At 37.4% G+C, this 57,671-nt stretch carries 50 protein-coding genes and 4 tRNA genes (2 of these 54 only partly in view); 29 read left to right on the top strand and 25 right to left on the bottom strand.

Features of this window, described 5'->3' with window-relative positions; all coding sequences use genetic code 11:
* The 3 genes from AC59HC_RS01880 to AC59HC_RS01870 form a co-directional block, all read left to right on the top strand.
* Positions 1–389: the end of a tetratricopeptide repeat-containing sensor histidine kinase gene (locus tag AC59HC_RS01880; protein ID WP_496557903.1), read on the top strand. Its footprint begins 1,297 nt before the window's first position; the window shows 389 of its 1,686 coding nt (coding positions 1,298–1,686); its start codon lies beyond the left edge, outside the window; it ends in the stop codon at positions 387–389.
* A gap of 12 nt (positions 390–401) precedes the next feature.
* A complete protein-coding gene (locus tag AC59HC_RS01875; protein WP_110011280.1) occupies positions 402–1,067 on the top strand; it encodes a response regulator in 666 nt (221 codons plus the stop codon).
* A 123-nt stretch (positions 1,068–1,190) separates the two neighbouring features.
* Entirely contained in the window at positions 1,191–2,258 is a 1,068-nt protein-coding gene (locus tag AC59HC_RS01870; protein ID WP_496557902.1) for a type I restriction endonuclease, read from the top strand.
* 220 nt (positions 2,259–2,478) lie between these two features.
* Here the strand turns inward: AC59HC_RS01870 and AC59HC_RS01865 are convergent, their stop codons facing one another.
* From AC59HC_RS01865 to AC59HC_RS01855, 3 genes are all read right to left on the bottom strand, one after another.
* Positions 2,479–2,928 (bottom strand): GNAT family N-acetyltransferase, encoded by a 450-nt coding sequence (locus AC59HC_RS01865; RefSeq protein WP_496557901.1) that lies wholly within the window; start codon positions 2,926–2,928, stop codon positions 2,479–2,481.
* Positions 2,921–3,544, bottom strand: a complete 624-nt coding sequence (gene yihA / locus AC59HC_RS01860) for a ribosome biogenesis GTP-binding protein YihA/YsxC (RefSeq protein ID WP_202842310.1) — start codon at positions 3,542–3,544, stop codon at positions 2,921–2,923. The genes AC59HC_RS01865 and yihA overlap by 8 nt, the downstream gene beginning before the upstream one ends.
* Before the next feature lie 61 nt (positions 3,545–3,605).
* Entirely contained in the window at positions 3,606–4,367 is a 762-nt protein-coding gene (locus tag AC59HC_RS01855) for an alpha/beta fold hydrolase (protein WP_047426276.1), read from the bottom strand.
* Positions 4,368–4,639: 272 nt separating this feature from the next.
* On the opposite strand from AC59HC_RS01855, the gene mraZ reads away from it, so the two are divergent.
* The 17 genes from mraZ to AC59HC_RS01770 all read left to right on the top strand — a co-directional run bounded on the left by mraZ (position 4,640) and on the right by AC59HC_RS01770 (position 24,533).
* Entirely contained in the window at positions 4,640–5,098 is a 459-nt protein-coding gene (mraZ, locus tag AC59HC_RS01850) for a division/cell wall cluster transcriptional repressor MraZ (RefSeq protein WP_110011282.1), read from the top strand.
* Between the two features lie 50 nt (positions 5,099–5,148).
* Positions 5,149–6,042, top strand: coding sequence for a 16S rRNA (cytosine(1402)-N(4))-methyltransferase RsmH (rsmH, locus tag AC59HC_RS01845; RefSeq protein ID WP_202842308.1), 894 nt, complete (start codon positions 5,149–5,151; stop codon positions 6,040–6,042).
* Between the two features lie 91 nt (positions 6,043–6,133).
* Positions 6,134–6,499, top strand: coding sequence for an FtsL-like putative cell division protein (locus tag AC59HC_RS01840; RefSeq protein WP_002981890.1), 366 nt, complete (start codon positions 6,134–6,136; stop codon positions 6,497–6,499).
* Entirely contained in the window at positions 6,483–8,474 is a 1,992-nt protein-coding gene (locus tag AC59HC_RS01835; RefSeq protein ID WP_496557900.1) for a penicillin-binding transpeptidase domain-containing protein, read from the top strand. The genes AC59HC_RS01840 and AC59HC_RS01835 overlap by 17 nt, the downstream gene beginning before the upstream one ends.
* Before the next feature lie 58 nt (positions 8,475–8,532).
* Positions 8,533–9,993, top strand: a complete 1,461-nt coding sequence (locus AC59HC_RS01830) for a UDP-N-acetylmuramoyl-L-alanyl-D-glutamate--2,6-diaminopimelate ligase (protein ID WP_496557899.1) — start codon at positions 8,533–8,535, stop codon at positions 9,991–9,993.
* 77 nt (positions 9,994–10,070) lie between these two features.
* Complete coding sequence (mraY, locus tag AC59HC_RS01825; RefSeq protein ID WP_114819545.1) at positions 10,071–11,312, top strand: phospho-N-acetylmuramoyl-pentapeptide-transferase; 1,242 nt, start codon at positions 10,071–10,073, stop codon at positions 11,310–11,312.
* Between the two features lie 62 nt (positions 11,313–11,374).
* A complete protein-coding gene (gene murD, locus AC59HC_RS01820; protein WP_496557898.1) occupies positions 11,375–12,712 on the top strand; it encodes a UDP-N-acetylmuramoyl-L-alanine--D-glutamate ligase in 1,338 nt (445 codons plus the stop codon).
* A 22-nt stretch (positions 12,713–12,734) separates the two neighbouring features.
* The gene (locus AC59HC_RS01815) at positions 12,735–13,973 is read left to right on the top strand and encodes an FtsW/RodA/SpoVE family cell cycle protein (RefSeq protein WP_202842300.1); all 1,239 of its coding nucleotides are present in this window, start codon (positions 12,735–12,737) and stop codon (positions 13,971–13,973) included.
* Between the two features lies 1 nt (position 13,974).
* Complete coding sequence (murG, locus tag AC59HC_RS01810) at positions 13,975–15,069, top strand: undecaprenyldiphospho-muramoylpentapeptide beta-N-acetylglucosaminyltransferase (protein WP_496557897.1); 1,095 nt, start codon at positions 13,975–13,977, stop codon at positions 15,067–15,069.
* Between the two features lie 106 nt (positions 15,070–15,175).
* Positions 15,176–15,469 (top strand): GIY-YIG nuclease family protein, encoded by a 294-nt coding sequence (locus tag AC59HC_RS01805; RefSeq protein ID WP_482384854.1) that lies wholly within the window; start codon positions 15,176–15,178, stop codon positions 15,467–15,469.
* Positions 15,470–15,613: 144 nt separating this feature from the next.
* Positions 15,614–16,972, top strand: coding sequence for a UDP-N-acetylmuramate--L-alanine ligase (gene murC, locus AC59HC_RS01800; RefSeq protein ID WP_496557896.1), 1,359 nt, complete (start codon positions 15,614–15,616; stop codon positions 16,970–16,972).
* 65 nt (positions 16,973–17,037) lie between these two features.
* The gene (locus AC59HC_RS01795) at positions 17,038–18,006 is read left to right on the top strand and encodes a cell division protein FtsQ/DivIB (protein ID WP_429811953.1); all 969 of its coding nucleotides are present in this window, start codon (positions 17,038–17,040) and stop codon (positions 18,004–18,006) included.
* 79 nt (positions 18,007–18,085) lie between these two features.
* Positions 18,086–19,471 carry a cell division protein FtsA gene (gene ftsA / locus AC59HC_RS01790; RefSeq protein ID WP_120232264.1) on the top strand — a complete coding sequence of 462 codons (1,386 nt, stop codon included), beginning with the start codon at positions 18,086–18,088 and terminating at the stop codon, positions 19,469–19,471.
* 125 nt (positions 19,472–19,596) lie between these two features.
* Complete coding sequence (gene ftsZ, locus AC59HC_RS01785; protein WP_429811950.1) at positions 19,597–21,510, top strand: cell division protein FtsZ; 1,914 nt, start codon at positions 19,597–19,599, stop codon at positions 21,508–21,510.
* A 90-nt stretch (positions 21,511–21,600) separates the two neighbouring features.
* Complete coding sequence (locus AC59HC_RS01780; protein ID WP_062672649.1) at positions 21,601–22,047, top strand: GatB/YqeY domain-containing protein; 447 nt, start codon at positions 21,601–21,603, stop codon at positions 22,045–22,047.
* Positions 22,048–22,502: 455 nt separating this feature from the next.
* Positions 22,503–22,913: a BrxA/BrxB family bacilliredoxin gene (locus tag AC59HC_RS01775; protein ID WP_047099553.1), complete on the top strand. Its 411-nt coding sequence runs from the start codon at positions 22,503–22,505 to the stop codon at positions 22,911–22,913.
* 105 nt (positions 22,914–23,018) lie between these two features.
* On the top strand, positions 23,019–24,533 hold the full coding sequence (locus AC59HC_RS01770; protein WP_202842288.1) for a GH3 auxin-responsive promoter family protein: 1,515 nt from the start codon (positions 23,019–23,021) through the stop codon (positions 24,531–24,533).
* Between the two features lie 71 nt (positions 24,534–24,604).
* On the opposite strand, the gene AC59HC_RS01765 is transcribed toward AC59HC_RS01770, so the two are convergent.
* The 10 genes from AC59HC_RS01765 to AC59HC_RS01720 all read right to left on the bottom strand — a co-directional run bounded on the left by AC59HC_RS01765 (position 24,605) and on the right by AC59HC_RS01720 (position 34,017).
* The gene (locus AC59HC_RS01765) at positions 24,605–25,015 is read right to left on the bottom strand and encodes a hypothetical protein (protein ID WP_343641284.1); all 411 of its coding nucleotides are present in this window, start codon (positions 25,013–25,015) and stop codon (positions 24,605–24,607) included.
* A 28-nt stretch (positions 25,016–25,043) separates the two neighbouring features.
* On the bottom strand, positions 25,044–25,406 hold the full coding sequence (locus AC59HC_RS01760) for a hypothetical protein (protein WP_202842284.1): 363 nt from the start codon (positions 25,404–25,406) through the stop codon (positions 25,044–25,046).
* Between the two features lie 4 nt (positions 25,407–25,410).
* Complete coding sequence (locus tag AC59HC_RS01755) at positions 25,411–26,382, bottom strand: endonuclease/exonuclease/phosphatase family protein (RefSeq protein WP_202842283.1); 972 nt, start codon at positions 26,380–26,382, stop codon at positions 25,411–25,413.
* 73 nt (positions 26,383–26,455) lie between these two features.
* Complete coding sequence (locus AC59HC_RS01750; RefSeq protein WP_343641287.1) at positions 26,456–27,445, bottom strand: endonuclease/exonuclease/phosphatase family protein; 990 nt, start codon at positions 27,443–27,445, stop codon at positions 26,456–26,458.
* 9 nt (positions 27,446–27,454) lie between these two features.
* Positions 27,455–28,210, bottom strand: coding sequence for a rhomboid family intramembrane serine protease (locus AC59HC_RS01745; RefSeq protein ID WP_496557895.1), 756 nt, complete (start codon positions 28,208–28,210; stop codon positions 27,455–27,457).
* Positions 28,211–28,215: 5 nt separating this feature from the next.
* A complete protein-coding gene (gene mutL, locus AC59HC_RS01740) occupies positions 28,216–30,012 on the bottom strand; it encodes a DNA mismatch repair endonuclease MutL (protein ID WP_343641292.1) in 1,797 nt (598 codons plus the stop codon).
* Positions 30,013–30,327: 315 nt separating this feature from the next.
* The gene (locus tag AC59HC_RS01735; RefSeq protein ID WP_496557894.1) at positions 30,328–31,155 is read right to left on the bottom strand and encodes a YoaK family protein; all 828 of its coding nucleotides are present in this window, start codon (positions 31,153–31,155) and stop codon (positions 30,328–30,330) included.
* A 29-nt stretch (positions 31,156–31,184) separates the two neighbouring features.
* Positions 31,185–31,679, bottom strand: a complete 495-nt coding sequence (locus AC59HC_RS01730; protein WP_202842277.1) for a hypothetical protein — start codon at positions 31,677–31,679, stop codon at positions 31,185–31,187.
* Positions 31,680–31,893: 214 nt separating this feature from the next.
* On the bottom strand, positions 31,894–33,306 hold the full coding sequence (locus AC59HC_RS01725) for a sensor histidine kinase (RefSeq protein ID WP_110011304.1): 1,413 nt from the start codon (positions 33,304–33,306) through the stop codon (positions 31,894–31,896).
* Positions 33,307–33,309: 3 nt separating this feature from the next.
* Positions 33,310–34,017 (bottom strand): response regulator transcription factor, encoded by a 708-nt coding sequence (locus tag AC59HC_RS01720; RefSeq protein WP_047377977.1) that lies wholly within the window; start codon positions 34,015–34,017, stop codon positions 33,310–33,312.
* A 177-nt stretch (positions 34,018–34,194) separates the two neighbouring features.
* Here AC59HC_RS01720 and AC59HC_RS01715 point away from each other — a divergent pair, with 177 nt between their 5' ends.
* The 6 genes from AC59HC_RS01715 (at position 34,195) to AC59HC_RS01690 (ending at position 43,593) form a co-directional block, all read left to right on the top strand.
* Positions 34,195–34,764, top strand: a complete 570-nt coding sequence (locus tag AC59HC_RS01715; protein WP_202842276.1) for a helix-turn-helix domain-containing protein — start codon at positions 34,195–34,197, stop codon at positions 34,762–34,764.
* Positions 34,765–35,364: 600 nt separating this feature from the next.
* A complete protein-coding gene (locus tag AC59HC_RS01710) occupies positions 35,365–38,190 on the top strand; it encodes a TonB-dependent receptor (protein ID WP_496557893.1) in 2,826 nt (941 codons plus the stop codon).
* A 9-nt stretch (positions 38,191–38,199) separates the two neighbouring features.
* Positions 38,200–39,498: a DUF5690 family protein gene (locus AC59HC_RS01705; protein WP_496557892.1), complete on the top strand. Its 1,299-nt coding sequence runs from the start codon at positions 38,200–38,202 to the stop codon at positions 39,496–39,498.
* Positions 39,499–39,509: 11 nt separating this feature from the next.
* On the top strand, positions 39,510–40,664 hold the full coding sequence (locus AC59HC_RS01700) for a TIGR03364 family FAD-dependent oxidoreductase (protein WP_496557891.1): 1,155 nt from the start codon (positions 39,510–39,512) through the stop codon (positions 40,662–40,664).
* Positions 40,665–40,671: 7 nt separating this feature from the next.
* Positions 40,672–41,340 carry an HAD-IA family hydrolase gene (locus AC59HC_RS01695; protein ID WP_496557890.1) on the top strand — a complete coding sequence of 223 codons (669 nt, stop codon included), beginning with the start codon at positions 40,672–40,674 and terminating at the stop codon, positions 41,338–41,340.
* Positions 41,341–41,739: 399 nt separating this feature from the next.
* On the top strand, positions 41,740–43,593 hold the full coding sequence (locus tag AC59HC_RS01690) for an alkaline phosphatase family protein (RefSeq protein ID WP_496557889.1): 1,854 nt from the start codon (positions 41,740–41,742) through the stop codon (positions 43,591–43,593).
* Positions 43,594–43,669: 76 nt separating this feature from the next.
* Here the strand turns inward: AC59HC_RS01690 and AC59HC_RS01685 are convergent, their stop codons facing one another.
* From AC59HC_RS01685 to AC59HC_RS01650, 8 genes are all read right to left on the bottom strand, one after another.
* A complete protein-coding gene (locus AC59HC_RS01685) occupies positions 43,670–44,155 on the bottom strand; it encodes a GNAT family N-acetyltransferase (protein WP_496557888.1) in 486 nt (161 codons plus the stop codon).
* A gap of 11 nt (positions 44,156–44,166) precedes the next feature.
* Complete coding sequence (locus AC59HC_RS01680; protein ID WP_496557887.1) at positions 44,167–45,585, bottom strand: aminotransferase-like domain-containing protein; 1,419 nt, start codon at positions 45,583–45,585, stop codon at positions 44,167–44,169.
* Between the two features lie 41 nt (positions 45,586–45,626).
* A complete protein-coding gene (locus AC59HC_RS01675) occupies positions 45,627–45,995 on the bottom strand; it encodes a hypothetical protein (RefSeq protein ID WP_483495835.1) in 369 nt (122 codons plus the stop codon).
* Between the two features lie 228 nt (positions 45,996–46,223).
* Positions 46,224–51,026: a DNA repair ATPase gene (locus AC59HC_RS01670; protein ID WP_496557886.1), complete on the bottom strand. Its 4,803-nt coding sequence runs from the start codon at positions 51,024–51,026 to the stop codon at positions 46,224–46,226.
* A 154-nt stretch (positions 51,027–51,180) separates the two neighbouring features.
* Entirely contained in the window at positions 51,181–53,202 is a 2,022-nt protein-coding gene (locus AC59HC_RS01665) for a flotillin family protein (protein WP_496557885.1), read from the bottom strand.
* Positions 53,203–53,326: 124 nt separating this feature from the next.
* Entirely contained in the window at positions 53,327–53,983 is a 657-nt protein-coding gene (locus tag AC59HC_RS01660; protein ID WP_496557884.1) for a hypothetical protein, read from the bottom strand.
* 1 nt (position 53,984) lies between these two features.
* A complete protein-coding gene (locus AC59HC_RS01655) occupies positions 53,985–54,686 on the bottom strand; it encodes a PspA/IM30 family protein (RefSeq protein ID WP_496557883.1) in 702 nt (233 codons plus the stop codon).
* 19 nt (positions 54,687–54,705) lie between these two features.
* Positions 54,706–55,101, bottom strand: a complete 396-nt coding sequence (locus AC59HC_RS01650; protein ID WP_343642597.1) for a type III secretion system chaperone family protein — start codon at positions 55,099–55,101, stop codon at positions 54,706–54,708.
* A gap of 124 nt (positions 55,102–55,225) precedes the next feature.
* Between AC59HC_RS01650 and AC59HC_RS01645 the strand changes: the two genes are divergently transcribed.
* Positions 55,226–55,864 carry a helix-turn-helix domain-containing protein gene (locus AC59HC_RS01645; protein WP_496557882.1) on the top strand — a complete coding sequence of 213 codons (639 nt, stop codon included), beginning with the start codon at positions 55,226–55,228 and terminating at the stop codon, positions 55,862–55,864.
* 47 nt (positions 55,865–55,911) lie between these two features.
* Here AC59HC_RS01645 and AC59HC_RS01640 read toward each other — a convergent pair.
* The 4 genes from AC59HC_RS01640 to AC59HC_RS01625 form a co-directional block, all read right to left on the bottom strand.
* Positions 55,912–55,995, bottom strand: a tRNA-Leu gene (locus AC59HC_RS01640).
* Between the two features lie 77 nt (positions 55,996–56,072).
* Positions 56,073–56,154: transfer RNA gene (locus tag AC59HC_RS01635), tRNA-Leu, on the bottom strand.
* 119 nt (positions 56,155–56,273) lie between these two features.
* Positions 56,274–56,357: transfer RNA gene (locus AC59HC_RS01630), tRNA-Leu, on the bottom strand.
* A gap of 77 nt (positions 56,358–56,434) precedes the next feature.
* Positions 56,435–56,516, bottom strand: a tRNA-Leu gene (locus AC59HC_RS01625).
* Positions 56,517–56,694: 178 nt separating this feature from the next.
* Here AC59HC_RS01625 and AC59HC_RS01620 point away from each other — a divergent pair.
* On the top strand, positions 56,695–57,072 hold the full coding sequence (locus tag AC59HC_RS01620; RefSeq protein WP_041461994.1) for a DUF3127 domain-containing protein: 378 nt from the start codon (positions 56,695–56,697) through the stop codon (positions 57,070–57,072).
* Between the two features lie 60 nt (positions 57,073–57,132).
* Positions 57,133–57,671 carry the 5' portion of a leucyl/phenylalanyl-tRNA--protein transferase gene (gene aat / locus AC59HC_RS01615; RefSeq protein ID WP_496557881.1) on the top strand. 115 nt of this gene lie beyond the right edge of the window, so the window shows 539 of its 654 coding nt (coding positions 1–539); it begins with the start codon at positions 57,133–57,135; its stop codon lies off the right edge, out of view.

Below are 57,671 nucleotides of genomic sequence, written 5' to 3'. Positions count from 1 at the left end.
ATAAGCCGGAATTCAGTAAAAGAATATCTACCCTTATTGCATCGTTTAATAATGAAAATGTAAAAACTTATCTTGCCGGAAACGACGAAACTATATGGAAGACCTTGAATGATTTTACCCGGGAAGAAATCTATCAGGTGATGCGGGAACTTCTTATCAACATGAAAAAACACAGTCATGCCACCCTTGTTGCCTTTAAATTTGAAAGAAAAAATAACATCATACAAATTCAGTATACAGACAATGGCATCGGTATCCCGGGAGGAATTATCTACAAAAATGGTTTAACAAATACGGATTCCCGTATTGAAACTATTCATGGAGAAATTATTTTTGACACTGAAACCGAAAAGGGATTGAAAATTTATATTTCATTTCCTGCTTCTTAAAAAAGAAAAAGAATGTTCAAAAAAATTTTAATAGCTGAAGATCACGAAAGCAGCAGTATTTCTGTACAGAAAACATTAGAAGACCTTCATATTTCCAACACAGATTATGTTTATTATTGTGATGATGCATTAGCTAAAATTCAAAAATCCATTCGTGAAGATGATCTTTATGATTTGTTAATTACAGACCTTTCTTTTGAAGAAGACCATAATATACAGAATCTTAAAGATGGAAAAGAACTGATAAAAACCGTTAGAGAGCTTCATCCTTCGCTGAAAGTTATTGTATTTTCAGCTGAGCACAGATCCGGGATTATAGATAGCCTGTTTAATGAATACAAAATCAATGGTTTTGTCCGTAAGGCCAGAAATGATTCAAAAGAACTGAAAAAAGCAATCGCTTCTACCTACGTGAATGAAAATTATCTTTCCCTGGATCTTAAACAGGAAGTAAAGAAGCTCAACAATTATGAGTTTTCCAACTATGACATCACTTTGGTGTCTCTCTTATCGCAGGGAGTTTTACAGAAAAATATACCGGTTTATCTTCAGAATAACGATATTAAGCCCAACAGCTTAAGCAGCGTAGAGAAAAAACTCAACAGTATGAAAGAAGATCTTCAAATAACAAGTAATGAACAGCTTGTTGCTTTTTGTAAAGATCTGGGAATAATTTAAACGTTACCAGAGTCATTTTCGTATACAAACCTTTCATTTTTTGAAAGGTTTTTGCTTTACGGTTTTCCGTAAGGATTGAACTTTAAAGGGTTATATTTTTGAGTACAAATAAAAAATAACCGGATGGACCTTAAAATTAAACTTGAGCAGTTACAACAAAAAGTATCAGGATTAAAAGATCACATTTCAACTGAAGAGGCTACTAAAAATGCTTTTGTAATGCCTTTTATACAAATTTTAGGCTATGACATTTTCAATCCTACAGAAGTGGTACCTGAGCATATCTGCGATATAGGAACTAAGAAAGGAGAAAAAGTGGATTATGTAATTAAAAACAATGATGAGCCTATTTTTATTATTGAATGTAAACACTGGAGAGAAAGTGCTGATGCCCATAATTCTCAGCTCCACAGATATTATCATGTTTCTAAAACAAGATTTGGTGTTCTGACTAACGGAATTATTTATAATTTTTATACAGATCTTGAAAAGCCTAATATTATGGATGAAAAGCCATTTTTCACCATTAATATTGAAGACTTAAAAGACAGTTCAATCAAAATATTGGAAAGTTTTACTAAAAAGGATTATAACCTTGAGAGTATTCTCGACTCTGCTGAAGCATTGAAGTACATTAAGGCTATACGAAAAGAATTCGAAAAAGAAATAGAATCTCCATCTGATGAAATTGTAAAACTGTTGGTTGGAAGATTTTTTGAAAAACCAATGACCGCTAATAGAATGCTCTCTTTTAAAGAGTATACAAAAAAAGCATTAGCAACTTCTATTAATGAATCTATAAGTTTCAGACTTAAGTCTGCTTTAAATATCAACGAACAAATTGAGAAACAGGAAGAAGATATAAAAACATCTCAGCCTATTGACGAAAATAATGATTCTAAAATTGTGACTACTGAAGAAGAACTTGAAGGTTTTCAAATCGTAAAAGCTATTATGCGGGAAAAAATACCAGCAGCACGTATTGCCTATAGGGATACATTGTCTTATTTTGGAATTCTACTTGATGACAATAACAGAAAACCTCTTTGTAGATTACATTTCAATACGGCTAACAAATACATTGAAACCTTCCATAATGGCAAGGATGCAGGAGAAAAAGTTCTATTAAATAACCTGGATGAAATTTATAACTTTAGAGAAGAGCTTCATAAAACACTAGAAAATTATTAAAAATATATTCGAAAGCAATAAATCACCTAAAACAGCATGAAAGGTGAACAACCTGTTGCTTTTTGTAAAGATCTGGGAATAATTTAAGTCAATTACGGTTTTCCGTAAGGTTCTTTTTCACAATATACTTACTTTTGATGTAAGAAATGATGAAAAAAACTAATAACACCCAATATAATTTTATACAGTTCGAAAAAGGTATCTCGTCTGAGATACCTTTTTACTTTCTTATCATTTCCGTATGCGGAATATCATCTTCCAGATATTTTTTCCCTGTATCTACAAATCCGAACCCACTGTAAAATCTTAAAAGATAATCCTGTGCGGATATTTTGATTTCAGAAGTGTGAAAACGGTTTTCTATGGTTTCTACGGCATATTGTATCAACTGTTTACCCAGACTTTTACCTCTCGCCAGCTCTGTGGTCAGAACCCTTCCGATAGAAGTTTCATCATACTTTATCCCTTTATCAAAAACCCGGCAGTAGGCCAGTACCTGTCCTTCTTCTTCAGCCCAGATATGAACGGCTTTCTGGTCATAATTATCCAAATCAGGGTAAGGACAGTTCTGTTCAATAACAAAAACATCAATACGAGCTTTCAGTACCGCATATAATTCCGGAACAGTAAACTCATCAAATGTTTTGATTTTCCAGATCGTATTACTCATCGAAACTTATATTATTATTAGTTAAAAACTCATTGGTCTTTTGGATAAAGTCAAGAATTTTATCTCCTCCTTCTTTCTTTTCTGCTGAGGTGATATACAATTCGGGAAGATCTTCCCATGTTTTATGAAGTTCAGCTTTATAGTCTTCAACATTTTTGATAACAGCATTCGGTTTCAGTTTATCTGCCTTTGTGAAGACAATCGAAAACGGTATTCCGCTTTCACCACACCACTGGATAAATTCCAGATCAATTTTCTGCGGAGTATGCCTTACATCTACCAATACAAAAAGGTTGACCAGATTTCTTCTGTTCAGAATATAATTGGTGATCAGCTTTTCAAAATCCTTTCGCTGAACTTTTGAAACTTTTGCATAACCATATCCGGGTAAATCGGTAAGATACCAGTTTTCGTTCACTAAAAAATGATTGATCAGCTGGGTTTTCCCGGGAGTCTGCGATGTCTTGGCCAGATCTTTATGATTCATCATGGCATTGATCAGTGATGATTTTCCTACGTTCGACCTTCCGATAAAAGCATATTCGGGAATATTGGGTTCTGGGCATTCCTGCCATTTTCCACTGCTCTTTACAAACTCTGCTGTTTTGATAATCATTTTTGAATGTATTTTAGAAAAATAAACCATTAAGAAAAGCTCTTAATGGTCATTATATGTTTTAAACTTTATCTTTTATCCAGTTATACAGGATTTCATTGAACTCATCCGGCTTTTCCATCATGGCAGCATGGCCGCATTTGTCAATCCAGAATAAATCGGAATTCGGAATAAACTTGTGCATATCTTCTGCCACTTCCGGTGGAGTGACATTATCCTGTTTACCCCAGATCAGACAGGTAGGTGTCACAATCTTCGGAAGATCATTCAGCATGTTGTGTTTGATGGCACTTCTGGCCAGCATTACCGTCTTTATTCCCTTCATTCTGTCATTAACGACTGCAAAAACTTCATCTACAAGATCTTCTGTGGCCACCTTTGGATCATAGAAAACTTCTTCTGTTTTCTTTCTGATATAAGAACGGTCATTTTTTCTTGGAAAGCTGTCTCCGAAAGTTCTTTCATAAAGACCGGAGCTTCCAGTAAGAACAAGATTCTTAACCAGATCAGGTCTCGCCAAAGTCAATATAAGTCCTACATGCCCACCCATTGAGTTTCCTACAATAGTTACGGGACCGGAAATATGACTTTCTATAAACTTGATAATATATTTTGCAATCGTGGTAAGATTCGTATTGAGTACCGGCAGATCATAGATCGGCAGCTGAGGAACATATACTTTAAAGCCTCTATCCGAAAAAAAATCTACCATTTTATCGAAATTACTCAAACCACCCATTAACCCGTGCAACAGCACTAATGGATGTCCTTCTCCCGCTTCTACATAGGAATATTTCTTTTCTTTTTTTGTACTAAATATCATAAAACGCCTTAATAAAGCCCTGCAAAAATACAAATTAAACCTCAAAAAAATTTTGATAATCCTAATTTAAGATAAAAATAATATAATATTCTCCTTTTTAACTTTTTTTTTCAGAACCTCTTTATTATGGCTTAAATAACACTTTCAACAAGTCTCTTCATATCAGTATTTTACATTATTGAAATTCAATCTTTAATAAAACTTATTAACATTGAGTCAAAAAGTGGGAAAAAGTGGGAAATTTTGGAAATTATTATATAAATTTGTCCCAAATGAAAAATTTCATTGGGACATATGAGTGTAAAATTGACGACAAAGGCCGCTTAAAAGTTCCTTCATCTTTAATCAAACAGATGGAAAACTTCGACGATAAGGCGTTTGTAGTCAAAAGATCTGTGTTCCAACCTTGTCTGGAAGTTTATCCTATGAATGCATGGGACAAACTGATGGGTAAAATTAATAAACTGAACAGATTCATAAAAAAGAATGCTGATTTCATACGAATGTTTACGGCAGGAGTAAAAACAGTAGAGTTGGATAATGCAGGACGATTACAGATCTCGAAAGACCTTACGGTTTTCGCAAATCTTCAGAAGGATATTGTGATCACCAGCGCAGGAGAACTCTTTGAGATTTGGGATAAAGAAGCCTATGAAAAGGTAATTGCCACCAACGAAGCTGATTTTGCAAGCCTTGCCGAAGATGTGATGGGCTCTTTCGATGAAGAATAATAGCAGTAGGTTATTAATTGATTAGTAGTAAATAAAAAACACAATTAAGCATGTATCATAACCCCGTTTTGTTGAAGCAGAGTGTTGATGATTTGGTGACAAATCCTGACGGAATATATGTGGACTGCACCTTTGGAGGCGGAGGCCACTCAAGAGAAATCCTGAGCAGACTTTCCGACAAAGGGAGATTGTTCAGTTTTGATCAGGATCTGGATGCACTTAAAAATACAATTGATGACCCAAGGTTTACATTAGTGAATCAGAATTTCAGATTCCTGGAAAACTCCTTGCTGATGTATGGCATTTCACAGGTAGATGGTGTTTTGGCAGACTTAGGTGTGTCTTCCCATCAGTTTGATGAAGCAGACAGAGGATTCTCAACAAGAAGCAATGCTCCTTTGGATATGAGAATGAATGTGATGCAGAATCTTGATGCCAAAAGAGTGATTAATGAATATGAGGAAGAAGAACTTGCAGACATTTTTTACCACTATGGAGAATTGAGAGAAGCAAGGAAGCTGGCGAGAGAAATTGTTCATCACAGAAAAACAAAAAGTATAGAAACCACGGAAGATCTGAAAAAATTGTTCAGCTACATTCCGCCTCACAAAGTGAATAAGTTCTATGCCCAGCTCTTCCAGGCAGTAAGAATTGAAGTCAACCAGGAGCTTGAAGTATTGAAAGAAATGTTGGTTCAGGCTTTTAATGTGTTGAAACCGGAAGGAAGATTAGTCGTTATTTCTTACCACTCTCTGGAAGACCGTTTGGTAAAAAGATTCCTGAAAAACGGAATGTTTGAAGGAGAACCGGAAAGAGATATCTACGGAAATTATAAAAAGGCATTTGAACTGATTAAGAGTAAAGCAATCATTCCTGATGAAAAGGAGATTGAAGAAAACTCAAGAGCAAGAAGTGCCAAGATGAGAACGGGAATTAAAGTATAAATGTGAATGAGTGAATCGTGAATCATTTGGCAAAATAAAATTGACTATTGACACGAAGTAAATTCACTGCGAAGCAAATTGACATAATAAATTGGCAAAAAGAACAACAAATCGCCCTCAGAAAAGACTCACTTTTATAGACATTATAAAAGGAAACTTTCTGAATCGTGATGAGATCAAAATACATTACAAGTATTTTCTCCTCTTATTTGTTCTGATGATGGCCATGATTTATACCAACCATCTCGTCAATAAAAAAATAAAAATTGTAAACGCCTTAAAGGAAGAAACGGAAGAATACAAATCACGAAACGCTTACGCCCAAAGTAAGCTGATCAAAGTAAAAATGGAATCAGAGCTGGGGAAAGAGGTTGCACGGGATTCATTGATGACCCTGGAAAACCACCCTCACAAATTGCTAATAAAACTGGATAGTACAGATGCAAAAGCAAAATGAATACGACAATAAACGTAAGAAAACGTTACGATGGGGCTACCTCTTTGCAGTGGTAGCTTTGTGCGTGTTTGTCATGTTCTTGGCGAGGATTGTCATCCTTCAGAATACCAATGTCCAGGAAATAAAAGATGATTACATTAATAAAAACTATCGTGAAGCTACTTTAAAAGCGGCCCGCGGAAACCTTTTTGCCTCTGACGGCTCTATCCTTGCCACCACGGTAATGAGATATGACATCTATCTTGACTTCAAGACAATGAAAGATACGGTGTACTCCAACAACATCGGAGCGCTTACTGATTCTCTGAGCAAAATGTTCGGAAAACCAAGAAGTGAATTCAGAAAGAAGTTTGACGAGCAGAAAAAAAAGAAAAACCAGTACTACACTTTGGTGAAAGGACTTGATTTTGATCAATATGACAGAATCCGAAAGTTCCCGATCTTCAAAAAAGGTAAAAATAAAGGGGGATTTATCGTTGACAGAAACTATAAAAGAGAGTTAGCAACATCAGAAATCGGAGCCGGAACCATCGGTATGGACAACGGTGAACTTAAATCCGGACTGGAAGGTGCTTTCTCAAAATATTTAACCGGAACAGACGGCAAAAGACTTGAACAAAGAATCAATTCTTCCCAATGGAAACCTATCGACTTCTGGAAGGTTCAGGAACCGGTAGACGGTGAGGATGTTTATACGACTTTAGATCTTAGAATTCAGGACATTGCGCACTCCGCACTTGAGAAGCAACTGATTAATTTCGAAGCCAAACACGGAACCGTGATTGTGATGGAAGTGGAAACCGGAAAAGTACGTGCTCTTGTTAATTTAAGAAGAACAGAAGAAGGAGAATACGAAGACTCTTACAACTACGCGCTGAAAGATAATATCGAGCCCGGATCTACTTTTAAAACCATTTCGCTTCTGGCAGCAATGGACGATGGATTTATCGATGAAAACACAACGGTAAATGTAGGAAACGGAGTTTGGGTCTATGCAAAACAGAGAATCTCTGACGGCCACGGAGGAGGAACATACGATATCAGTGATGTGTTGGCGAAGTCCAGTAACGTAGGAACAGCCAAACTGATCACAAAGTATTATGCTGAAAAGCCACAGATTTTTCTTGATCACCTGAAACGTTGGAAATTATTCGATAAGATGGATATCGAGCTTCCGGGAATCACAAAACCGAAGATCGTGACACCGCAAAATAAAAGATGGAATGCCGCAACACTGGCTTCTATTTCTTACGGATATTCTTCCAACATCAACCTGCTGCAGCTGACAACCTTCTACAACGGAGTTGCCAACGGAGGAAAAATGCTTAAGCCCTTATTCATTGATAAAATCATGAAAGACGGAAAAGTGATGTACAGCGCAAAACCTGAAGTAATGGTAAACAAAATGGCTTCGGAGAAAGCTATTAAAATGATGACCAGTGCATTAACCAAAGCAGTAGAAAAAGGAACCGGACGAAGCATCTTTACTCCTAACCTGAAAATGGCAGGAAAAACAGGAACCGCAAGATTTGAGTACTGGCTGCCCGGCCCAATGAAGTACCGCGCATCGTTTGCAGGCTTCTATCCCGCTGATGCTCCAAAATATACGTGCTATGTGATGATCAGTGAACCTAATACCGCAAAAGGGTTTTATGGAGGTTCCGTTTCAGCACCGGTGTTTAAAGAAATTGCAGGAAAAACATTCCTGAAAACACCTCAGAATATTGAAAAAGAAATGCTTGTAGACAAAAAGGTAAACCTTAGCAAAATGGTGGAGCCTAATGTCAAAGTAGCGGTCAATGATAAACAAATGCCTAATGTGGTAGGATTAATCGGGAAAAATGTAATCCCGCAGTTGGAAAACTTAGGCTACCGTGTCGACTATAAAGGAGTGGGAAGAATTAAAGAACAATTCCCGCTGGAAGGCACAACGATAAGTAAGAACCAGAGAATTTATTTGTCTCTGCAAAATTAAGAACAAAGTTCCGCAAGGACCATTTAAAACAAAATAGGGCAAAGCCTTATTGATAAAGATGATTATAACAGAATTAGTAAACAGAATCCCAGTATTGGAAATTCACGGAGATAGCAACCGTGAGGTTACAGAATTGGTGATCGACAGCAGAAAAGTTACAGAAAACTCTCTTTACATTGCGATGAGGGGAACGGTTGTGAATGGCCACTCATTCATTGCATCTGCTATTGAAAAAGGTGCCGCAACAATCGTTTGCGAAGAATTTCCGGAAACTTTGGCTGAAAATGTAACCTATGTTCAGGTGAAAGATTCATCTAAAGCGCTGGGCCACCTTGCTTCCAACTTCTATGGAAACCCTTCTCAGAAATTAAAACTGATTGGAGTTACCGGAACTAATGGAAAAACATCTGTTTCTACCCTTCTTTTTGATGTTTTCAAAAACCTGGGCTATGAATCTGCTTTGCTTTCCACTGTTGAGATCAGAATCGGGGAAGAAATAATCCCCGCTACTCACACTACTCCTGATGTAATTATCATCAACAGGATTTTAGCGGAAGCGGTAGAAAAAGGATGTGAATTTGCTTTCATGGAAGTAAGCTCACACGGAATCGCTCAAAACAGAATTGAAGGATTACACTTCAAAATAGCAGGTTTCACCAACCTTACTCATGATCATTTAGATTATCATAAAACGTTTGAAGAATATTTAAAAACAAAGAAAAGATTCTTCGACCAGTTAGAAGATACAGCCATTGCCATCACCAATGTGGATGACAAAAATGGAAACGTCATGCTTCAGAACACCAAGGCTAAAAAGAAGTCTTACGCTTTGAAAACCATGGCAGACTATCACGGGAAATTATTGGAAGTGGATTTCAACGGAATGCTGTTGAACTTCAACGGAAAAGAATTCTGGACGACATTAACCGGAAAATTCAATGTATATAATTTACTGCTTGTCTTCGGAATTGCTGCTGAACTAGGTTTTGAGCAGGACGAAATTCTTCAGGCTATCAGCAAATTAAAAAGAGTTTCCGGAAGATTTGAAACCTTCAAATCCGATGGTGGAATTTTCTTTATCGTAGATTATGCACACACTCCGGATGCTTTGGAAAACATTCTGGACAGCATCAACGATATCAGAACCAAAAACGAAAGATTAATCACCGTATTCGGCTGCGGAGGAGACAGAGATCACTCCAAAAGACCTGAAATGGGAAATATTGCCACTAAAAAATCAACCCTGGCAATCATCACTTCAGACAATCCGAGAACAGAAGATCCTGCACAGATCATCAAAGAAATTGAAGCAGGCGTTGAACCACAGAACTTCAGCAAATACACTTCAATTCCGGACAGAAAAGAAGCCATAAAAATGGCCATCAAGTTTGCAGAACCTAAAGATATCGTTTTAGTTGCCGGAAAAGGCCACGAAAACTATCAGGAGATCAATGGTGTGAAACATCATTTTGACGACAAAGAAGTAATTAATGAGCTTTGGAAATTAATGAGCAAATAAATTACAAATGATAACTGAAAGAATAATTGTTCAATCATTCATCAATTATCAATGATCATTTATTAACAATTGAAACTATGCTATACTATCTATACGAATATCTAACCAACCATGGAATTCACGTTCCGGGATTAGGAATGTTAAAATACATTTCCTTCCGTGCCGGAATGGCTGTATTATTCTCGCTTATTATTGCTCTTGTCTACGGAAAAAGAGTAATCAATTACCTGAGAACAAAACAAATGGGAGAATTGGTGCGTGATCTGGGATTGGATGGGCAGAAACAAAAAGAAGGAACTCCTACCATGGGAGGGCTTATTATTATTTTGGCAACCATCATTCCGGTATTGCTGTTTACGAGAATTACCAATGTTTACATTGTGCTGTTGTTGGTTTCTATGTTCTGGATGGGTGCTATTGGTTTCCTTGATGATTACTTAAAGAAAATTAAAAAAAATAAAGACGGTTTAAGTGGTAAATTCAAAATTGTTGGTCAGGTCGGATTAGGGCTAATTGTCGGAATTACAATGTATTTCCACCCGGACATTACCGTTAAAAGAAAATATGCAGATGCTAAAGTAGTGAACAGGAACAATGTAGAGCAAAACTTTATGCCTACAGAAAAAATTACCGTTTCCACTGTTCCTTTTGCCAAAAATAATGAATTCGATTATAGTGGAATTTTATTTTGGATGAATGATAAAGATGCCCATGAGTGGGCATGGATTGTCTTTATTCCCATTGTAATCTTCATTGTAACAGCCGTTTCCAATGGAGCCAACATCACCGACGGAATTGATGGTCTTGCAGCAGGAACAAGTGCTATTATACTGCTCACGCTGGCTCTTTTCGCTTACCTTTCCGGGAACATCATCTTTGCAGACTATCTTAATATCATGTTCCTTCCCAACATGGGGGAAACCACCATTTTTGCAGTCGCAATGGTAGGTGCTGTAATTGGATTCTTCTGGTACAACACTTATCCTGCGCAGGTTTTCATGGGAGATACCGGAAGCTTAATGCTGGGAGGTGTAATTGCTGTTTTAGCCATTATTTTAAGAAAAGAATTGCTGATTCCTGTATTATGCGGAATCTTCTTAATTGAAAACCTGTCTGTAATGCTTCAGGTAGTTGTTTTCAAATACAGAAAAAGAAAATATGGGCTGGAATATGCTCAAAACAACAGACTATTCAAAATGTCACCATTACACCATCATTATCAGAAAGAAGGTTTCCACGAGAGTAAAATCGTGAACCGAATGATTATCATCGGAGTAATATTGGCCATTGTATGTCTGATCACATTAAAAATGAGATAAAAAATAAAAGCTGTAAGCAATAAGCATAAAGCTTAAAGCCTATAGCATAAAGCTTTTATAATATGAAAATAGTTGTTTTAGGAGGTGGAGAAAGCGGATGCGGAGCTGCTTATCTGGCTAAAAAGAAAGGTCTGGAAGTATTTCTTTCAGATAAAGGAGCCATTAAGGATAACTATAAGCAGTTTCTTACCGAAAATGAAATTGAATTTGAAGAAGGAAATCACGATGAAGATAGGATTTTAAATGCTGACTGGATCGTAAAAAGCCCGGGAATTCCGAAAAAGGCTGATATCATCAATAGAATTCATGAAAAAGGAATCAGACTTTCCTCTGAAATTGAATTTGCTTCTGAATTTACAGATGCAAAGATCATTGCCATTACCGGAAGCAACGGAAAAACAACCACAACTTCCCTGATTTACTATATCCTGAAAAATGACGGATTGAATGTAGGTTTAGGAGGAAATATCGGATACAGCTTTGCCAAGCAGGTGGCAGATGAAAACCATGAATATTATGTACTGGAGGTAAGCTCTTTCCAGCTGGATGATATTCAGAATTTCAGACCTTATATTTCTTTATTGTTGAATCTGTCTCAGGATCACCTGGATCAGTACAACTACAATTATGAAGAATATGCATTGGCCAAATTCCGAATCACAGAAAACCAGGAGAATGATAACTTCTTCATCTACAACAAGGATGATGAAATGAGTAAAAATCTTCTTGAAAAGCTTGAAATAAAGGCGAAAATGATTCCTTTCTCAACCAAAGAGAAATTAACGGAAGGAGGTTTTGTGAATGATGATGAAATTGTGGTTAAAATGAAAGACGAATTCGCAATGAAAGTTGATGAATTGTCTCTGCTGGGAAATCACAATGTAGCCAACAGCCTAGCAGCATCTATTGCCGGTAAGATATTAAAAATCAACAATGAAAGCATCAGACATTCATTGATGACTTTCCAGGCCGTAGAACACAGATTGGAGTTCGTTACTGAAATTGATAACGTAAAATACATCAACGACAGTAAAGCAACCAATGTTAACGCTACTTATTACGCCTTAGAAAGTATGAAAACACCAACTGTATGGATTGTTGGTGGATTAGATAAAGGAAATGACTATACAGAAATTGAAGATTTAGTCAAAAGAAAAGTAAAGGCAATTGTTTGTCTTGGAATAGATAACAAAAAGATCATCGATTTCTTTAAAGATAAAAAAGAGCTTATTTATGATACTTCGAGCATGGAAGAAGCCGTGAGAATTTCAAAATCACTGGCTAAAAAAGGCGACACGGTCTTATTATCTCCATGCTGCGCAAGCTTTGACTTGTTCAAAAGCTATGAAGACAGAGGACGCCAGTTTAAAGAACAGGTATTAAATGCCAATGGCCATTAGCCATTAGCCAATAGCATTAAATATGGACGAACAGAACACAGAAAACAGATTTGAATTTCTAAAGGGCGATAAAGTACTTTGGATGGTCATCCTTGTGATCTCCATTTTCTCTATTTTCCCGGTATACTCTGCAAGTTCAAATCTCGAATACATTGTCAATAACGGGACCACAACAGGCCACGTTATCAAACATATGTTCTTTGTAGTTCTGGGACTAGCCATTATGAGACTGGTAGGAACTATAAAATATGAATACATCGGAAAGCTCAGCAGTATCCTGCTCGGCCTGATGATTATTCTGTTGATTGTCACCATGTTTACCGGACAAACCATTGATGGAGCCAGTGCTTCCAGATGGCTGAAAATTCCGGGAACACCAATCTCTTTTCAGCCTTCATCATTTGCCTTTTTAATGCTGATCATCTATCTGTGCAGGTATCTGACCAAAAAGATCACCAGGGAAAGGCTTCCGATAGAGAATATCATGTATATTTTTGGGCCTATCCTGCTTGTTTTTGTATTGGTAGCCAAAGATAACGGTTCAACAGCATTGATGATTTTAATGGTTTCCGTGGTGGTTCTTATCATAGGACAGCTTCACTGGAAATACATTGCAGGATTTATCTCCGCTTCATTTGTAGCCATTGTGTTCTTTTTATTGATTGCTTTAAATACCAATATGATAGGTGGAAACCGTGTTCACACATGGATGAGCCGTATCGAAACCTTTACATCAAGCAAAGCCAAAACAGCAGATGTAGATGATGAAAGCGTAAAAGCAAAAAATTATCAGGTAATGCAGGCCAAAGCAGCCATTGTACACGGCGGAATTACCGGAATGGGGCCAGGAAAAAGTGCATTGAAACAAATGCTTCCTCAATCTGCCTCCGACTTTATTTTCGCAGTGATTGTAGAAGAATATGGAGTGATAGGAGCCGCCTTCCTGATCAGTTTATACCTGATCATGATGATAAGGATTGTAATGATCGCCAGTAAAATGCCGGCATTCTTTGGATCGTTGCTCGTGCTCAGCCTCGGGGTAATGATTTTTATTCAGCTTTCAGTAAATATTGCTGTAGCGGTGAATCTGATTCCGGTAACAGGACAGCCTCTGCCTTTGATCAGTTACGGAGGAACCTCAATGCTGGTGACTTATTTACAGTTAGGTATTATTTTAAATATAAGCTCAAGAATTCAGATTTATGACGAAGAAGGAATGGGCAAAAAACAAAGTATAGCAGAAATAAACGATATCGCTTAAAATGGACAAAAAATTAAAAATACTATTATCAGGCGGAGGAACCGGAGGACATATCTTCCCGGCCATTGCCATTGCAGATGAGATCAGAAAAAGATTTCCTGATGCAGAATTTTTGTTCATTGGTGCCAACGGGAAAATGGAAATGGAAAAAGTTCCTCAGGCAGGCTATAAAATCGAAGGAATTGATATCGCAGGAATTGACAGGGGGAATCTGCTTTCCAATCTGGGACTTCCTTTCAAGATTCTGAAAAGTTTATCAAAATCTAAAAAAATTATCAAAGACTTCGCTCCGGACTTTGCTGTAGGAACCGGAGGATTTGCCAGCGGCCCAGCTCTTTATGAAGCAAGCAAAATGGGAATTCCGATTTTCATACAGGAACAGAACGCTCACGCTGGGGTAACCAATAAAATTTTAAGCAAGAAAGCCAAAGCCGTTTTCACAGCCTACCCAAAAGTAGAAGGCTTTCCTACAGAGAAAATAAAGTTTCTGGGAAATCCGATTCGTGAGAATATTGTTTCAGGAATGCAGGAAACCGCTCAGGCAAAAGAGAAAATGGGATTGGATAAAGATAAACTTACGATTCTTTCTGTAGGAGGTTCTTTGGGATCCAGAACATTGAATAATGCCTGGAAAGAAAATATTGAGAATCTGAAAGAAAAAGGATATCAGTTAATTTGGCAAACAGGAAAGTTGGATTACAAAGAATTATCTTCCAGCCTCCAGCTTCCAGTTTCCATTCATTTGAAAGAATTCATCAAAGACATGGAACTTGCCTACTCTGCTGCTGATATCATTGTTTCCAGAGCCGGAGCTATTGCCATTTCAGAGTTGGCTGTAGCACAAAAGCCGGTGCTTTTGGTACCTTTCCCTTTTGCAGCGGAAGACCATCAAACCAAAAATGCCATGAACCTGGTTGAAAAAAATGCTGCCAGAATGGTAAAAGACACTGAAATGCAGGAAAAATTCTGGAATACATTATCAGAAATCTGCGAAAATGAAAGGATAAGAAAAGAAATGTCCGACAATCTGAAATATTTTGCCAAACCTAATGCCGCAAAAGAGATTGTAGACGAGATTTTTAACGTAATAAAATAGTTAGGAAAGGCTTCGACAAGCTCAGCCTGACATGAGTAAATAAAACAGTTAGTATTAGAGGTGTCACCCTGAGCTTGTCGAAGGGCCAGTAAGCAAACACTAATGAATGAAAATATATTATGTATACATTGTAAAATGTTCCGATAATTCTTACTATACAGGCTTTACCAATGATTTGGAAAGAAGAATTAACGAACATAATGACGGATTAAATTCTGAAAGTTACACGTATACAAGAAAACCTGTGGAACTTGTTTTCTACCATGAGTTTAATGATGTTAATCAAGCTATAAGATTTGAAAAACAAGTTAAAGGCTGGAGTAGGAAAAAGAAAGAAGCAATAATAAATGATAACTGGGATTTATTACCACTGTTATCAAAAAATAGGATGAAAGATTAGAAGGCTTCGACAAGCTCAGCCTGACACCGTTAAAATATAGTTTATTAAAGGGGCATGGATGTTAGTTGATGAAAGTCTTATAATATAAAATATTAGTAATAAAACTCTGAACTGGTTAAAGAGTTATTAAAGATTAAAATATAAATGAACATTTTACAAACATATCAGACTTTTTACTTCGTCGGAATCGGAGGTATCGGAATGAGTGCATTGGCACGCTATTTCAATGCGTCCGGAAAAAAAGTATTGGGTTACGACAAAACCAATACAAAACTTACTCAGAATCTGATGAATGAAGGCATTGATATTGTTTTTGAAGACCTTATTGATGAAAGGATCACATCCCTTCAGAAAGAAGACACGTTGGTAATTTATACTCCGGCGATCAAAACGCTTGGAATATTGGATTATTTCAATCAAAATCAGTTTGAAGTTTTAAAACGTGCTAAAGTTTTAGGATTAATTACTGAAAATACAGACTGTATTGCCATTGCAGGAACTCATGGGAAGACCACCACATCTACCCTTGTGGCCCACTTGTGTAAAGAAGCAGACCTTCCTTTCTCATGTTTTCTGGGAGGAATTTCTGAAAATTTTAAATCCAACTTCCTGTACAACGGTTCCACCTATTCCGTAGTAGAAGCAGATGAATATGACAGAAGCTTCCTGAACCTGTCTCCGGACTGGGCAGTAGTAACTTCTACAGATGCGGACCATCTTGATATTTACGGAGATAAGAGTCATATTGAAGAAGGTTTCAGACAGTTTGCTGCTTTAGTTCCTCAAGACAAACAACTTTTTGTAAGAAAAGGTCTGGAGATTGGCAGAGGGCATCAAACTTATGCGGTAAATGAGCCTGCAGATTATTATTCAGACAACCTGCGTATGGAGCATGATAAAATTTATTTTGACTTCCATACTCCAACGGAAACAATAAAAGATTTTGTCTGGGAAATTCCGGGAATTCATAATGTGGAAAATGCCACTGCAGCACTGGCTATCCTGCATAATTTAGGCGCAGATTTTGATACGCTGAAAAAAGCAATTGCCAATTTTAAGGGAATTAAAAGAAGATATACCAAACATATTTATCAAAACGGTAAAATTTACATTGATGATTATGCTCACCACCCTACAGAAATCAATGCTGTAATGAGCTCAATCAGAACATTTTATCCTGATAAAAAGCTATTGGTAGCTTTCCAGCCTCACCTTTTCAGCAGAACAAGAGATTTCGCAGATGGATTTGCGGAAAGCTTAAGTAAGGCAGATGAACTCATTCTTCTTGATATTTATCCTGCAAGAGAGCTACAGGAAAATTTTGAGGGAATTACTTCAAACTGGCTGCTGGAGAAAGTAACATTAGATAAAAAAGAGGTATCGGCTTTATCCGATGCTTTTGAAAAAATAAAAGAAAAAGATTTTGATATTCTCCTTACTGTAGGTGCAGGAAATATAGATACCCTGTATGACCCTATTTGTGAATGGATAAATAAATTGTAAAAAGTAATAATGTATTTACGTATTCATGAATACATTTTACATAAATACATGAATACAAAAAATGTATGAAAAATAAATACAGAATATTAAAAATTGTTGTCACCGTAATTATCCTGGGATTGTTACTGAGCTTCTCATTGAGGAGATTCAGCCGTGAGCAGATTACGGACAATAAGATTTCTGTAAAAATGAGTGAGAAAACTCCGGTATATTTTGTTGATGAAAAAGATATCAGGGAAATTGTAAAAAAAGAAAACCCATCGGGGAAAGTAGGCGATCTTAATATTCCTGCTTTAGAAAAAAAGATCAATTCCTTACCGGCAGTAGACAGCGCCAATGTTTATCTGAACCTGAACGGAAAGCTGAATCTGGATATCAAACAGAGAGTGCCAGTTTTCAGATTAAATAAAGACGGAAAAGACTTTTATGTGGATGAGAAAGGAATTGAATTTCCTATTTCAAGAACCTATTCACACCCTTGTATGCTGGTAACCGGAAACGTAAAGCCTGATGAATATGAGAAGCTGGCAGAACTGGTAGAAAAAATTGATAAAGATGATTTCAGTAAGAAGTACTTTATTGGAATCTCTAAAAGTAAAGACAGCTATAGCCTTCTGACAAGTGAAGGAAATTATAGAGTGGAAATTGGAGACCTTGATAATATTGATTTTAAAGTAAAAGGATTTAAAACGTTTGTGGAAAAATACCTTGTGTATCAGGATCCTCAGAAATACAGCATGGTTTCTGTAAAATATCAGAATCAGATTGTCACTACTTTAAACCCTTATTTTAAGGAAAATGACAGTATTTTAAAGGCAGGAAAGATGGAATTGGCAAAAGTTCCTTCCCCAACAGCCGCTAAAAAGACGGAAGCTAAACCCAAAATAGCAGAGGTAAAAAAGACCAGCTCCACCTCGGTAAAACCGAAAGAGATTACCAAACCGAAAGGACAAACAAAAGAAACCAAAAAAGCGGAGAAAAAGCCACCCGTCAAGGCGCAGTCCAAGCCTAAGGCAAAAGTAAAAATAGAATAAGTCCCTCAGGGCATTTAATACACAAATAGGAAACTATCCTTATAGATAAAAAAGTAGAAAAAAATCAAATCGATATAAAATGGAAAATCAAGAGTATTCAGTAGGTCTGGACATCGGGACAACGAAGATAGTCGCGATTGTCGGAAGAAGGAATGCACACGGGAAGATAGAAGTTCTCGGTGTTGGAAAAGCTAAGAGTCTTGGTGTTCATAAAGGTATTGTGAATAACATTTCACAAACCATTAATTCAATCAAGGCTGCAGTCTCCGAAGCACAATCCAGCGCCGGAGTTCCTATCCGCAAAGTTACGGTAGGTATTGCAGGAAAACACATCCGTTCTCTGCAGCACTCCGATTATATTATGCGTGAACATCCTGACAAATTTATTACAGACGACGACATCGAAGCATTAAAAGATCAGGTAAAAAAGCTGGTTATGCTTCCCGGAGAAGAAATTATCCACGTACTTCCTCAAGAATATAAAGTGGATTCCGAGGGGGAAATTCAGGAACCTGTCGGAATGCATGGAAAACGTTTAGAAGCCAACTTCCACGTCGTAGTAGGGCAAATGGGCAGCATCAGAAATATTGCAAGATGCGTTCGTGAAGCCGGATTAGAAATGGAAGCCCTTACTTTAGAACCATTGGCATCTTCTGAAGCTGTCCTTACAAAAGAAGAAAAAGAAGCCGGTGTAGCCATTGTTGACATTGGTGGTGGTACAACAGATATTGCAATCTTTAAAGATAATATCATCCGTCATACCTGTGTGATTCCGTACGGAGGCGGAATTATTACCGAAGATATCAAAGAAGGCTGTTCCATCATAGAAAAACATGCAGAACAACTGAAAGTAAAGTTTGGTTCGGCTGTTCCCGAATTAGAAAAAGACAGTACTTTTGTAACCATTCCCGGACTTCACGGAAGACCGGACAAAGAGATTTCTTTAAAAACTTTAGCGCAGATCATCAATGCAAGAGTAGAAGAAGTTTTGGAAATGGTGAATACAGAGCTGAAAGCTTACGGTGCTTTTGAACAAAAGAAAAAACTGATTGCCGGAATCGTTCTTACGGGTGGTGGTTCAAACCTGAAACACCTTCGTCAGCTGGCCAATTATACGACAGGTTTCGACAGCAGAATCGGTTTTGCGAATGAATATATCGCCAATGATAAAAATCAGTATCTGAAAGGCCCTGAATTTGCTACCTCTATCGGATTACTGATGGAAAGTTTAAAGATCAGAGACAAAAAACAGAATATTGACGAAGTTGTAGAAGTTGTTACAGAGCAGCCAAAACCGGAAGTTACTGCAGCACAGGCAGAAACAGCTCAACCTGTTCAGCAGGCAGCCCCGGTTCAGGAGCAGCAGTCTTTCGAAAATGAAAAGCAAGAGAACAGAAAAGCGAAATTGACCTTCGGGCAGTCGCTTATGGAAAAAGTAAAAAAATTCTTTGAAGAAGTAGAGTAAATAAATATAAATGATAAAAGATTAATGATCAATGATACCTGAAATAGATTAATATTTATTAAATTAAAGACGAATATCATTCATCAATTATCATCTATCACTTATCAATTATTAAAAGTATAGTTATGGAAAATATAGGTACACAAGGATTTTCATTTGATTTACCAAAAGGAAATTCATCCATTATAAAAGTAATCGGTGTAGGGGGCGGTGGAAATAACGCTCTGAAGCACATGTACGAGAAAGGAATCCACGGAGTAGATTTCGTGATTTGTAATACGGATGCTCAGACTTTAGATAATAACCCGGTAGCCAATAAAGTTCAGTTGGGAACTTCTATCACAGAAGGTCTTGGAGCTGGTGCCGATCCTGAAGTAGGAGAAAAATCAGCCATCGAAAGTATTGAAGATATCAAAGCTGCTATGGGTCAAAACACCAAAATGGTGTTCATCACTGCCGGAATGGGTGGTGGTACAGGTACCGGAGCCGCTCCTGTCATTGCTAAAGTAGCGAAAGACATGGGAATTCTTACCGTAGGTATTGTTACGGTTCCTTTCAGCTTTGAAGGGAAAAGAAGACTGGAACAGGCAGAAAACGGTCTTGATAAATTAAGAAACAATGTTGACTCACTTATTGTCATCAACAATGATAAACTAAGACAGCAATTCGGAAACCTTGGATTCAAGCAGGGATTCTCAAAAGCCGATGAAGTGTTAACCAATGCTGCGAAAGGTATGGCAGAGGTTATTACCGGTTACTTTGATGTAAACATTGACTTTAGAGATGCTAAATCTGTACTTCAGAATTCAGGTACTGCATTGATGTCTACAGGAACAGCTTCAGGTGAAAATAAAGCTGAAGAAGCGGTAAGAAAAGCCCTTGATTCTCCATTATTGAATGATAACAAGATTACAGGTGCTAAAAACGTATTATTATTGATCAGAAGTGGTGCTGAGGAAGTGACCATGGATGAGATCGGTATTATCATGGACCACATTCAGAAAGAAGCTGGAAACACAGCAGATATCATTTTCGGGGTAGGTGCAGATGAAGAATTAGGAGATGCGGTAAGCGTTCTTGTGATCGCCACTGGATTCTCTAATGACAATAAAAAATTTGCAGGGCCTACAGAGAAAATCAGAATCAGTCTTAATGATAGTTTTGAAGCACCTAAAAATTCTCCTTTCAAAACAAGAGAAGAAAGAGAATCAGCTCCTGAAGCAACGCATGATTTTGGTGGGAAAAACCTTTTCAGACTTGATGACGAAGAACACGACACTCCGTTCAATGTGACGTCTACTGAAAAAAAAATGATTATTGAAGAAGAACAGCCAAGAACTGAAATAAAATTCTTTGATAAAGAGGAAGGTACGGTAAATACTCCGGAACAGAACTGGAGAAATGAGGAGGAAGGAGAAGAAGAATACAGCTTATTCTCTATTGATGAGGAGAGTGAAGATCCTAATGATCTTGAGATCCAGTCTTTCTCATTTGATTTTGAAAATAAAAAAGAAGAACCACAATCCGGAACTCCTTTTAACAACTCGTTTTCAAATGAAAAGCCTGTTGAATTCAGTTTCTTTGTAAATGAGCCTATCAGAAATGAACCTAATACGGATTTCGGACAGCCAAAAGCAGAGTTTAATACACCTACAAATGCCGCTGTAGCTGAACCAGCTCAAAAGATTGAAACTTTCTATCAGAAACAGGAAGAGCCAAAAGTTGAAACAAGACCATCTTTTGAAAACAAAACAGAAATTGAAACTCCAAAAACTGAAGAATCAGAATTCACTTTCGTGAATAAAACGATTGATCAGGACAGAGTTATTGAAAGAAGAAATAAATTAAAAGAATTCAACTCGCGCTACCAGAATTTTGACAGCACAAGTGAATTCGAATCTATTCCGGCTTTTAAAAGAAAAAATATTTCGATCGACGGAAACAATGCTTCAGACCAGAATATCAATACTTACCTGTCTGATAACAATGGATCCATGCAGATCAGAGAAAACAGATTTTTAAATAAAGATGTAGACTAAATTGCTATTGGCAGTTGGCTACTAGCAAATGGCTTTCGAGACCATATAAAAGCTATCAGCCAACTGCCAGAAGCCAAAAGCAAACAAACCATGAGTTTAGAAAATACAATAAACGAAGCTATAAAAACAGCAATGAGAGCTAAAGACAAAGTGGCTTTGGATTCTCTGCGTGCTGTAAAATCTCAGATATTACTGCTTAAAACAGAGGCTATCGGTGCCGAAGTAACAGCAGAACAGGAAATTGCTATTCTTCAGAGAATGGTAAAACAACGTAAGGATTCTTACGACCAATTTACGGCACAGGGAAGAAATGACCTTGCAGAAGTCGAAGATGCTCAGATGAAAGTTATCGAGCAGTTTCTGCCAAAACAGCTTTCTGCTGAAGAATTGGAAACAGAAATTAAAAATATTATTTCTGAAACCGGAGCTGAATCCGTTAAAGATTTAGGGAAGGTAATGGGAGTTGCATCAAAAGCATTAGCCGGAAAATCAGACGGAAAAAGTATTTCCGAGATGGCTAAAAAGCTCCTTTCTTAATGCGATTAGTTTTGGGATTTTGAGTTGATCTCAATCCTGCAAAACTGTGTCTCATTCCATAACTTAGGATATACAACCTTTGCATATCGATTTGATTAAGAAGCCCGGAACTCTTCAGTTCCGGGCTTCACTTTCTTTGGATATTAAAGTTTGTTAATCAGTTTTTAATTCTAAACTGAAAAAGAATTAAGCTACTACCATATTTCAGAGAGTATTTAAGTGGTTGATTGCTTGAGGGAAAGCTTTAAATGTTTTTTTCACGGTCGTTTGTTTTTCAGAATCATTTCAAATTTAATAATAATATTTTAATATTCCTATAGTTAATTCACGTTTTTTAGAATATTATTGCAATATTAACAGTCGGTTAATTTTATATGACTAATCAATTGATAGTTTTTATATATTGAACAAACGCAAAGAATTGCTTAACTTTGTAGGGATAAAAAACAAAATATATGTATCCAACAGATTTAGTAATGCCTATGAAGGCAGAGCTTACAGATAAAGGTTTTCAGGATTTAACAACTCCGGCTCAGGTAGAAGAAGCTTTGAAACAGTCCGGAACCACATTATTGGTCATCAACTCTGTATGTGGTTGTGCGGCAGGTGCTGCAAGACCAGGAGTAGTATACTCTTTGACAGGAGACAAAAAACCAGATCATTTAACGACTGTATTTGCAGGATTTGATACTGAAGCAGTAGTAGAAGCAAGAAAACACCTTGCTCCATTCCCTCCAAGTTCTCCATGTGTAGCGCTTTTCAAAGATGGTGAATTGGTTCACATGCTGGAAAGACATCACATTGAAGGGAACCCTGCAGGAGCTATCGCAGCAAATCTTCAGGCCGCATACGATGAATATTGCTAACAAGCAATCAACTAAATACCAAACCGTTACAAAATTTGTAACGGTTTTTTTATTTAATGCCGTAAAAAATTTTCTGAAAATTCAAATATCATTATATTTGTTGAAATGGCAACCAAAGCACTTTTCAATACCGTAGTTAACTGGTTTATCCGTCAAAGGATTGATCAGATACAGAATTTTATAGACCATCCGATTGAAACCCAGAAAGGTATACTCTTTTCTCAGCTGTTTCATGCGGAAGATACGGAATATGGTAAATTATACGGATTCAATTCTATCTCAAGTTATCAGGATTTTAAAAACAAAGTTCCTATTGTTACCTATGAAGAAATGGAACCTTTTATTGAAAAAGCAAGACAGGGACATAAAGACGTAAGCTGGCCGGGGCTTATTAAACATTTTGCCAAATCATCGGGTACCACCAATGCTAAAAGCAAATTCATTCCGATCTCTGCCGAAAGCCTTGAATACTGCCACATGAAAGCCGGAAAAGACATGGTTTCGATTTATGCCAACAACCATCCCGAAAACCAGCTTTTTAATTATAAAAACTTACGCTTAGGTGGAAGTTCCGAGCTTTATGCGGATTTTAATACAAAATTTGGAGATTTATCTGCGATCCTGATCGACAACCTTCCGTTTTGGGTAGAAATTACCACTACTCCCAGCAAGAAAGTTTCTTTGATGGGAGAATGGGAAAGTAAGCTTAAAGCAATTACATCCGAAGTAAAAAATGAAGACGTGGGAAGTATTCTTGGAGTACCAAGCTGGATGATGGTTCTTCTGCAAAGAGTATTAAAGGAAACCAATGTAGGAAGTATTTCGGAGCTGTGGCCTAATTTAGAGGTGTTTTTTCACGGTGGAATCAGCTTTAAGCCCTACAGGGAACAATTCAGACAGATCATCGGAAAAAACATCAATTACTACGAAATTTACAATGCTTCCGAAGGCTTCTTCGGTATCCAGGACAGATCAGACAGTGATGAGATGCTTTTAATGCTGGATTATGGGATATTTTATGAGTTTATTCCAATGGATCAGTTCCATTTTTCAAATCCTAAGGTCGTAAGCCTGGAAGATGTGGAATTAGGAAAAAATTATGCAATGGTGATCACGACCAATGGAGGACTCTGGAGATACCTGATTGGTGATACCGTTGTCTTTACCTCAATCAATCCGTTCAGAATAAAAATAACAGGAAGGACAAAGCACTATATCAATGCTTTTGGGGAAGAACTGATGATTACCAATGTAGAATCTGCTCTTGCAAAAGCCTGCGAAGCAACAGGAGCACAGATCACAGATTTCACGGGAGCACCGGTTTTCATGAAAGGAAACGAAGGAGGCGCTCATGAATGGATTTTTGAATTCAGCCAGCACCCGGATGATCTGGAACACTTTATTGATGCTTTTGACAAACACTTAAAGACCATCAATTCAGACTATGAAGCGAAAAGATACAACAATATGACTCTGAAAAGGCCGATTGTACATATCGCCAAAGAAAATCTGTTCTATCACTGGCTGGAAGCTAAAGGAAAGCTAGGCGGACAAAATAAGGTACCAAGACTAAGCAATGACAGAGAATATATTGATCCATTATTGGAAATGAATAAATAAGAGAGAAAGACTCCTAACTCTCAATTGCATATAAAAAAGCCGTAATTCTGTTGAACTACGGCTTTTATTATTTATTTGCTTAAATCTTCTTTTACTTTTTTCGCGGCTTCTTCTACTTTCGAAGCCCCTTTTTTGGCAGCCTCTTTTGCATCCTGCCCTACTTTGTTGGCCTCAGCTTTGATATCCTGACCCGCTTTATTAAGATCCTGTTTTGTCTTATCTGCAGTGGCATCAATCTTATCTTTTGCCTTCTGTGCGGCATCATCAATCTTATTACCCGCTTCATCTACCTTAGCTTTCACATCTTCTTTAGCGTTGTTGATCTTTGCAGTATCCACAACGTTTGGTGTTTCTGTAGTGGTAGTGGTTGTAGTGGTAACTGATCCGTCAGGATTTTCTACCTGTTCTGTTTTTGTTGTTGATTTTGTACATGCTACCGTGAATACTGAGATCACCAGTGCAGCTAAAATTTGTTTTTTCATATTGTTTATTTTTTAATGGAATCTGGATTTATTCTGATTTAGTTTCCTGCGCAGCCGTCTTTTCTGCTGTTTTTAGTTTCTTTTCGGCTTCTGCTTTTTTCTTTTCTTCTTCCTGTTTTGCTTTATTTTCTTTTTCGAGCTCGGCTTTAATTTTATTTTCTTCGTCCTGAAGCTTTTTAGCCTGTTTTACAGAATCAATATACTGGGGAGAAGACATTCGTATTTTGCGTGCAATATCCACTGAAACGGCTCCTGTAGAAAAGGAATCGACAGCAGTAGTATCATAACTTATTTTAACTTCCTGCTCAGCCCCGAATCCCGGTGATTCTTTCTTCGAACAAGCAGTAAAAAGAATGATAAAAATAAAAATCGCAGCCAGTAAATTTTTCATGGAACTAATTTAATAGAAATTCCGCAATTACAGGATAGTGATCCGATAATTTCACAGACTGGTCTACTTTATAGCTTAGCGGAATGATTGATTTCGAACTGAAAATATAATCAATTCTCAAAGGCACTTTATAATCATGGAAACTGCTGGCACTGCCCTTTCCGGCAACCAGGAATGCGTCCTGAAGGTCTTTTCCAAGGTTATAATACTCATATGAATTGGGAACAGAATTAAAATCTCCGGCCAGAATAACAGGATAAGGAGATAAATCTATCATTTTTCTGATTCTTTTTACCTGGTCTTCATGTGCCTGAAATGTAGGAGTCATATGAGAAAGTAGCGTTGATACATTTCCCAAACCTAGTTTATCAAGTTTCGTAAACATAGATTTATGAAGTCTGAAGGGTTCAAGATACACATTAATAATTCGGATTACTTTTCCATTAATGTCTATATCAGCATAAAATGAATTTCCACGTGCTTTCTCGTCAATAAGCTCTGCTTGTCTTACAATTTTATGCTTGGTTTTAAGAATAACCGACGGGTATTTTATAAGATCACGCTGTATAACACGGTTTGTATCTTTTTCCTGTACAAGAATAATATCTGCATCCTGTGCCTTGATATAATCTTTTACTTTATCCCAGCCATATTCTCCATATTTCACATTAAAAGTCAATACCTTAATATCACGGATTGTTTTTAAATTTTCTGTTTTTGGGGAAAAGTTGATCCATCGTCTGATCGGATTATAGAAAATAAATGTACCTAATACAAAAGCAATGGCTATTTTTTCTTTTTTGAAGATCCAGATCAGCGTTAGAATTACATGTGCCAGTATCAGATAAGGAAAACCAAGAGACAGAAGATTCAGGTTGCCTAAAATGTTTGGTGGAATCCATGCATTCCCCAATGTGCATAACAGCAAAACAGCAACAACGATATGTATAAATAGTAATATCTGGTTCGACTTCATGAAAAAACGGTCTTGGTACGATTTTCTTTCAACAAAAATCCTACCAAGCAGACAATTTTAACTCTTTTTATGATTATTTATTCTCCGTAGAAAATGTTACTGCGACAGGATAATGATCTGAAATACTTACAGAACGGTCAATTTCGTAAGATATTGCCTTTAATGACTTTGAAGAAAAAATATAGTCGATCCTGATGGGGAATTTATAATCGTGAAAACTGGTTGCACTTCCTTTTCCTGCAGTCAGAAATGCATCGTCAAGCCCATCAGATAAATGATAATATTCGTAAGAATTGGGAACAGAATTGAAATCACCTGTAAGGATAACAGGGTAAGGCGAATTGTCAATTACTTCACGAATAAGCGCTACCTGATCCTGATGTTTTTTAAAGGTAGGAATGAGTCTCTTAACAACATCTTTTATTTTTTGTTCGTCGTTATCGGTATCTCCGTTAAGTTTCACCATCTCTTTTTGAAAGCGAAATGGATTGAGATAGACATCAATGAACCTGTAGGTTTTGCCTTTAATTTCTATATCAGCCAGCACACCGGGAATTCTTACCTCTTCATCTTGAGGATCAATAATCTGCTGTTTAATGATTTTATGCCTGGTCAGAATTGTTAAGCCGCCTCCGGGATTTGCTTTCTGATAACCATCAAACTGATATTTAATACCCGCGTCCTCCTGTAAAAGAATAACATCAGCATCCTGAGATTTCAGGTACGGTCCTACCTCTTTGTTTCCTATTCTGCCAGCCCTTGTATTAAAAGAAATCACTTTTATTTCAGCGTTTCCTTTCTGATCAGAATAGTTAACCCATCTTTTTACAGGATTCATAAATGCCAAACCCGCCAACATAAATACAAAAGCCCTTTTTTTCCAGCTTAATACCCAGAATATGGTCAGGATCATATATAAAATCATGAGAACCGGGAATCCTAATGACAGCAGATTAAACCATGGAAAAATCTTTGGCGGTACGTAAGCGTTCAGTAAAGTACCCAGCAGCAGAAACAAAATTCCCAGATGGATAATAAATACTATGAGTCGGAAAATCTTCACAATGTTACTTTAGTTGAATCTGTATAAATGCTTTTTCCATATCCTTGCCAAAAGCCATCCAACCAAAGCTCCTCCTACGTGAGCAAGGTGGGCAATGCCTCCTCCGTTTCCTGATACTCCAAGATATATTGAAATTACAACAATAATTGGTAAAAGATATTTTACTTTAATCGGAACAGGAATAAACATAATTCCGATTTTAGCATCGGGATATAATGTGGCAAAAGCTGCTACTACTCCGAAAATAGCGCCGGAAGCACCCATCATACGAGATATAAGCAGGTTATAATATTGACTGGATAATTCCTGTCCTTCAACTGTTGTAGCACTGATCTTCAGACTTCCCACATAATCAAGTGCGGCTTTTGGATAAATTTCGGCCGCGCTAAGTCCCATATCTTGTAAACCAGAAATAATTTGGTGAGCTTCTACAAAATTCCAAAGATTGAATAAGAAAAACGAGCCTAGTCCACTTGCGAAATATAGTATCAGATATTTTTTATCTCCCAATGTTTGCTCCAGAATAGGTCCAAAGCTAAATAATGTAAACATATTAAATAAAATATGCATTATACCCCCAGGCTCTCTAAATGGAGCGTGCATAAACATATGGGTAATAACCTGCCAGGATTTAAAATTGGGAGAGAATGGATAAAACCCAGAAAGTGTATCGTATAAATTCGGAAGCATAAAATTAGCAACCAAATAAACAATAATGTTGATAATAATAATGTTCCTTGTAATGGGTGGTATATTGTTAAACATATTTTTTAAAATTTGTTTTTAAAGTCATTAAACGGAACTTCATAAAAGCATCTTTTGCCATCCGGTAAAAATTCCGGGAAGCCTAATGCTGTAAAGTCTTTGATCAGTTGTTCCGCATCTTTTTTATAAATAAAGTCAAATCTGGATTTCGACTGCATTTTATTCCATTGGTTATGGTAATACTGCATGAATTCTTCTTCCGTCTTGTAATCCAGGATCTCAAAAAGGTTCTCCAGGAATTTCATGGCCTGGGTTTCTTTCAGCCCTTCCGGAAGTGAATCTATTCGAAGTACACTTTCATGAGCAATTTTCATGTCAAACCCTAATTCCGGAAGATATTTTTTGATCGAATTGTATTTTGCCTTTTCGATTTCATTCATATGATACTCCAGGGAGAAAAGAAGAGCATGGCTGTTTGTGCTTGATTTTCTGGTGGATTTGTTTCCTTCAGAAACCAACAGTCTGTGCATTCTTCCCAGATCCAGCATTAAAGTGACATCTCCTTTGTTAAAAAGCCAGTATCCATTGGGAAGCCTCATCAGATCTTCATCAAAATCCTCATCTTCAAACAGATTAATCTTTGAAGGCTCTGCTGTAATATTCTGATGGTACATTTCCGTAAGGTTCTGAATTTCCTCCGGATGTACTACATTTTTCTCTTCCAGAAACGGATTATAGTCTTTATCTACAATGATTTCAGGCATTTTGAAAACACCTCCGCCGGATCCTCCTCCATTTCCTTTGCTCGGAATAGGTTTATTCATCATTTCATCCAGTTCGGGATCTCTGTCGAAATCCAGGCTTGGAGAAACATTGTAAATCCCTAAAGATCTCTTAATGGTTGAACGAAGCAAAGCAAAAATAAGATGCTCATCTTCAAATTTCACTTCAGTTTTCTGTGGATGGATGTTAACATCTATTTTCTCCGGATCAAGTTCCAGAAAAAGGAAAAAGGATGGCACATATCCAGGCTGAAGCAGGCCTTCAAAAGCTTCCTGTACTGCTTTATTGAAGTATGCACTTCTGAAGTATCTTCCATTAACAAAAAGGAACTGCTCGCCTCTTGCTTTCTTGGCCCCTTCAGGTTTAGCAACAAAACCATGAAGTTTACACCAGATAATGTCTTCTTTAATAGGAATCAGAAGCGGCTGAAGCTTTCTTCCGAAAACATCCACAATACGCTGCATCTGGCTTCCTTTTCTCAGTCTGAAAACAGCTTCATCATCATGAAAAAGGGAAAACTCCAGATTCTCATGAGCCAGTGCAACACGCTGAAATTCATCAATTACGTGTCTGAATTCAATATTATTATTTTTCAAAAATTTCCTTCTTGCAGGAACATTGTAGAAAAGATTTTTTACTAAAAAATTTGATCCGTCTGCTGTCTGAACCGGATCCTGAAACTGGAAAACCCCTCCTTCGATATAGATATTGGTACCAATGGAAGTATCCTTCTGTTTTGTTCTGAGCTCCACCTGGGAAACTGCTGCTATAGAAGCCAGCGCTTCACCACGAAATCCTTTGGTGGCTATCTTAAAGATATCTTCAGTTCCTTTGATTTTTGAGGTAGCATGCCTTTCAAACGCCATACGGGCATCTGTTTCAGACATTCCTTTTCCGTCATCCACCACCTGGATAAGGTTTTTCCCGGCATCTCTGATGATCAGTTCAATTTTCGTTGCATCTGCATCAATAGCATTTTCCAAAAGTTCTTTCACGATGGATGCAGGCCTCTGCACCACCTCTCCTGCTGCAATTTGGTTGGCTACATGATCCGGTAAAAGCTGAATAATATCTGACATAAAAACGTAAATCAACTTACAAAAATAGTCAATGAAAACGGGAATTAAAATACTAAAATCGTGATTTAATATTTAATTATCAACATTTTTGCCTATTTATCCCCAACCGGTTTTTTTAATGTTTGTAATGAAGGGCGTTAGCAAGTTTATTGCTCCAATCCGGAAATCTTTATTTCAACAATCGTTAAAAACAGGACAAAAACAAGTCATTTTTACATAATTAAATTAATTTTTAAGAAAAATGCCCCTATTCTATGATAAAATAAGGGCACTTACAGCTAGTTTATACAAAAAATTAATAGTGTGTTTTATATTTTAATCCTCAAAGACAAGCTTTCTTTTCTTTTCTCTTTTAGGAATTCCATGGATTTTATCATACAGATAAGCAAAGAGATTAGGTTTTTTATAAATCCTGCTGTATCTGTATTTTGTGTTGAAATGACGAATATGAATTTTATAAGCATCATATCCGATGACAATCAGAAGACATATGCTGATCACATAGAATACTCTGAATTCCAGATAGTAATATGTTAACCCCGAGAATACAGCGCCCATTACATAAGCAAGCATAATACTCATGAGAAGTTTTGCCCTGCCAATCAGCTCCCCGTTTTTTCTGTATTTTTTCTGGGTAAACATGGATACCAGAATTCCCAGGTCGGTAGTGGTTCCGGTAAGGTGGGTCGTTTTCACAGAGAAGTTGGAAATACTTGCGGTAAGACCGTTCTGAAGTCCGGTGGCAAAAAGCATCAAAGCCACTAAATATTCTGTTTCTTCCAATGTTTTCTGGTAATAAAACTGTCCGTATATTCCTACAAACAGAAGACATATGATTTCCATCACAATCGGCATGGCATGGGCGAAATATTTACTTTTCTTATTAAAATTGATAACAATAAAGTTGGACAGGAAGCTTCCGAAGAAGAACAAAAAGATCCATCCGCCTACAACTCCTACCTGTGTCCAGTTTCCTTTACTGATTTCTGCCGCTAAAATAGCGTAATGTCCTGTTACGTTTGACGTAAAAGAGAGGAATATCAACAGGGAAGCAATGTTTATAGTACCTGCCGTGAAGGCAGTCAGCGTTCCCAACCTGATGTTGTCTCCCAATGTCCTGCTGTTACTATAATTTCTTAACATTTTTTATTTTTTTAAATTGTGTTTAATTTTCAGACTTCTACAAAAATCTCTGCCAGCCTTCCTCTTTCCGGAAGTTTTTCTCTTACTTCGACCGTAATTTCATGAGATTTCAGTTCTTTGCATTTCCTGATATAAGGAATCAGATCAAATTTTCCGTTTCCTCTGCTTTTGATGGATGGAGAATAATAAGCTTCCTCAATGTTTTCCGCCTTTACATATTGGTTGAATGTTCTCTGGAAACTTCCTGTGAAAATGTCGCAGATGATTTTATTGACCAGATGAGGATATTTATTGCTGATAATTCCCAAAGCATCACAGAATTCTGCAGGCCTTATTTTATTGAATACCGATGTTTTGGTACTGAACAAAAGATCTCTGATAGAATCTCCGGAATCATACCCGGAAGTCAGAAAAATGTTATATTGGTTCTGATCTTCTGCTGCTTCTTTCTCTTTAAGTACTTTTTTCAATATATTCAATGACTCAAGAGAGTAATCTGTTGCAATTAAAATTGTTTTAGTCATGTTCTTATTATTTTGTATTGTGTTTATCTTTTTTGATGATACAAAACTAGAACGACCATATTAGAAGATCTTTGGAATGGAATTAAAATGTGATTAAAGAGATTAAAATAAGATTAGAAAATTGTTAACGGGAATTAATATGGCGAAAAGCTCTTTGCATTTTTGCCATTTCGCTTTTTCGTCAATTTGCGATTTTGCCTATTGTTATTCTGGTTTACACTTTGGCTTGTTCCCCCTTCTGAGTGCTGTAGAAATTAGGAAAACGCATTTGTACCGTTGTTCCCTGGTTTTCGTGAGAGCTTACAATCAGTTCACCGTGGTGCATTCTGACGATATTCCTTGCCAGTGGAAGTCCGATCCCGTAGCCTTCATAATTATTGGTATTGGAAGCTCTGAAAAACGGATCGTAGATTTTATTCATTTCCACTTCAGGAATTCCGATCCCATTATCTTTTATAATGATGTAGACATCTGTATTGGTGGCGCCAAGAGAGACTTTAACCTGCTGAAAATTAGAATATTTACAGCCATTACTGATGATATTGGCCACTGCAAGATGCAGTAGCTGCTCATTCCCCTGAACTTTTAATTTCTTAGGATTATCGGGAAGCATGCTGATATCAAGATAGATATTGTTTCGGGAATCAATTCGCCTTAAGGTTTCAATAACGTCCCAAAGAAGCTGATCAATTCTCACCTTATCCATTTTCTGGATTTTCCCGTCGAATCCGGTTTGGGCAATCATTAAGAGTGCTTTAATCTTTTTATCCAGCTTTTCAGCTTCATCCAGAATGATTCCGAGGGTTTCTTTGTATTCATCAGCCGTTCTGCTGATAGAAAGCGCAACATCGGCTTCTCCCATGATGGATGTAAGAGGCGTCCTCAATTCGTGGGAAACATTGCCAATCAGGTGGTTCTGGGTTTCAAAAGACGTTTCAATGCGGTTGAGCATATCATTAAAGGTATCTACCAACTCATTAAGCTCTTTATTATCAGGATGTGATTCCAATCTTAAGTGAAGGTTTTCAGAACTGATTTCTTTTACTTTTCCTGTAATTTTTAAGATCGGCCTGAATAAGGTTTTGGACAGATAAAAAGAAAAAATCATACTGAAAAACAGAGACAGTACAATACAGGTAAGCAGTGTTCTCTTTAAAAAGCCCAGATAATAAACAACATAATGGTTTTTGGCAGAAGCGATGGCAATATAATCTTTATCATCATATCTGAAACTTTGTCCTATATAATAGAATTCTTCATCATTATAATTGGATTCTCCTTCTCTGATAATATTTTTAAAGAAATAATCGGGGATATGAACTTCCTGAGATATTTTTTTGAAATTGGAATCGGCAGGAACAGCAAAAACATAGTCTCTTTCCATCGGAAGTTCCTCATCATTCAGGTTGCTGAGAATATAGTTTTCAGGAAGGTCGAGATGATCTTTACTTTTTTCGATCTGAACAATGGTTGCCGTCCTTATCTTCAGCAGTTCATAAAACCTCTGATGTGAAAAATTAACGATAGAAAAATACACCAAACCACTGAATAGCAAAATGATGGCGGTAAAAACCAGCATCAAAAGTACCATCGTTTTGGTTTGATTTGTAATGACTCTGTTAAACATTCATTATGTCTTTTTCAACACATAGCCCATTCCTATAACGGTATGAATCAGTTTATTATCATCCTGGCTGTCCAGTTTTTTTCTTAAATAATTGACATAAACATCTACCACGTTGGTTCCCAGTTCATAGTTTACGCCCCAGACCGCATCCAGAATTTCTGCTCTCGAAATTACTTTTTCCGGATTATTCAGGAAGTACAGCAGCAGTTTATACTCTGTGGAAGTAAGAGAAATATCTTCTCCGGCTCGGGTTACTTTCTTGGTATAATCATTCACCATCAGATCCGAAAACTGGAATACATGTTCATTATCAGGCTCCGGTTCGGCAATTTCCTGCGGACCGTTGTTGTTGCTTCTCCTTAGTAAAGACTTTACACGGGCTACCAGTTCAATGAATTTAAAAGGCTTCACCAGATAATCATCTCCACCACTTTCCAATCCGAGAACGATGTTTTCAGAAGTTCCCAAAGCAGTCAGAAATAAAATCGGAACACTCTGATTGGTTTTTCTTATTTCTTTACACACGTCCAGACCATTCATTTCCGGAAGCATAATGTCTAAAATTACCAGATCGAAATCATTAGCCTGCACCAGCTGAACTCCTGTACGGCCGTCAAAAGCTACAGAAATTTCATATCCATTTTCCTGAAGTCCCTTTTTAATAAAGGACACCACACTGGTTTCGTCTTCGATAAGAATAATTTTTTTCATAGATGAAATAAGGAGTTTTACAAAAATAGGGAAATTTTCCTGGGAGAAAAAGCGAGGAATATCAGAGAGTCAAGTAGCAAATAATAATTTTCAATGAATTGATTCCCTCCTGTACCTAAACTCTATAGAATAATATTACCTTTGTTTGAATATAATTCAGGTTAAATTACACACAGTATGAATGACTTTTTAATAGGTATCGGCAAGAGATTAAAGGATATTAGAAAAAAGAATAATTTAACCATTAATGAGCTGGCCTTCAAAGCGAATGTGAGCAACGGACTTGTTTCCAGAATTGAAAACGGAAGAACGATTCCTTCACTACCTGTGTTATTGGATCTGATTCAGTCGCTGGAGATTGATGCCAGTTATTTTTTTGAAGGAGTTGAAAAAAAGTCCAATGCCAAATTCATTTATGTCCCGAAGGAGAGCCAGCAAATTATAGAAAAAGAAGTGGAAGCTGAGGGGTTTAAATATATGCACATCTTCAGCAAGAGCCTTCATTCTTTAGGTTTTGAGGCCGTTCTGCTGACGCTTGAACCTAATTCTAAAAGGGAAAAGGTCATTACGGATGCCTGGGAATTTAAATATATTCTGAAAGGAGAAGTGAAATATGTGATTGATAATGAAGAAGTCATCTTAAAAGAAGGAGATTCTTTGTATTTCAACGGAAAGTTTCCTCACGTTCCGGTAAGCATCAGCAATGAAAGCTGTGTAATGCTTGTTCTTTATTTTTATACGGCTTAACTATTCATTTTTTTAACGCAAAGCTTTTACTATTTTTCTTTTGTCATTCTGACGAAGGAAGAATCTCTTATTTGCATTCAATAACGCGAGATTCTTCATTACATTTCATTTCATTCAGAATAACAATTGTAGTGTAGATTCCTTATAAATACACATATAATAATCAAGCTTCTTCAACGACAACGTCGTAACCTTTGCACACTTATAATTTAGCATTATAATTATTAAACTTTGCATTTACATCATATCTCAATTTTTACATTATTCTTCAATTTTTGACTTTACAGCACACACAAAAGTTTACAAATATGCAACTTCTGGTTTTCGTCATTCTTCCAAGATGAACGAAATATGAACCAAATCAAGCCTGCTTTTGGGAAATTTCAATTCCTTTTATTTTCAGGAAATATTTGTGGAAAATGCTGAAACAGTGAATTTAAAAATTGTTTAGATCTGTTTTTAAAGGATGGCATTAATACATTTAAAGGTAAAATAAACGTAACAAACAGAACTTATTTGTTAAACAATACTTAACACAAAATATTTATATATATTAAAATTATTAGCTTGATTTGCATAAAAAATTTAATATATGTAAAAATGAAAACAAAATTAGAGAAATTATTCACCCTTGTTTTTGTCTGTCTCATAGTCTTTGTTTCAGCGCAAAAACAGTTAATTATAGGAACTGTGCTTGACGACAGCCAGCCTCTCCCCGGGGCCACAGTCAAAATAAAAGGCTTATCTAAAAATATAACGACTGATATTGAAGGGAAATTTGCCATCAATGATATCAAAGAAGGCCAGTACACTCTACAAATCAGCTACATTGGTTATGAATCTTCAGATATCAATGTAGATCTTAAACCGGAACAAACGGTTGACTTAGGAATTATCAAACTATCCCAACCGAGAAAAAATATTGGCGAAATTGTCGTTACCGGAACGTTAAAAAATACGGAAGCGAGAGCTTTAAACCTTCAGAAAAATGCCATTAATATCACCAATGTCATCGCTTCAGACGGAATCGGAAAGCTACCGGACAGAAATGCAGCAGAAACCGTACAGCGTGTGCAGGGAGTTTCTATTGAAAGAGACCAGGGAGAAGGAAGATTTGTTTCCCTGAGAGGACTTCCGCCATTCTGGGCATCCACAACCATTAATGGAAACAGACTTCCCACCGCAGAGGAAGAAACGACTTCCAGAGCAACGGCATTTGATTTCTTTCCTACAGAACTGATCTCCTATGTACATGTAAACAAGTCTTTTACCCCAGATATGGAAGCTGACGGAATAGGCGGCGGTGTCAATTTTATCACCAAAACTCCACCGATGAAAACAGAGTTTAAAGCTACTGTGGGAAGCGGTTATAATGCAAAGTCTGATAAAGGAGTTTACAACCTTGGATTTTTGTATGGGGGAAGAACGAAGAATAAAAAGTTCGGGTATTTATTCAACTTTGCGCATTTCATAAGAAACTGGTCTACAGATAATTTTGAGGCTAGAAGAAGTGGCGATGAAGGAGTTTTCAGACTGGAACTTCGTGATTATAACGGAGTCAGAAAAACAACAGGGATCAATACCGCTTTTGAATATGTATTATCTCCAAAAACAACCTTCTATTTAAAAGGAATGTATGGTACTTTATCGGATGATGAAACCCACTATAAACACAGAATCCGTTTTGATAAATTCAGCAGTGCTAATAATACAGCAAGAGTAGAGCTCCAGAATATCCACAATTTACTGATAACAGAACTTACTTCTGTTTCTTTGGGAGCAGTTCATCAATTCAATAAAGGAAAAATCGACTGGGATTTATCTTACTACAACAACCAATTCAAGTATGGAAATATCCCTGATAAGCAAAACAATTCTTACTATGTCATCAAGTACACTCAATCTGGTGTAGGCATCAATCCTGATTATATTTCAAATCATGGAAATGGTCCGAGAGCATATTGGAAAGCTGACGGTGGAAAATTAGATTATAAAAATCCGGATGCTTTATTTGGTTTCTACAGTGACCCGAACTTTAAAATGGATGCTTCTCAGATGAGATTTACAGATCTTGAATTTTATAAAGTCTTTGTGGAGGAAAAGGATAAAATCGTAGCGGCTTTCAACCATGAGATCAATGCTTCTGATAAACTGACTTTAAAATATGGTTTTAAATACAGAGATAAAGAACGTAATGCAAAATTCTCCGATATTTTCTACAACTGGAGCAGTGGAACAGCCCCTCTTCTATCAGATTATTCACAATATCTCACAACACAGCCCAACGGACCGAAATATTTAAGTGAAATGAATGCCCACATCGGCAATACTTTTGGTCCGGTACTTTCAACCACAGGAATGAACCAGTTTTGGTATGACAACCAGGGACATTTAAAAATCAATACTGCTGATTCCGAAGCATTGCAATATAATAAAGCATTAGGAAGAAACTTTGATGTGTTTGAAAAACATGCAGATGCTTACGGAATGACAACCTATAAACTGAATGATAAAATCATCATTTTAGGAGGAATCAGGTTATCCAATACCAATACTAAAGTAAGAGGATACAGCGTGAATGATAACGTACTGACACCGGTAGAAAATACTAAAAACTATCTGGCTGTTCTCCCAATGATTCATTTAAAATATACGTTAAACGATAAAACCAATCTTCGTTTTGCTGCGACAAGAACTTTTTCAAGACCGAATTTTGGCGATCTTACTCCGGGAGGAACTTATATTGAAGCAGATAACGAGTTCAAAGGGGGAAACCCAAATCTTAATCCTACCTATTCTTTGAATTTTGACCTGATGGGAGAATATTATTTTTCCAACGTAGGGATTCTAAGCGGTGGCGTTTTTTATAAATCCATTACGGATCCTATTTTCCAGGACTCTTTTATCGGAAACTATAACGGAAACAACGGAGTACAGTTTACCGCTCCCAATAACGGAAAAGCTGCATGGCTGGGAGGTATTGAGCTTGGAATTAATAAGAGATTCGATTTCCTTCCAGGGTTTTTACAGTATTTCGGAGTACAGCTGAATGCCACATTCATGACTTCCGAAATGGAAAAGCCAAGCGGAAGAACGGTAGCCCTTCCCTATCAGGCAAAGGAGTTGTACAACGCGCAGCTTTTCTTTGAGAAAAAAGGATTCAATGCAAGGCTGGCTTACAATTATAAAGGAAAATATGCTGTAGAATATGCCGAGGAAGATACCAATGATTCTTACTATGGCAAGTATAGTAATCTGGACTTCGGAGGTTCTTACCAGTTTACCAAATACCTGACTTTATATGCGGATGTGAATAATATCCTGAACAAACCACTGATCTATCACTTCGGTAAAAGCGAAGACCGTCCGGAACAGGTGGAATATTATGGAGTCCGATTCAATCTTGGAGTAAAACTGAATTTCTAAACCAGAACCATGGCCAGAACCATCAATCAAAAAACACTGGTAACACTGAAGGCTGCTTTTGCTGCTTTCGGTGTTTACTTCTGCATGTACGGTTTCAGGAAACCTTTTACCGTAGCTTCCTTCGCAGGACTTTCTTATTTTGGGGTAGATTATAAGATTCTGATTATCATTGCACAGGCCGTAGGCTACTTTGTTTCCAAATTCATCGGGATCAAATTTATTTCCGAGCTGAAACCCCAGAAAAGACTTACTTATCTTTTTATTTTTATTACTGTTGCAGAGCTTGCATTGTTAGGATTTGCAGCCGTTCCTGCTCCTTACAATATTCTGTTTATGTTTATCAACGGTATTCCACTGGGAATGATCTGGGGAATTGTTTTCTCGTATATTGAAGGACGGAAAGCCACTGAAATCATCGGATTGTTTTTATGTTCAAGCTTTGTGGTTTCTTCAGGGTTTACAAAATCAGTAGGAAAATTTCTAATGGATACTTTCTCCATTTCAGAATTCTGGATGCCATTTTCAGCAGGACTTGTTTTCATAATTCCATTGGTTCTTTTCGGGCTGCTTCTTGAAAGAATTCCCAAACCTTCAGAAGAAGATATTTTGCTTAAAAACAAGAGACAGCCGTTGAATGGTAAAGAAAGAAGAGCCCTGATCCAACAATTTTTTGTTCCCATCGTATGTATCATCTTTTTATATATCAGCTTAACGGTTCTAAGGGATTTCAGAGATAATTTCAACCGTGAGATCTGGGATGGACTGAACTTTACTTTCGACAGTTCTATTTTCACTTTAACGGAAATTCCTATTGCGGTAATGGTTCTTGTGATTTTAAGCTTTATGGTAAAAGTAAAGAACAATAAAAAAGCATTTGCCTACTATCATTATATTCTTTTTGCGGGAATTCTTACGGTAGGACTTTCTACTTATCTGTTTCAGCAGGGTTCTCTGTCGCCTTTTTTATGGATGACAATTTCCGGCTTCGGAATGTACATCTGCTATATTCCTTTCAATGGAATTTATTTTGACCGGATGATCGCCGCTTTTGAAATCAAAGGAAATGTAGGTTTTCTGATTTATATTGTAGATTCTTTCGGTTACCTGGGAAGTGTTCTGATTCTTTTGTATAAAAACTTTGGCTCGGCCCAGACTTCGTGGTTACATTTTTATATTAACTTAAATTATATCATCACCATAACGGTTTTCATTCTTTCGGTGATTGCTTGTCTGGCTTTCAGAAAAAAGTCAAAACCCAAATCTAAATCTAATCAATTCATCAATTTCGATACGTCGAAAATTTTATAAACTATAGTACAATGACAACAAAATTTGATTTACTCGTTGTAGGAGGCGGAATTTTAGGAACATTCCATGCTTATCATGCGCTGAAGAAAAATCTTAAGGTAGCTTTACTGGAAAGGAATTCTGTTCCTCAGGGTGCCACGGTAAGAAATTTCGGACAGGTAGTACCCTCCGGAATGGATCTTAAATGGCAGAACTTCGGGAGGGAAAGTCTGGCCATCTACCATGAACTTCATGATCAGGCAGACCTTACCATCAGACAAAACGGTTCCATCTATATTGCTTCCAATGATGAAGAGCTTCAGTTGATTGAAGAACTTTATGAAATCAACAGAAATAATGATTATAAATCTGTTTTATTATCTAAAAACGACTGCATCAAGAAATTTGACGGTCTTCGTTCAGACTATTGCAAAGGAGGTCTGTTTTTCCCACAGGAACTTTCCGTAGATTCTGCAGATATGATTGTAAAGCTTCACAAGCTGCTTCAGGAAAAAATGGGCTTACAGATCTTCTACAATACATCTGTACTGGAAACCCATGAAGATGATCAGAAATGTACAGCGGTAACGGCTGATGGAACGGAATTTAACGCTTCCAAAATCATAATCTGCGGTGGACACGAGTTTAAAACTTTATATACTAAAGTATTCAATGACAGTGATCTGGAAGTGAGTAAGCTGCAGATGCTTCAAACAAAGCCCCAAGGAATTTATTCGCTTCAGGGAAATATCCTTACAGGACTTTCTGTGAGAAGGTATGAATCTTTCAGCGAATGTCCTTCTTTTCAGAAAATCAAGGCTTTAGAAGATCCCAATTCGTTTGAAAAGAAGTATGGAATTCATATTTTATTCAAACAGGCACTTGACGGTTCTGTCATCATAGGAGATTCTCACGAATATGCTGATGCTAAAAATGCCGATGATCTCGGATACGATCTTAATATGGAGATTGATGAATTCATGATTCATGAGGCTAAGAAAATTATTGATCTTCCTACGTATGAAATTCAGAGGAGATGGTTCGGAATCTATTCCCAGTGCAAAACAAAAGATATTTTTGAGCACAGCCCATCCGCTAACATTCATATTGTAACGGGTATCGGAGGAAAGGGAATGACGGGAAGCGGTGGCTTTTCCAAATTTAATATTGAAAAAATTTACGCATAACATTTACATGAAAAATATAGAATTACTCGTTCTGGATATGGCCGGAACAACAATTGATGAGGATAATGTAGTTTACAAAACACTTACCAACGCTGTGAATGATTATGGCTATGTGGTAAGCCTGGAAAAAGTATTATCCATCTGTGCCGGAATGGAAAAACTGGAAGCCATCACAAGTCTTTTAAAAGAAATCAATGGGAACGAAGAAGATGCTTCTGCTATTTTTGAGAATTTTTCTGAACAACTGAAAGAATCTTATCAAAATCTGGATGTAAAACCCATCAACGGAACGGAAGATTTCTTATTGAATATGAAAGCTCAAAACAAGAAAATCGTTTTGAATACAGGCTATACTTCAGAAATAGCCCATCAGCTTTTAGATAAACTCAACTGGAAAGAAAGTATTCATTTTGATGCTTTAATTACCGCTGATGATGTTTCAGAAAGCCGCCCGAGCCCTGAAATGATTCATCTTGCCATGAAGAAATTCAATATCACTGAAGCTCATAAAGTATTAAAAGCAGGGGATTCTGTGATTGATATTGAAGAGGGCAAAAATGCTGGTTGCGGATTAACAGTGGCGGTTCTTTCCGGAGCTCAGACCCAATCAGAACTTGAAAAGGCAGCTCCTGATTATATTCTGAATACGATTTCTGAAGCTGAGGGAATCCTTTAATCCATTTTTTCAGATTATTTTTAAATACTTCTTGACACAAATGTTTTCATGGTTTTTCTATTGGAAATGTTTGTGTTTTTACCACCCCGTCAAATTTCCAATTTGACACCCCTCCGGAGGAGGGGAATGTAGTACGGATCATTAGGTATTTGTTATAACCAACATTTCCAGAAACCTTTTTTGATCTTCTATTCACAAAGCATGTAACTTAAAATAAACAGAGTCATTTTTCTTTTGTGGCTTTTGTGGTTAATATCTAAGCTTTTTTCGGTGATCTTTTTAATTATCAATTAATTAACTTTCAGTTCACGAATGTTTACAAATAGTAAACTAATTTTACAATAATTAAAAATAAATTACTATTTGTAAACTTTCACAATTCTAAAAACCCTTTTCCCCATGAAAACAAAACTATTCTCAATGGCTGTTGTAATGAGCTGTTTCCTTGGAGCTCAGACTAAAAAAGTTCTTTTTATTGGTATTGACGGATGCCGTGCAGATGTCATGATGTCTACACCTACTCCCAACATTCAAAACCTTATCAGCCAATCGATCTATTCTACCGACGGGCTTTGTGCTGCTACAACCTGGAGCGGAAACGGATGGAGCACCATGCTGACCGGCGTATGGCACACCAAACATAATGTTCAGGACAATAATTTCACAAGCCCGAACTATGTCAATTACCCTGATTTTCTGACAAGAGCAGAAAATTACAACCCTGGCTTAAGAACTATCTCTCTGGCACATTGGTCACCCATCAACGACAAAATCATTCAAACCGCAGATGTAAAAACCAATCTGGCAACGGATCTTGCTGTAAAAAATGCAGCTGTTACGGCTTTACAGAATGATAATCCGGATATTCTCTTTGTAGATTTTGATGATGTAGACCATGCAGGCCATTCTTATGGATTCTCATCAACAGTTTCACAGTATGTAAATTCCATTAAAACAACAGATTCTTATATCGGAGAAATTGTTGCAGCGATGAAAAACAGGCCATCATACAACAATGAAGATTGGTTGGTGGTATTGACAACAGATCATGGAGCTATAGACTCTTCACACGGAGGCGGAAACCTTTCTGAAAGAAACATTTTTACAGTATATTCCAACCCGGGATTTACTCCACAACAGATCAGCAAAACCGTTCTGGAATCCAATAAAACCTTTAATCAGTTGAATTTCCCGGCAGGGACTTATGCCAAACCAGCCAGCCAGACTTCTTTCAATTTTGGAGCCAGTCAGGATTTTACCATTGAATTTTGGGTAAAACCTAATGCTTCTTATTCAAGTGATCCGGTGATGATCAGTAATAAAAACTGGGCAAACGGAAAAAATAAAGGATTTGTTTTCTCAGGCTACTCAGGGCAGACTTTCAAAATGAATATTGGAGATGGAACCAACAGGATTGATCTTGTTGGCGGAAAAGTGGAAACCAACAAATGGAAACATATTGCTGCAAGTTTTGACAGAGATGGTCTTGTAACATTATATGAAGACGGCGTTCCGGTAACTTTTGCTAAAATGAATACCATCGGAAATATTGATTCCGGGCTTCCTCTTACATTAAACCAGGATGGAACCAATGTTTATGGAATCAATCTGGCGGCTTCTTATAAAGACATAAGAATCTGGAAATCTGCTCTTCCCAATGATGTTATTGTGAATTGGGCCAACCAGGATATTACCTCTTCGCACCCTTATTATTCTCAATTACTGGCCAACTGGAAGTGTAATGGAACTTCAGGAAATACATTGACTGATTCAAGTCCGAACGCTAATCATATGACTGTTACAGGTTCTCCAACTTATAATGCCAATACTGTTAATAATTTTAAAGTGTACGACTATACCTCTACAACAAGAGAAACAGATCATTTCCCAACGGTATTGAACTGGCTTTGTATTCCGGTACAGTCTTCATGGGGAATAGATGGAGTGAATAGAATTCCGGCATGTTCCAAAGAAATATTGGCAGCAAAAGAAACGAAAGCAATCATTAAAGATTTTAAAATTTATCCTAATCCAGTTTCAACATTCCTTGGAATCCAGTATCAATGTGAGGATAAGGAAATTAAAGCAGAAATCATTGACAATAAAGGATCGGTTGTTTCAACTTCGCATTTGCAGTCTTTAAGAGGATATTATGATGAAAAAATTAATATTGAAAATCTTCCTTCAGGAGTGTATTTCATAAAAATCAACGGCAGCAGAAAATCACTGACCAGGACTTTTATCAAGAAATAAAACAGTAAAGCAATTAGATTTAAATTTTGATATTAGAACAAGGATATTCCTATCCGAGTTCTAATATTTTTTTTGCCTACTTATTAAAAATCAGCTCCATCTGCACATCGGCACGGTCATACTCAGCATTGCTGATGGGAGTATGGATAAAGCCCAGCTTTTCATAAAGTGTGATGGCCGGAACCAGTATAGAATTGGTAACCAAAAATACTTTTTCAGCTTTTAATTCCTTTGCTTTTTCCACTAAAGTATTTCCCAAAAGGTAACCTAGTTTTTTCCCTTGCGCTTTGGGACTTACTGCCATTTTTGACAATTCAAAAGTGAGGGGACTGTCTTCTGTTTTTACTAATGCACAGGTTCCTACTGCTTCTCCATCCAGCAAAGCAAAAACAATGTGCCCTCCTTTATGTAAGATATGCTCTTCAGGATTATCCAGCAGTTTATAATCGCCGGCTTCCATGACAAAGTATGTTTTGATCCATTCTTCATTCAAAGCTTTGAAAGCTTCTTTATACTGAGGTTCATAGGCTACGATTTTTACTTCATTACTTTTATCATTCATCGCTATAAGGTTTATTTAATTCTGTTTTTTATCATTTTTCCAAGCTTTTCCAGATCATTTTCCACCCTGTCTGTCCATTCCAGTGCATAGTTCAAACGCATGCAGTTCTGATACTGATTATGCTGTGAAAACATTCTTCCGGGAGCAAAATTGATTTTCTGCTCAAAAGCCACATCGTAGAGATCTTCCGTACAAATTCTTTTATCCAGCTCCAGCCAAAGCATAAAGCCTCCTTTGGGTTCTGAAATTTTTGTATTATCCGGAAAATACTCAGTTACCGCTTTTTGAATCTGAAGGTAATTTGCGTACAGCTTTTTCCTGAACATTCTGAGATGGTGATCATAACGTCCGTGGGCAAGAAAATCCGTAATTACATCAGAAAACAAAGAAGGTCCGCTTACCATCTGAACCAGTTTCTGACGGATAATTTTTTCTTTAAATTTTCCGGGAGCTACCCACCCAACCCTGAAACCCGGTGCCAATGTTTTGGAAACCGAGCCTACCCACATCACAATTCCTGCTTCATCATAAAATTTACACGGCTTGGGTCTTCCCGCCCCGAAATAAATGTTACCATAGACATCATCCTCCACCAAAGGAACATTATATTCAGTAAGCATCTTTACCAGTTCTTTCTTGTTATCATCAGGCATCTGAAATCCCAACGGATTATTATAATTCACCACAAAACAGCACGCAGAAAGCTTTGGCATTACCTTTTTTAACTCATCCAGATCTACTCCTGTAATTGGATGCGTAGGAATTTCCACAGCCTTAAGTCCTAATAACTGGATGGCCTGAAGAATTCCAAAGTATACAGGACTTTCCACCGCCACAGAGTCTCCAGGCTGAGTAACTGCCATTAAGCAATTATAAACGGCGTTCATAGCTCCGGAAGTAATCACCAGATCATCTTCTGTGATTTTCCCTTCCATCACCATCGACCATTTGGCAATTTCCCGGCGAAGCACCTCACTTCCTTGTACAGGTTCATAGTTGGTTCCGCTGTCGCTCTTTCTTTTGATCACATCAATCATGCATTTCTTCATCTTGGCCACCGGAAGAAGGCTTTTCCCCGGAATGCCCAATCCAAACTGTGTGATATCTGTTCCCCCGATGACACCAAATACTTTATCAATAAGGTCCTGTGGTGTATTCTTTTTCTCTGAATCTTTCATTGGTGCCACGGAAGGCAGTGCCAGTTTTCGCTGGGAAGTCTGGCTTACATAGTAGCCATATTTCGGACGCGATTCTACGAGAGAACGGCTTTCCAATTCCATATAAGCCTGCTTTACGGTATTCAGGCTTACATTATATAGTTTTTGGGCACTTCGCAATGAAGGCAGCCTGTCTCCAAACTGCAGGGTTTCACTTTTAATCTGCTCTGTGACAGAATTGGCTATTTTGAGGTACAGAACATCTTTATGCATAGAATCCGGGTTTTAAGTAAATGTACAATTTTATCCTGTCTTTATTCGGGATTCAGCCAGCTGATCATACTGTTGATACTGCTTTTTAACTGTTCCGGATCCTTAAAATTGGGGCTGTGAGTATTTTTAAAATATCTTTCAGCACGGGAAAAGAAATTTCTCTTTTCGGTATCTGACATCTTATTCTTATCATAGATCCTGAAAGATATTTCATCCTTTTCATTCACGATAAGACTGGCAAAAGCAACAATCTGCTTCCCATTTTTAGCCAAAAGAAAAGGAAGTCCGAAATTCTGATCTGCTATTTTCAGATTCTGTGTTTCCAGAAAGATATTTTTCAGCATCCACATGTCTGATATATAAGCCTCAGCATATTGAAACTGTTTCTGTTGTTGAGTGATTGTTTCCATATTTCTTCTTTAGCTAAACAAAATTATGGAGGATTTAATTTTGGACACAGATACAGAACTATAGAATATTATGGGTACAGATTTTTTATCTGATCTTTTTCCTGTCGCATATAAAGCAGATTTTTTCCGGAAGAAATCGTTATTCGCACAATTGATAATAGCATAGAAATAAAAAACAGACTGTTTCACATAGAAACAGTCTGTTGACAACTATTTAAAGTCTCATGGTTATTGTTCTGCTTTTTTAAGAGCTTCTTTGATTCCTTCCAGTCCGTCTCCGAATTGCGCAAGCAGTGCTACAATCTGCGACATTCTATCATTTTCACCCAGTCCTTTCAGAGTTTTATTTTTAACAAAGGTTTTCTTTATTTCATTCCATCGTTCTGTTTCTTCTTCTGAAAGAATTCCTATCAGTTCTTTCAGTTTCAGCATATTGGCTTCTGCTCCGGTTGTCAGTGTCTGAGATTCATTCTGATAGTGATTCAGGACAATCTGGGTAACTTCATTATCTTTAAGAATAGGCTGTATTTGTGCAATCAGCTTATTCATATTACGGTAAGATCCCTGTAGTTTGAATGGCGGTTCATTTCTGTAATCGTCTGACATGGCTGCGGACGCGATATATTCTTTGTTCACCTTCAACACCATATTTCTCACTGTGATCGTGCTTTTCAGTACTGATCTGAAATCTGATATTTCACTGGAGCTGAAATTTCCTTTCAGGTTATCGGCAGGATTATCTGTAATCACACAATCATAGAGTTCATACAGATTTTCAATTCCCGGATTGGTCAGCCTGGTCAGATATTCATTAGACATTAAAGCATTTTCAATAAGACTCAGGTCAAAAAGGTCTGTTTTCGATCCGGATATTTCTCCCAGATTGTATGTATCTGAACGGTTGGCCAGCATGTCCGGAATTTTAAACTTTTCTCCACTCTCTGTGTATGGATTTCCAGCCATGACAAGGCAGAATCTTTTGGATCGAAGGTCATAAGTTTTACTTTCTCCATTGTATATTCCTTCAATCTTTCTCTGTCCGTCTGCAAGAGAGATGAATTTCTGTAAAAATTCAGGATTACAGTGTTGGATATCATCAAGATAAAGCATAACATTATCTCCCATTTCCAGCGCAAGATTCAGTTTTTCAAGCTCTTGTCTTGCCCCAGCATTTTTGGCTTCAGAAGGGTCTGTTGATACAATATCGTATCCTAAAGATGGTCCGTTGATCTTCATAAATACCAGTCCCATACGCTCTGCCATATATTCCATCAGGGTTGTCTTTCCGTATCCGGGTGGAGATACTAGAAGAAGCATTCCCATTCTGTCTGTTCTTTTGTCTGAACCTGCTGTTCCCAATTGCTTGGCAAGATTCGCTCCGATAAGAGGAAAATAAACATCATTAATCAGTTTATTTCTCACAAATGAGCTTAATACCTGAGGCTTGAAAGTATCCAGCTTCAATGCTTTTTTCTTTTCATCTACCCAGTTGTATTTCAATTCCTGAAGCTGTTTGTATTTAGGAACGGTAACTGTATTAAAATGGCTAAGGCGGGATACAAACTCAAAGTAGTTAAGATCATATTCTGTCTCTTTTTCAAGCGACTTCAGCTCTTTTATGGCTACTTCATACGCAATGTGTTTGATATTTTTCGGATCAAATTTTTGGGTAATGATAAATGCTGCCACCTCCGGCATAATATCCTGGTTAACCTCTGAACCAAAGGCATTTACCGCGCTTTCCGCAATATAATAACATGCCTTAGGATATTCATACATCACCTTTAGCTGGTTAATAAACTCAAGGTCTTTGCCTTTTTCCTTCAGTTCTTTCAGGAACAATTCATACAATGCTGCTGCTTTTTCTGAAATCAGGAAGTTTTCTTTATCTTCCTGTTTCAGGTAGGTGGCAGCATTGATACAATCCGTTTCTTTAAAAATACCATGGGCTGATGCAAAAGATTTCATTTCTTCTGAAAGTTCTCTGCTTAAATACTCAAATCCTTGCTTTATAGTGAATGATTCAGCAATAATAGCGGCTGCTTCAAACTGTTTGGTATAATATTCTTTTTTATCATTTTCCAGGAAAAACCAGAAAAGCTGTGCTAATGATCTTTCCTCTGCTGTGAACCTCATCAGTCCCAGTTCATTGTGCATCTGCTGAAGTTTCAATACAATTGTCTCAGCATCTTTATCATGAATTCCTTTTACCAGTCCTTCTCCGAAATGCTCTGCTGTAAACTCCTGTACAGCCTTTTCGTTTTCAGCCTCTGAGGTTATTTCCTTGTGAGCGGAAAACACATTCCAGGCAAGATATTCAAACCTTTTTACTTTGCTATTTTCCGAAACAAATTCCTGATTCCATACTTCTTTGAATTCATCAGCTGTAAAGTTTAAAGGTTCATAAAAGCTGGTTCCGGTAAGGTGGTAGTAATATTGAGCATTTCTTAGCACCAAAGTAAGGTCCAGCTTCTGCTGATTGACTGCAAATTTATAGTCTCCCAATGCAATAATACTTTCCCCGTCTGCATAGATCTCTTTTTTATCTTTCAGCTTTCTTACGGCTTCCTGCTGCTGGGTTTTTAACAAGGTCTGAACCTCCTCCGATTTTGCTGAATCTTCCAGTTCTGCAAGCTGCCTGGAAAGATCCCTCACTTTCTCTACCATCAGATCTGCTGCAAAATAGCCATTGATCTCATTTTCTGAGTCAAAAGATTCTGCTTTGGTCTGTACCGATTTCAGGATTCTCTGTGCAGCATCAAAAAGATTCTGCGTCCTTTTATTTCTTGCTTCGGTAAGCTGTACCCTTTTATTCTGGAAATGTCCGTAAACCTCTTCTCTTTTGATTCCTATCTGCTGAATGAATTCTTCGAAATCAATAAATTTCGTTTCCATTTCTTCCAGCTGAATAGAAAGTTTGGTCAGATATTCATCACATTTCTCAGGAGTTTGCGAAAGCTCCAGAAAATTGATTACAGACTGGTCAAATAAGGTAATCTGAGCCTGAAAATCTGAAGCCAGTTCTTTTCCTGAAATTTCTCTTTTTCTTTTGCTGAGCCCAAGTCTTTCCTGATTCAGCCTGGCAAAAATCAAAGAGATGTTTTCAATAATTTGGGTAGACTGGGAGGTATCTTCAATTTTAAGGTTATTAACGATATCCACCAATAATTCAAGCTGCCCGGAAAGCGTATTGATATTTTCTTCAATTGTTTTGGCATCAATGGCTTTCTGTAATCCAATGATATCTTCGGAAATCTGCTGTGCTCTTTCTTCGTATGGCAATAATGCTCCTTCCTGAAGCAGAAATTCCACACAGGCATTTGAAAGTTCTGTATAACGGTCTGCAAGGGATTTTTCCAATTTATCCAGCAAAGCAGTGTCTGCATATTTAAACTCTCTTGCTCCTGTCACTTCTCCCCTTAAAGTTCTGATCTGAGAAAGGACATCAATATACTCTGTAAGCTGAGAATAATGAAGCCTTTTGGTATCATCAAGAATTTTCTCACAGGACTGTTTTATCTTTTCTAAAGCTTCTTCTGTATTTTTTCTCTGTTCTACTACTTTTTCGTATTCATTGATGGCAGAATGGGCAATCGCTCTGATCTCCTTCAATGGTGCATCAAGCTTCTGGACCTCATCTTCACCAAGGAAATAGTAAGTATCCAGAATAAAGGTTGAGAGCTTTACGATATCATCATATAAACCACTGTAAGAATCTTTTTTATTTAAAAGTGTAATCAGCTCCTGGCTTTCTGCCATGACTCGTACAATATCCTTATTTCCTATTTTGTAAAGTAAACTGTCTGCTTTTTCAATATTGGGTAACAGTTCTTTAGAAAAAGGAGTCTGCCAGATCTGGGACAGATGATGTTTGGTTGTTTCTATGCTTTCTCTGAGATAGATCAGTTTCCCGTCCTGCAAAAACGTAAATCCACTACAGCGGATGGGAGTTTCTATGGTCTGGGTAATGATATTGTAAGAAATAAGCTGATAGTTATTCGTTTTATCATCATAAAAAACATACAAAAAGTTCTCTCCGTTTGGTTCCGTAATGGTTTTTAGATAGTAAAGCCTGTTCTGATCCTGAGAAATCACTTTTAATCCTCCGGTCTGAAGCGCATATCCGTTTGAAAACAATACCCCTTGATTTTCGGGAAGCAAAAGCCCCGAATATTTAAGAGCATCTGCTCTGGAAACGGTTTTTTCTTTGTGGTTATAAATAAAATAGCGTTCTGTTTCCTGATAAGGCTTTATTTTAAACAAAACAAGATTATCCAGATCACAGAAATGAATCTCTGCATCATCCAGATTCTGATCTTTGTGAATGACATCTTCAGAATAAATTCCCTTCCCGGTATCTGTATTGTCTTCTACTTTGATGGTAATATCTCCACCGATGCTTTCTACAAAAACTTTATCTGCTAAGGAAATATGAGGATGTTTTCCGGATCTCTGCATATCTCTTGTTGCCTTTGTCCATACAAAGCCATGCTGCTGAGGATATGAGGTTTCGGAGGCACTTCTCGAATCGATATACGTCAATTGATTCCCTTTAATCAGCCATTTAAAGGCTTTGATATCTGTAGTACTTTCCGACAGCTGAAAAACCATATAAAGATAGTTTTCCGTGAAGGTAAATCTTGCAAAGAAAGTATTTCTGTAATATTTGTAAAGGTTTTTAAACTCGTCAATGAAAACCTCATCATTGATCAGGGTGTGATCCTGAGGTTCAAACCGGTCATTATTGATTGTATATATTGAAAAAACGTCCGAAATATTGATTTCCGTCTGAAGTCCCAGATGTGCATTAGACCCGAAAATCAGGTGGTCACCCAGTGAATAGATATCTTTGGCAATACAGCTGTGATCCGTAGAAATTCTTTCATTGGCTACAAGCGAAAAATCTACTCCGCCAAATATATTTTTACGGTTTTCATTAAGCTGTTGAAGTCTCAGAATCAGATCATTCTTCTGCTCATTTAAACGGTTCTGAATAATTTCGTAAGTTCCGGAATTAAGTTGTTCTGACATCGTTTTTATTTAGGTTGTCATGACTGCTGAATTACAGCAGTTCTTTGTATAACTTGTGGTACTTTGAAAATTTTTTTGATATAAACCTTATAGGTTTTAAAAACCTATAAGGTTTGAGTGTTAGAATCTTTTAAGCATTTAAAGCACTCTTGTATTAAACATGGTTGTTATTCACCGGCTTGTACTCCACACCCAGGTGTTTAGCCATGTCCAGAGCTCTTTCCAGAATTCCTTTTTCCTGTTGATTGGCTACGCCATTCAGTTTAAAGATCAAAGAAGCAATGCTCATATTTTTGATGTCATCAGAAGAGATTTTATATTTATCCACCATTCCCATCACTTTTCCGATGATATTTTCTCCATCACCCAGAAGGTTTTCTTTTACAATCTGTGCGTTTTCGCTGTGGCTGATGAACTTATCCAGCCCTTTTCCTGCAGAAACCTGTCTTATAACATTGTCGAAGAAAGTATTGTCCCCTCCTACGATATCAATTTTTGCAGATTTGAAGGCTTCTGCCAGAACCATAGACTGCGCTTCTGCAATATCTTTCTGAATAGCGATCTGAGCCAGTTCCACATCTTTTTCTTTTGCCAATTGAAGACGGAACTCTTCGTGGTCTTTTCCGGCATCGTTCAGTTTCTTCATGGCTTCTGCTTTCTCTGTGATTCCTGCTGCTTCTGCCAATGCTTTTTCTTTGATAACTTCTGCCTGAGCAATTCCTTCTTTTTTGTTGGCATCAGCTTTTTTCTCAATAACAGTTGCTTCTGCAACACCTTGTCTTTCTGCAGCATCTGCTTTCGCATGCATTACCTGAGCTTCTGATAATCCTACAGTTGCTTCTTCTTTTGCTTTCGCGTCTGCAATGATCTTACGGGCTTCAGCTTCTTTTTCTGCTGCATCTCTCTTCGCCTGTGCTTCAATGACATATTTCTGAGCATCTTTTTCTGCTGCCAATCTGCGGGATTCTGCAGCTCTTGTTTCCTCGATCAGCTTTTTCTCTGCTTCCTGAGTGGCAACGGTAATTTCTACCTGCTTGTTTCTTTCTGCAGTTTTGAAAGCTTCCAGATCTTTGATTCCCTGCTGCTCTTCTACTACGGTTTTCTCCATGGTTAAACGCTCGCGGATCGCATCCTGAATACTTTTTTTCTCCAGTTCTATTGCTTTTTCCTTTTCAATCTGAGCAAGAGAGACAATTCTTTCTCTTTCTGTAGCTTCAAGGGCTTTATCTTTTAATACTCTTTCGGTTTCTACCAGATCTGCACGTTCTTTATTTTTGGCAGCAATAACGACCTGACGAAGTTTATTTTCTTCTGCAATCTGCAATTTTTCTTCTGTAGCAATACGAACAGTTTCGTATCTCAGACGCTCTTCTTCTTCTACTTTCAGAATTTCTGCATTTTCACGGGCTTTGATATTAGCCACTTCCCTTTTTTGAGATTCTTCTTTTTCTGCCAGCTGTTTTTCAAGTTCCAGAATGGCTTCTCTGGCTTCTACATTTTGTTTTGTAATGGTTTTTTCTTCATCACGACGAACCTGATTGGCTTTGATATTCTGAGTGGCCGTAAGTTCAGTAATTTTTTTAATCCCTTCAGAATCAAGGATATTATCTTTATCCAGTTTGTCAATAGAAGTCTGCTCAAGGTAGTCTATCGCACAGTCGTCCAGAACATAGCCATTAAGATCTGTTCCGATGATATCAAGGATTTCCTGGCGGAACTCGCTTCTTGCTTCGTATAATTCTGTAAAATCAAATTTCTTTCCTACCGTTTTAAGAGCTTCCGAAAATTTAGCTTCAAAAAGTTCTCTTAATGTCTGGGCGTCTGAAGCACGCTGACAACCAATAGTTTGACCTACATTCACAATATCATCTACTGATTTGTTGACCCGGATAAAAAACGCCACCTGAATATCTGCTCTCATATTGTCTTTGCAGATTAATCCTGCTCTTCCTTCTCTTGAAATCTCCAGTTTTTTTACAGAGATATCCATAGATTCCATACGATGGATAATGGGAATGACAATACCGGCATTAAAGAAGACTTTTGTACCTCCATAACCAGTTCTTAAAATAACAATTCCCTGAACAGTTTTTTTATACATCGATAAAATCCAGAAAATCAATCCGATTGACGCTACGACAGCAACAACAATTCCAGCAATTAAAGGTAAGTTCATAGTTTTATAAGTTTATAGTTTATATAGATGTGTTTTTTTGTTTTTATAAGAATTGGAAGATGATATCCTGGATATAATTCAGCAAGATCAAAAAAATAGTTAGCATGGTTATTAGTTTTTTATTTTAATATCTTATTGATTTCTGTACGTAGTAAATCCTTTTTTCGGGTTCCTCATCTACAATCATAACCCGGGTTCCATGCTCCAGCCTGCTTCCGTCTTTACTTCTCACCATCAGCGTCATAGGATCGCTTCCGATAAAGACTTCCATCATCCCTATTTTATCATCCTGAATGCTTGATTTCAGGCGGCCTTCTCTTCCTAAAAAGGCGTACGATAATTCACCTTTATGATTGATTTCCTTAAAAAAGGGATTCAGCGGTTTCAGAATGATTTTGGTTAACAGCATTCCTCCAATCATCAGCGGGAATATAATCAGTATTCCTGCCCATGTAGGAAGTGGAATGAAATAATTCAGATAAAATGACCCCAGCCAGGTAATCAGCAGTGAAAGGGTGAGAAAATACGTTATAGGAACGATATCCAGATTCAGAAATTTCAGGAAGTGCATCCATGCTGAAGGATCATGATCAGGGGTATGAACATGGCCATCCGGAACGTCTATATCTGCATCCACATCTACGTCGGAATGAATTCCCACATCTATATCCAGCCCTGTAAGAATGGTAAAGAGCCAATAGATCACTGAAAGCCCGAGCAGGACTGTTAGCACCGTATTCACCGGAGAAAATGCTACATTTAAAAATTCCTGAAAGGTCATATTAGCCTTTTTTTAGTGTTTCTTTTAATCTGTTTAAAGCTTCTTCAGCCTTTGTATCGCTATTGTTTACTATGGCATTTATCTCATCATCAATGTTTTTTCCTGATTTTGAAAGATCAGAATAAGCTTCTGCCAAGGTTTCCTGCTGTACAACACGATCCTTCAGTTTTTCCAGCATGCTTACCGTGCTTCCGGTATCCATCTGGGTCATCTTCTGATTGATATCTTTTGTGGCTTCACTCACCTGAACTCTTGCTTTCAGGGTTTTCAGTTCATTTTCCCATTTGGCAATGCTTGACTTCAGGTGGTTGATATTTCCCTGCATTTTTTCGCATTCATCATATAGTTTTTCATGTTCTTTCTGAAGAGCATCTGCATTTTCCTGAGAAGCAGTCTGCCTTTTCAGAGCTTCTTTGGCAAGACGGTCTGCTTCTGCTGTTTCTACCTCTCCTTTTTCTGCTTTCTGAACAATGACTATAGCTTTATTATAGTAATCTTTGGCAGTCTGCCCTTCTGTCTCTGCTTCGTTCTTTTTACGTATAGCAAGGGCTTTCAACTGGGCAAGTGCTTCTATACTTTTTCCCAGCTGTTCTTTCATTTCACGGATTCCCTCTTCCGTTAAATTGATCGGGTCTTCAAAGCTGTCGATCACAGAATGGATCTCTGCTTTTCCTATCGTTAACAATCTTTTGAAAATGTTCATTTTAAATATCTTTTGTGAATTACTTACTCATTTCCAGCATTTCTGTTGTAAATTCCCCCACCAAAATTCCTAAAGAATTAATGGAAGCCATTACTTCGTTTTGTGCCATGTTATCAGTGGGAAGCGTATCTCTGAAAATCACACGTCTTCCTGTACCGTCCAATGCGAATGCCCCGTGAACAATGTCTCTGTTTTTCTGAAGCAATCTCAGAAAAATTTTTTCGGTGGGATTTTTAATTTCAAAAAGAAACTGTTCCATGATCAGAATAGAGTCTGACACGATAAGGATCATGTTTTTTATTCCGTTGGATTCTTTTTCAATGATTAAGATTCTCTGAGCTTCATCCTCCAGCGTGATGTTGAACTCATAATCTAACAACCATTCTTTAACCGTTCTGAATATTTGATTTCTCATGATGGCTGGTTTAGTGTTTTATTTTTTTCGTCTACACAAATATAAAATAAAATTTTCAAATTGCAAATATTATTAGCAATTATTTATTCCAGATTCTCTATCTTTGCAAAAAAGATTAGACAAAATGAGCTTCTTTGGAACTAATATTAAAAAAATAAGACAGGTGAAAGGACTAAGCCAAAAGGCTTTTGCTGATTTATTTGATTTAAACAGAGGAGTGATCAGCTCTTACGAGGAAGGGCGCGCAGAACCTAAGATAGAAACTATACTAAAGGTAGCGAATCATTTTAATCTTAATCTTGATAAATTACTGACTGAAACCCTTCAGGTAAACCAGCTAGTAAGTGTTTCAGACATTGATCAGCTGATGCTTTTCCCGGAGCTGGCTATTCAAAATAGCAAAGAAGCAAAAACAAACACAGAAGAAAATAATCCAAACACGGCACTATTGCAAAAAATATTAGCATCTGTTGATCTGGTCTATGAGTTTTCGCCTGAAAAAACACTGCTTCCCCAGTATCAATCCGGTGATATTTTATTTCTGAACAAAGCAGATCCGAAAACAGAACCTATTAACAATCTACTGGTTCATATCAATGGAAACCTTCAATACGCAACAGATAATCAACTAAAAAACAAAAACGATCAGGAATACTTTAAGATTGTAGGATACTTTTCGACAGGAAACAAGAATATCTTCACTGGTATTTTTGAAAGACTGGAAAGGCTGGAAAAGAAAACGGGAAACAGTCAGATACTCTAAAGGTTACAAACAGAAAAGCCCTCCGTAATCTTTTACAGAGGGCTTTGTACCCCAGACGGGACTTGAACCCGTACGTCCTTGCGGACACAGGATTTTAAGTCCTGCGTGTCTACCAGTTCCACCACCAGGGCATGGTGTGGGCAAAAAAAAAGATTCGAACCAGAGGTTCCAACCTTCTTAACGCCTCTAAAGAGCCCTTTTCGAATTGTGCGGATGAAGGGACTCGAACCCCCACGCCTCACGGCACCAGATCCTAAGTCTGGCGTGGCTACCAATTACACCACATCCGCTGATTCGCTGATCTGAATACTCAGATTCAACCTGATTTCTTACAAATATAAGATTTTTATTTAAAGAACACTCTCTATTAAAACAAAAAACCCTCCGTAAGATATTACAGAGGGTCTTGTACCCCAGACGGGACTTGAACCCGTACGTCCTTGCGGACACAGGATTTTAAGTCCTGCGTGTCTACCAGTTCCACCACCAGGGCATGGTGTGGGCAAAAAAAAAGATTCGAACCAGAGGTTCCAACCTTCTTAACGCCTCTAAAGAGCCCTTTTCGAATTGTGCGGATGAAGGGACTCGAACCCCCACGCCTCACGGCACCAGATCCTAAGTCTGGCGTGGCTACCAATTACACCACATCCGCTGGTTTTTTATATTGTAAGTTTTAAAGAGCTTGCTTCGTTTTTGTGAGTGCAAATATAGGACAATTTCCTTTACTACCAAACTTTTCAGGAAAAAAAAATAAAATTTCCACATTTTTTTTTCACAGCTTCTTTTATTACATTTCATTTTCTTACTTTTACATCGTTAATATTTACGATATGGAATTACAAGGAACGGTAAAGAAACTTTTTGATGCTCAAACATTTGCGAGCGGGTTTCAAAAAAGAGAAATGGTTATTTTGACCCAGGAACAGTATCCACAGCCGATAAACATAGAATTTTTATCTGATAAAATCAGTTTATTAGATAACCTTAAAGAAGGAGAAAACGTAAAGGTAGGAATCAACATCAGAGGTAGAGAATGGGTTTCTCCGCAGGGTGAAACTAAATACTTCAACTCTATTACAGGGTGGAGAGTAGAGAAAGTTTTTGATAATGCTTCAGAACCTACTCAGGCAATGCCTCAGCAGTCTGCATCCCCGGTTTCTAATGAGAATCCTTTTGCCGGAGACGACGATGATGATTTACCTTTCTAATTAAAGAATAAAAGATCAATTATAAATCCTACTTTTTGAAGTGGGATTTTTTTGCTAAAAATGGTCCGATTAGACGAAAACGAGATTTCATTTCCCGACCCGGAGCTGTATGATGGCCATGAGGGAGTGGTTGCTTTTGGTGGCGACCTGTCCGTAGAGCGTATCTGGTTTGCTTATCAGCTCGGTATTTTTCCCTGGTACAACCCCGGAGAGGAAATCCTTTGGTGGTGTCCCGATCCAAGGTTTGTGCTTATTCCTGAAGAATTAAAAGTTTCAAAATCTATGAGAAAGATACTCAACAGAAATGTTTTTACTTTCTCCGAGAATAAGAATTTCAGGGAGGTAATCAGAAATTGCCAGCAGGCTACAAGAAAAGGGCAGTCGGGAACGTGGCTTTCTGATGAACTGATGGAGTCTTTTATCCAGCTTCATCAATACGGTTTGGCCAAAAGTATTGAAGTATGGCAGGAAGGAGAACTTGTAGGGGGTTTTTACGGGTTGCAGATTGGAAATGTATTCTGCGGAGAAAGCATGTTTGCCAAGGTAAGTAATGCTTCAAAAGCGGGCTTTATCAACTTTGTGGAAAGCAATAAAAACAG

It is taken from the genome of Chryseobacterium sp. DZ-32 (assembly GCF_059587025.1).
This window is presented reverse-complemented; position numbering and strand designations above follow the sequence as displayed.

Coding starts and splice junctions, on each gene's coding strand:
- AC59HC_RS01855 (WP_047426276.1), bottom strand. CDS start 4,367: ATGATATTTAGTACAAAAAAAGAAAAGAAATATTCCTATGTAGAAGCG.
- AC59HC_RS01715 (WP_202842276.1), top strand. CDS start 34,195: ATGAATGACTTTTTAATAGGTATCGGCAAGAGATTAAAGGATATTAGA.
- AC59HC_RS01815 (WP_202842300.1), top strand. CDS start 12,735: ATGGACGAACAGAACACAGAAAACAGATTTGAATTTCTAAAGGGCGAT.
- AC59HC_RS01645 (WP_496557882.1), top strand. CDS start 55,226: ATGAGCTTCTTTGGAACTAATATTAAAAAAATAAGACAGGTGAAAGGA.
- AC59HC_RS01775 (WP_047099553.1), top strand. CDS start 22,503: ATGTATCCAACAGATTTAGTAATGCCTATGAAGGCAGAGCTTACAGAT.
- AC59HC_RS01665 (WP_496557885.1), bottom strand. CDS start 53,202: ATGAACTTACCTTTAATTGCTGGAATTGTTGTTGCTGTCGTAGCGTCA.
- AC59HC_RS01770 (WP_202842288.1), top strand. CDS start 23,019: ATGGCAACCAAAGCACTTTTCAATACCGTAGTTAACTGGTTTATCCGT.
- AC59HC_RS01700 (WP_496557891.1), top strand. CDS start 39,510: ATGACAACAAAATTTGATTTACTCGTTGTAGGAGGCGGAATTTTAGGA.
- AC59HC_RS01695 (WP_496557890.1), top strand. CDS start 40,672: ATGAAAAATATAGAATTACTCGTTCTGGATATGGCCGGAACAACAATT.
- AC59HC_RS01620 (WP_041461994.1), top strand. CDS start 56,695: ATGGAATTACAAGGAACGGTAAAGAAACTTTTTGATGCTCAAACATTT.
- ftsA (WP_120232264.1), top strand. CDS start 18,086: ATGGAAAATCAAGAGTATTCAGTAGGTCTGGACATCGGGACAACGAAG.
- AC59HC_RS01870 (WP_496557902.1), top strand. CDS start 1,191: ATGGACCTTAAAATTAAACTTGAGCAGTTACAACAAAAAGTATCAGGA.
- AC59HC_RS01650 (WP_343642597.1), bottom strand. CDS start 55,101: ATGAGAAATCAAATATTCAGAACGGTTAAAGAATGGTTGTTAGATTAT.
- AC59HC_RS01690 (WP_496557889.1), top strand. CDS start 41,740: ATGAAAACAAAACTATTCTCAATGGCTGTTGTAATGAGCTGTTTCCTT.
- rsmH (WP_202842308.1), top strand. CDS start 5,149: ATGTATCATAACCCCGTTTTGTTGAAGCAGAGTGTTGATGATTTGGTG.
- AC59HC_RS01875 (WP_110011280.1), top strand. CDS start 402: ATGTTCAAAAAAATTTTAATAGCTGAAGATCACGAAAGCAGCAGTATT.
- AC59HC_RS01685 (WP_496557888.1), bottom strand. CDS start 44,155: ATGAATGATAAAAGTAATGAAGTAAAAATCGTAGCCTATGAACCTCAG.
- AC59HC_RS01745 (WP_496557895.1), bottom strand. CDS start 28,210: ATGTTTAACAATATACCACCCATTACAAGGAACATTATTATTATCAAC.
- AC59HC_RS01655 (WP_496557883.1), bottom strand. CDS start 54,686: ATGAACATTTTCAAAAGATTGTTAACGATAGGAAAAGCAGAGATCCAT.
- mraZ (WP_110011282.1), top strand. CDS start 4,640: ATGAAAAATTTCATTGGGACATATGAGTGTAAAATTGACGACAAAGGC.
- AC59HC_RS01675 (WP_483495835.1), bottom strand. CDS start 45,995: ATGGAAACAATCACTCAACAACAGAAACAGTTTCAATATGCTGAGGCT.
- AC59HC_RS01720 (WP_047377977.1), bottom strand. CDS start 34,017: ATGAAAAAAATTATTCTTATCGAAGACGAAACCAGTGTGGTGTCCTTT.
- AC59HC_RS01765 (WP_343641284.1), bottom strand. CDS start 25,015: ATGAAAAAACAAATTTTAGCTGCACTGGTGATCTCAGTATTCACGGTA.
- AC59HC_RS01795 (WP_429811953.1), top strand. CDS start 17,038: ATGAAAAATAAATACAGAATATTAAAAATTGTTGTCACCGTAATTATC.
- AC59HC_RS01730 (WP_202842277.1), bottom strand. CDS start 31,679: ATGACTAAAACAATTTTAATTGCAACAGATTACTCTCTTGAGTCATTG.
- AC59HC_RS01830 (WP_496557899.1), top strand. CDS start 8,533: ATGATTATAACAGAATTAGTAAACAGAATCCCAGTATTGGAAATTCAC.
- murD (WP_496557898.1), top strand. CDS start 11,375: ATGAAAATAGTTGTTTTAGGAGGTGGAGAAAGCGGATGCGGAGCTGCT.
- AC59HC_RS01670 (WP_496557886.1), bottom strand. CDS start 51,026: ATGTCAGAACAACTTAATTCCGGAACTTACGAAATTATTCAGAACCGT.
- AC59HC_RS01760 (WP_202842284.1), bottom strand. CDS start 25,406: ATGAAAAATTTACTGGCTGCGATTTTTATTTTTATCATTCTTTTTACT.
- mraY (WP_114819545.1), top strand. CDS start 10,071: ATGCTATACTATCTATACGAATATCTAACCAACCATGGAATTCACGTT.
- AC59HC_RS01780 (WP_062672649.1), top strand. CDS start 21,601: ATGAGTTTAGAAAATACAATAAACGAAGCTATAAAAACAGCAATGAGA.
- mutL (WP_343641292.1), bottom strand. CDS start 30,012: ATGTCAGATATTATTCAGCTTTTACCGGATCATGTAGCCAACCAAATT.
- AC59HC_RS01755 (WP_202842283.1), bottom strand. CDS start 26,382: ATGAAGTCGAACCAGATATTACTATTTATACATATCGTTGTTGCTGTT.
- yihA (WP_202842310.1), bottom strand. CDS start 3,544: ATGATTATCAAAACAGCAGAGTTTGTAAAGAGCAGTGGAAAATGGCAG.
- AC59HC_RS01680 (WP_496557887.1), bottom strand. CDS start 45,585: ATGCATAAAGATGTTCTGTACCTCAAAATAGCCAATTCTGTCACAGAG.
- murG (WP_496557897.1), top strand. CDS start 13,975: ATGGACAAAAAATTAAAAATACTATTATCAGGCGGAGGAACCGGAGGA.
- murC (WP_496557896.1), top strand. CDS start 15,614: ATGAACATTTTACAAACATATCAGACTTTTTACTTCGTCGGAATCGGA.
- ftsZ (WP_429811950.1), top strand. CDS start 19,597: ATGGAAAATATAGGTACACAAGGATTTTCATTTGATTTACCAAAAGGA.
- AC59HC_RS01865 (WP_496557901.1), bottom strand. CDS start 2,928: ATGAGTAATACGATCTGGAAAATCAAAACATTTGATGAGTTTACTGTT.
- AC59HC_RS01735 (WP_496557894.1), bottom strand. CDS start 31,155: ATGTTAAGAAATTATAGTAACAGCAGGACATTGGGAGACAACATCAGG.
- AC59HC_RS01725 (WP_110011304.1), bottom strand. CDS start 33,306: ATGTTTAACAGAGTCATTACAAATCAAACCAAAACGATGGTACTTTTG.
- AC59HC_RS01710 (WP_496557893.1), top strand. CDS start 35,365: ATGAAAACAAAATTAGAGAAATTATTCACCCTTGTTTTTGTCTGTCTC.
- AC59HC_RS01835 (WP_496557900.1), top strand. CDS start 6,483: ATGCAAAAGCAAAATGAATACGACAATAAACGTAAGAAAACGTTACGA.
- AC59HC_RS01805 (WP_482384854.1), top strand. CDS start 15,176: ATGAAAATATATTATGTATACATTGTAAAATGTTCCGATAATTCTTAC.
- AC59HC_RS01660 (WP_496557884.1), bottom strand. CDS start 53,983: ATGACCTTTCAGGAATTTTTAAATGTAGCATTTTCTCCGGTGAATACG.
- AC59HC_RS01705 (WP_496557892.1), top strand. CDS start 38,200: ATGGCCAGAACCATCAATCAAAAAACACTGGTAACACTGAAGGCTGCT.